Raw genomic sequence first — 57,671 nt, 5'->3', positions numbered from 1 at the left:
CCGTAACATGCGGTGCACGCGCGGCGGCGCCACAATCCGCCGCGCCACCGCCGCCCGTCCGCCGCTCAGGAGCTTGCCCGATGTCCGATGCCTTCAATCTGTCGATGCCGTGGTGGGAGTATCTGGCGCGCGCCTGCATCGTCTACTTCGTCCTGCTGCTGATGATCCGCGTCTCGGGCAAGCGCTCGATGGGGCAGTTCACCTCCTTCGACATGCTGCTGATCGTGCTGCTGGGCAACGCGGTGCAGAACGCCTTGCTCGGCACCGACAACTCGGTGACCGGCGGATTGATCCTGGCGGCGACGCTGATCGTCTTGAACTGGTCGGTCGGCTACCTGGCCGCGCGCAGCGCCCGCGCCGAGCGCGTGCTGGAAGGCGAGCCGGTGGTGCTGGCGCGCGACGGCCACGTGTTCCGCGACGTGCTGCGGCGCGAACTGGTGAGCCGCGCCGATTTCGAGAAGGCGATGCGCGAGAACGACTGCAGCGAGATCGACCACGTGGCCCTGGCGATGCTGGAGACCAACGGGCACATCACGATCGTGCACAAGGCGGATCAGGGCGGGTAGGGCCGCGCGGGGCTCGAACGAGAGCTTCAGCCCCGACAGCGAACTGCCGGCGACGACGCAACCACCCCGCGACTCAATCCTCGCCCAGCCAATCGCGCGGCCGCAGGTACTCGGCCAGCTTCGCCTCGTCGCTGCCGGCCTCCGGCGAGAACCCGTACTCCCAGCGCACCAGCGGCGGCAGGCTCATCAGGATCGACTCGGTGCGCCCGCCCGACTGCAGGCCGAACAAGGTGCCGCGGTCGAACACCAGATTGAACTCGACATAGCGCCCGCGCCGATACAACTGGAACTGACGCTCGCGCTCGCCGAACGGCATGTCGCGGCGGCGCTCGACCAGCGGCAGATACGCGTCGAGGAAACCGTCGCCGACCGCGCGCTGATAAGCGAAATCGCGTTCGAAATCGCCGTGCAGGTCGTCGAAGAACAGACCGCCGACGCCGCGGGTCTCGTTGCGGTGCTTGAGGAAGAAGTAGTCGTCGCACCAGCGCTTGTGCGCCTGATAGCGCTCCTCGCCGCCGAACGGCTCGCACAGCGCGCGCGCTGTGCCGTGCCAGTGGCGCACGTCCTCGATGAAGGGATAGAACGGCGTCAGGTCGAAGCCGCCGCCGAACCACCATGCGACCGTCTCGCCGTCGCGCATCGCGCGGAAATGGCGCACGTTGGCGTGAGTGGTCGGCAGGTAAGGGTTGTTGGGATGGAACACCAGCGACACCCCGACCGCGCGCCAAGACGCACCGGCCAGTTCCGGCCGCGCCGCGCTGGCCGAGGGCGGCAGCTGGCTGCCGGAGACATCGGAAAACCCGACGCCGGCCTGCTCGAACACCTTGCCGCCGCGCAGGATGCGGGTACGTCCGCCGCCGCCTTCCGGCCGTTGCCAGATGTCCTCGGCGAAGCGCGCCTGGCCGTCGGCCTGTTCGATGGCGGCGCACAGGCGGTCCTGTAGGCCGGAGAGATAGTCGCGTACGCGGTCGAAGTCGCTCATGCGGCCATTCTAACGATGCCGCGGGGCGGTGGCAGAAGCGGACGCGAGCAGCCAAGTCCGGCGAAGCCTTGGGAGTAAGTCCGCTGCGCGTTTCGGCGCCCTCCAGCGCGATGCGGCCGCGCGACGCGGCGCCGCAAACGACAACGCCCGCCTGCGGCCATCGGTCGCGGGCGGGCGTCGAAGTCGCGGCGCGAAACGCGCGGGTTTACTTCAACGTACGATTGAACAGTTCATAGATCCGCCGGTACTCGTCGTACCACGCGTCCGGATGGGTGAAGCCGTGCCGTTCAAGCGGATACGGCGCGATCTCCCACTTGTCCTTGCGCAGCTCGATCAGGCGCTGGGTCATCATCACCGAGTCCTTGAAGAACACGTTGTCGTCGATCATGCCGTGGGCGATCAGCAGGTGGTCCTTGAGGCCCGCGGCGTATTCGATCGGCGAAGACTTCTTGTACGCCTCCGGGTCCAGGTCCGGGGTGTTGAGGATGTTGGCGGTGTATTCGTGGTTGTACTGCGACCAGTCCGAGACCGGGCGCAGGGCGGCGCCGGCCTTGAACTTGCCCGGTTCGCGGAACAGCGCCATGAAGGTCATGAAGCCGCCGTAGGAGCCGCCGTAGATGCCGGCGCGGTCGCGATCGCCCTGCTTGTTGGCGACCAGCCAGTCCAGGCCGTCCAGGTAATCCTCAAGTTCCGGATGGCCCATCTGCCGGTAGATGGCGGTGCGCCAGTCGCGGCCGTAGCCCTCCGAGGCGCGGTAGTCCAGATCGAGCACCACATAGCCTTCCTGCACCAGCAGGTTGTGGAACATCTGCTCGCGGAAATAGTTGGAGTAGCGGTTGCTGACGTTCTGCAGATAGCCGGCGCCGTGCACGAACATCACGATCGGATACTTCTTGCCCGCCTCGTAGTTCTTCGGCCCGTAGAACTTGCCCCAGACCGTGCCGGCGCCGTGCTTGGACGGGACCTGCACGTACTCGGGCTGAATCCACTCGCGGCTCTTGAACGCGCTCTTGCGGGTGTCGGTGAGCTTGACGGTGTTCTCGCCGCTGCTGTCGACCACCGCCAACTGCGGCGGCAGATAGCTTTGCGAATAGCGCACCAGCAGCTTGCCGCCGTCGGGCGAGACCGAGAAGCTTTCCACGCCGTCGAGCGCGGTGACTTCGCGCACCGCGCCGCCGCCGCGATCGGCCGCGCAGACTTCGTAGTCGCCCGGCCACTTGCGGTTGCACAGGAAGAACAAGGTCTTGCCGTCGGCGCCGAGTTCGGGCGCGGAGACTTCCCACTTGCCCGAAGTGATCGCGCGCGGCGCGCCGCCGTTGTCGCTCACGTACAGGTGCGAGTAGCCGCTTTGTTCCGACAGCAGCCACAGGCCGCCGTCGCCGAACCAGCCGAAATCGTTGAAATCCCAACCGACCCAGGCCTTGTCGGTGAGGCGGTGGCGGGTTTCCAGCGTCGCCTTGGCCAGATCCACCGAGGTCAGCCAGCGGTCCTTGTTGTCGATCGCGCGCACCAGCACGCCGGCGTGGCGGCCGTCATCGCTCCAGTGGATGGCCACGCCGCTGCCGTCGCCGTCGGTGCCGATGCGCACCGGGCGGTCGCCCTTGAGCGCGTCGCGCTTGGCCGCCTTGCGCAGCGCGGCGAGCGGGTCGTCGGCGATGCCCGGCAACTTGTCGAACTTGAGTTCGCTGGCCTTGGCGTTGGCGACATCGACCAGCCACAGCTTCTGCGGCAGCGGCTCGTTGCGGCCGACCAGGGTGCGCGTTTCTTCGAATTCCTCGTAACCCGATTCGGTCACGTACTTGGGCATCTTGCCGACGGTGCCGGCGTCGCCCTTCTTGGCCTGGGTGACGACCAGCAGGTAACGCGCGTCGGGCGACAGCGCGCTGTCGATGATCTCCACGTCATCGCCCAGATACACCGGCTTGGGCGCGCGGCTGGCGTCGCTCTTGCGCCAGGCTTCGTCCTGCTCGCGCGCGGCTTCGCGCGCGGCGCGATCGTTGCGCAGGGTGGCGATGGTGGCGAGCTGGTAATCGCGCAGCACGTCGGCCTTCGGCGGCTTAGACGGATCGTTCTCGGCGCGCACTTGCGCGGCCTGGCTCACGCCCAGGCCGGCGCGCCACTGGTACCACTGGTTATCGACGCGGAACACCAGATTGCCGTCGCGGCCGAACTGCGGCCGCGCCTCGGTGTCGTTGCTGCGGGTGACCTGGGTCAGCGCGCCGCTGCGCAGATCGCGCACGAACACGTCGCCGTTGCGGATGAAGGCCATGCGCGTGCGCTGGGCGTCGTAGGCCGGGTTGATGGCGTCGATGTCGCCGCGCGCGGCGCCGTCCAGGCGCTGCGGCGTGCCGCCGCCGACGCCGGCCTGCCAGGTGTCGCGGATGGTCGCGCCTTCGCGCTTGAGCTGGTACTGCACGCGCTGGCCGTCCCAGGCCCACCAGGCGCGTTCGACCGGCGGCCCGATCCAGTCCGGGTCGGCCATCGTGTCGGCCAAGGTCAGGGGCTGCGCGGCCTGGGCGAAGGCGGCGCTGGCGAGCAGCGCGAGGGGCAGGGCGGCGAGCGTGGCGTAGGAGAGGCGCATCGAACGGGCTCTAGGGACAAAAGTGGGCGCAGCGTAGCAGTCCGGAGCGGGGCGACGGGCCGGCCGTTGGTCATGGGATGAGGGCTAAATCGCTGGATTGGCGGGGTATTGGCTTGGGATTTGCCGGATCGGCGGTTTTGTCTTGAGCTGGGCGGCGAGCGTGTCTGCCTTCGCGGCCGCGGCCCTCATCCGCCCCCCGCCTTCGCGGGGGCAGGCTCTTCGGGCACCTTCTCCCGCGAGCGGGAGAAGGCAGCGGCATGAGGTACGTCGATATTGAACGAGCGCAAATATCCACTGGACAAAACGTCTCAGGTGAGCGGAAGTGAGCGACGAAAACCTTCGCCGCGAGGGAAAATTCGCGCGAATCGAATCGCCGCGTTTTGTCGCACATGCCGCCCGGCATCGAACCGCGAAACGCGACGCGGGCGGAAACATCGAATGTCGCCGACGGCGACGCAAGCGCTTGATCCGGCATGTTCGCAACGCGATAGTGCGCACACAACGCAAGCCGTTTCACCCCGCCACTACGCCACGCTCACCGCCTTTGCGGTTTATGTGATTCCACGCAACCGCCCGCATCGGTGCATGGTGCGGCGCAAAATGAACCCGCTGGCGCGTCGTGATGCGCCATGGAGGCAATGCACGTGGACGCCCTGCTGCTGTCGCGTATCCAGTTCGGTTTCGTGATCTCGTTTCATATCCTGTTTCCCGCCTTCACCATCGGCCTGGCCAGTTGGCTGGCCTTCGTCGAATGGCGCTGGCTGCGCACCCGCGACACTTTGTGGCGCGATCTGTTCTTCTTCTGGACCAAGGTCTTCGCCGTGTCCTTCGGCATGGGCGTGGTGTCGGGCATCGTCATGAGTTTCCAGTTCGGCACCAACTGGGCGGTGCTGAGCGAACAGGCCGGCAACATCCTCGGGCCGCTGCTGTCCTACGAGGTGCTGACCGCGTTCTTCCTGGAAGCGACCTTCCTCGGGGTGATGCTGTTCGGCTGGAACCGGGTCGATGAGCGCATGCATTTCCTGGCGACCTGCATGGTTGCGCTGGGAACGTTGATCTCCACGTTCTGGATCATCTCGGCCAACAGTTGGATGCAGACGCCGGCCGGCTACAAGATCGTCAACGGCGTGTTCGAGCCCGACAGTTGGTGGGCCATCGTCTTCAATCCCTCGTTCCCGTACCGCCTCGCGCACATGGTGCTGGCGGCGTTCATCACCACCTGCTTCGTGATCGGCGGCGTCGGCGCGTCCTACCTGCTGCGCGGCCTGCATGTGGAAGCGGGCAAGCGCATGCTCAAGGCGGCGGTGATCTTCGCCGCGATCACCGTGCCCACGCAGGTGTTCGTCGGCGATCTGCACGGCTTGAACGTGCGCGAGCATCAGCCGATCAAGGTCGCGGCGATGGAAGCGCATTGGCAATCCAATCCGCCCGGCGAAGGCGTGCCGCTGATCCTGTTCGCGGTGCCGAACGAAAAAACCGAAAGCAACGATCTGGAAATCGCCGTGCCCAAGCTCGGCAGCCTGATCCTCACGCATACCCTCGACGGCGACATCCAGCCGCTCAAGTCGGTCCCCGCCAGCGAGCGGCCGCCGGTGAAGCCGGTGTTCTACGCTTTCCGGGTGATGGTCGGCTTAGGGCTGGCGATGTTGGCCGTGGTGGTGTTTTCGCTGTGGCAGCTGTGGCGGGGGCGCCTGTACCAGTCGCGCGCGGCGCTGTGGGGCTGGCGGGTGCTGACCATGAGCGGTTTCGTCGCGATCCTGGCCGGTTGGTACGTGGTCGAGATCGGTCGCCAGCCGTATGTGATCTACGGCTTGCTGCGCACCGCCGACGCGGTCAGCCCGATCGAGGCGGCCAGCGTGATGACGTCGCTGATCGTGTTCGCGGTGGTGTATCTGACCGTGTTCGGCGCGGGCTTCCGCTATCTGGTCAAGCTGATCCGCAAGGGCCCGCATCCGCACGAACCGCCGCCGCGCAGCGGCGCGCGCGACAAGACCCCGGCGCGACCGTTGTCGGTGCCGGACGAATCCAGCGAAGCCGGCGCCTGAGCGCTTCGAATCGAAACGGAGTAGGACGATGGAATACTGGCTGCCCGTGATCTGGTTCGGCGTGATCGGCTTCGGCGTGCTGATGTACGTGCTGCTCGACGGCTTCGTGCTCGGCCTGGGAATCCTGGCGCCGTTCGCCGAGGACGAAGACCAGCTCGATCACATGATGAATACCGCCGCGCCCATCTGGGACGGCAACGAAACCTGGCTGGTGCTCGGCGGCGCGGGCCTGCTCGCGGCGTTTCCGAAGGCCTATGCGCTGGTGCTGTCGGCGCTGTATCTGCCGGTGCTGCTGATGCTGATCGCGCTGGTGTTCCGCGGCGTGGCGTTCGAGTTCCGCTTCAAGGCGCGACGGGCGAAGAAAGCCTGGGGCGCGGCGTTCGCGCTGGGTTCGCTGTTGTGCGCGTTCGCGCAGGGCGTGATCCTGGGCGCGATCATGGAAGGCATGCCGATGCAGGAAGGCAAATACGTCGGCGGCATCTTCGACTGGTTCAGTCCGTTCTCGATGTTGACCGGCGCGGCGGTGGTGTTCGGCTATGCGCTGCTGGGTTCGACCTGGCTGATCCTGAAGACCGACGGGCGCATGCAACTGGTCGCGCGCACCTTGGCGCGGCCGCTGGTGTTGGTGGTGGCGGTGTTCATCGGGCTGGTCAGCGCGTGGCTGCCGTTTCTGGATTCGCGGATCATGGCGCGCTGGTTCGAGGACGGGAATTTCTACTGGCTGTTCCCGGTGCCGCTGTTGGTGCTCGCCAACGCCTGGGCGCTGTGGCGCTCGGTCATGCGCGAGCGCCGCGACGGGCATCCGTTCGTGTACGCGCTGGGGTTCTTCGTGCTCGGCTTCATCGGACTGGTGGCGGGGATCTGGCCGAACATCGTGCCGGGGCTGACGATCTGGGACGCGGCCTCGCCGCCGTCGTCGCAGGGTTTCGTGCTGGTCGGGCTGGTGGTGCTGCTGCCGGCGATCCTGGGCTACACGTATTGGTCGTATCGGGTGTTCAGCGGCAAGATCGCGGCCGATGCCGGCTATCACTGAGGCGTCGCGACGCGTCGCTTTCCGGTGAAACTTATTTTGTTCGCATCGCCGCCCGCTCGTGCGGCGCGCATTGCGTTCGCGCGATGACCGCGCCGTACGCCAGCGACTGTTCGCGATGTTTTCGTTTCCTTCGATAGAACGATTCCGCGAACTGTGATTCGCGTCATCCGCATTGCGGCCAGTGTGGATTCGTTCCGCCTTGTTCGTCTTTCGACAGCGCCGCTACGTTGGCTGCGCCCCGCGGCAACGCGTCGCCGCGGCTACCGTCGCCGGCCATACAGGCCGAATCCATATTCGAAGAAGGAACCGAGAAATGGCTATCACGCATTCGCGTCATCCGCTCGCCGCCGCGCTCGTCGCGGCGATCTCCCTTGGCCTGTCCGGCCTGGCCGCCGCCGCGCAACAGGTCGAACCCTCTTTCCCGAGTGAGCCGCAAAGCGAGAGCAATCGCGTCTGGATCCGCTACGCGTCCGGCCAGAAGACCGGCATCAAATCGCTGATCCAGCAGAAAGTCGATGCCCTGCGCTCGGCCGTCGCCGCCAACAAGAGCGCGCGCTCGGCGCGCCTGATCGGCGCCAAGACCCATTACGAGTTCGACAACCTCAACGCGGTGGTCATGACCTTGCCGGCCGAGGTCGTGGCCGGCCTGCGCGGCAACAAGAACCTGATCGTCGAAGAGGACCCGCTTCGCTATCCGATGGGCGAGTTCGTGCCCTACGGCGTGCCGGCGGTGCAAGCGCCCGACGTGGTCGCCGCCGGCGTCGACGGCACCGGCGTGAAGGTATGCGTGATCGATTCCGGCCTGCGCGCCAGCCACGAGGACTTCGCCGGTTTGACCCTGAGCGGCTACGCGCCCACCGGCAAGACCTGGAACAGCGACACCTGCGGACACGGCACCCACGTCGCCGGCACCATCGCCGCGGTCGGCAACAACGGCAAGGGCGTGATCGGGGTGAGCCCGGGCAAGGTTTCGCTGCACATCGTCAAATATTTCGACGGCCCCACCTGCGGCCACGCGTCGTTCGCCTCGAGCCTGGTCGATGCGGCCAATCGCTGCGCCCAGGCCGGCGCCAAGGTCATCAACATGAGCCTCGGCGGTCCGCTGTCGAGTTCGCTTGAAAGCAACGCGTTCGCCAAGTTGTTGAGCCAGGGCGTGCTGTCGGTGGCCGCGGCGGGCAATTCCGGCAACAGCAGCAAGTCTTATCCCGCGTCCTACGCGAGCGTGCTGTCGGTGGCGGCGATCGACGCCAACCAGGCCAAGGCGTCGTTCTCGCAATTCAACGACGCGGTCGATATCGCCGCGCCGGGCGTGGATATCTCCAGCACCTATCCGGTTCGCGGCACGCCCCTGACGGTCGGCGCCGACAGCTTCCCGACGTTGCCGCTGGGCGGCTCGGCTTCCAGCACGGTCAGCGGCGCGCTGGTCGACGGCGGCCTTTGCACCGCGGCCGGCAGCTGGAGCGGCAAGATCGTGCTGTGCGCGCGCGGCCAGAACACGGTGACCGAGAAGGTCGGGTTGGTGAAGAGCGGCGGAGCCGTCGGGATGGTGCTGGCCAACAACGTGAACGATCCGTTCCCGATCTCCGGGCGCTTGGCGAGTTCGGTCACGATCAGTCTGGCCAGCGTCAGCAAGGAGACCGGACAGCAGTTGCTTACCCGCGTCGGACAGGCCGCCACGCTCAACCCGACCCCGGTCTACGACGTCGACAGCTACGCGGTGATGAGCGGCACCTCGATGGCCTCGCCGCATGTGGCCGGCGTGGCCGCGCTGCTGTTCGCGGCCAAGCCGTCGGCGACGCCGACTCAGGTACGCGAGGCGATCACCTCCTCGGCGCTGGATCTCGGCGCGCCCGGCCGCGACAACGAGTACGGCGCCGGCATGGTCCGCGCGTTCGAAGCCCTGGACCGGCTGACCTCCACCAGCGCGTCCGCGCCGAACTGACCCGGCCCACGCCGGGCCGCCGCCGTCCTCCGGCTTCGGCCGGAGGGCGGCGCTTGTCACCGGGCGGCGCGCCGCATCGGGCCCGTCGTTCCGGCGATCGTGGACTCGCCGTGCCGCCTCGCCTTGAACACGGCAGTACGCGCGGCCTGGATGCCGCGGAGATTCGCGAAGGCTGTATCGCCGACCCGATGCATGTCAGGCGGCAAGATCGGAGCCGATGCGCGGCATCACCGAGCCGGCGCGGTCACTTGCCGGTGTAGGCGTGCTCGACCACCAGGCGAGTGCGGTAATCGTAAGAGCGGAACTTGCGGCCCGACAGGGTGGCGCGGACTTCGTAATCGCCCTCGGGCAATCTCGATCGGGCGAGTTCCATCGTCATGGCGTCGCTGTTCCAGGCGCTGAAATCGGGGGCGCTGATGGATTTTTCGACGATCACCGCGGGCGCCTTGCCTGGGGATTTGCGGCTGAGCACCACATGCGCGACCAGCGGTCGCTCGAAGCTCACCTCGAAGTAGCTGCGCACCCGGCCGCGCAATTCCGCCGAGTCGCCGGTCGGCCGGACTTCCAGGGCGACTTCGTAGACGTCGTCCTCGTTGATGCTGAAGGCGCCGGCCGCCGAGGCCGGATCGCCCAATTCCAGGCTCAGCGGCTGGTGGATATAGCCCGGGCCGCAGCCGCCGAGCACGACGGCGCAGGTCAGCGCGGCGGTTATCGCGGTCCAGCGAGGGGGCACAGGTAGCCGGCAGATGTCGCCGTCCTTGCGCGGCCGGCCTGATGTACCACTTTGGTCCGGGCCCGGGGCTGAACACGAAAGTTCGCGCAGACCGGACGGGCAGGTATGCTGTGCATCACATCTGCGATGCAGAAAAACAGTCTCCCCCGGCTGTACCGCCCGCCCCATGCAAGCCTACGTTTACAAAAGCCTCCGCAAGGCAGACACCTACGTGTACCTGAGCGCGCGCGACGATTTCGAGCGCCTGCCCGCGCCGATGCGCGAGCAGTTGGGCGCGCTGCGGTTCGTGCTCGAGGTCGAGCTGACCCCGCAGCGCAAGCTGGCCCGCGCCGACGCCGCGCAGGTGCGCGAGAATCTGCGCTTGCACGGTTTTCACCTGCAATTCCCGCCCGCCGTATTCCCGCCGTTCTTCGCCGAGGCGCCGACGCCCGATGCCTGACGCTCAGATTCCGCGTGCCGGTTCCCGCGATTTCGGCCTGGCCCTCGTCGCCGGTGCGGTGCTGGCGCTGGCGACCGGTTTCGGCGGCAGTCCAGTCGGCGCGGCGATCGCGCTGATCGGCGGCGCCTTGTCGCAGCCGGCGTTCGCGCTGGCGGCGCGGTTGTGGAAACGGCGCGACGCCAAGCCGATGTGGGCCTCCGAACTGCCGGCCCTGTCGGCGTTGTGGGGCGGCGCCACCGCGGCCACCGCGGCGCTGGTCGCCTGGCCGCTGAGCGCATTGATGCAGAGCGGATCGCTGCTGGCGGCGCTCGGCCTGAGCGTGGTCGCCGGACTGATTCTGCTGGGCCTGTGGCGGCTGTGGCCGCTGTGGCAGGGCGCCGAACGCGACGGCGCACCGCTGCCGCCGCAATGGGCGCGGCTGGCGGATCTGGATCTGGGCGCATGGCGCGGCCTGGGCGTGGCGGCGATCGTCGCCGGCCTGGCCGGCGCGGTGGTGGTGCTGGCCTGGCCCGGGCTGTTGCTCGACGGCGCGCGCTGGGGCCTGGCGGTGGTTTTCGCCGTGGTCTCGCCGGCGCTGCACGTATTGCTGCAATCGATCGCCCCGGCGCAGGCGCTGCCGGGCGTGGAATTCGATCCCGAACTCGACACCGTGCACGGCGCCGAGGACCTGCTCGACGACGGCGAGCCGCTGGCCGACGCGCAGCTGACCCCAGCCCTGTACGCCGCCGCCCGCGCCGGCAAGGTCGAGCGCGCGCTGGAGCTGATCGAGCTGGGCGCCGACGTCAACGCCGAGCCGACCTTTGATGAACGCGACCGCCGCAGCCTGCCGGTGCTGGCTGCGGTGCTGCCCGACCTGCGCCTGCTGCGCGCGCTGATCGCCAGCGGCGTGGACCTCAACGCCAGCCACGCCGGCATGACCCCGCTGCTGGCCGCCACCCGCGACAGCTGGCATGGCCGCCCCGACGCGGTGATGACCCTGCTCGCCAACGGCGCCGACCCGCGCCTGGCCGATTTCGAAGGCAACACGCCGCTGCACCATGCTGCGCGCAGTTCCGATCCGGGCGTGGCCGCGCTGCTGCGCGACGCCCAGGCCGAGCTGGAACCGCTCAACCAGGACGGCCTGTCGCCGCTGGGCGTGGCCTGCGCCAGCGGCAACTGGCGGCTGGCCAAGTTCCTGCTCGAACGCGGCGCCAAGACCGAACACCCCGGCGGCGCGCCCGCGCTGCTGGCCGCGGCCGGCGGCGACGAGGACGATCCGGCCGGCGTGCAGCTGCTGCTCAAGCACAAGGCCCGCATCGACGCCCGCGACGGTCAGCGCCGCAGCGCGCTGCACACCGCGTCCTTCGCCGGCCATCTGGACATCGTCACCACCCTGCTGGCCGCCGGCGCCGACGCCAACGCGATCGACAGCCTGCAGCGCACGCCGCTGCTGGAAGCCGCGCGCGGCGGCCGCGCCGCGGTGCTGGAGCGCTTGCTGGAACACCTGCCGCAGGGCGGCGTGGCCGAGGCTCAGGCGGTCGACGCCGACGGCGCCAGCGCGCTGATCCTGGCCTGCCAGGCCGAAACCGCGTCGCCGCCTTTGGTGGTGCGCCTGCTCGATCTGGGCATCGACCCGGAACTGCGCGACCGCCAGGGCAAGCGCGCGGTCGATCGCGCCGCCGAGGCCGGACGCTGGTCGCTGGTGGCCGCGCTCGATCGCGCCTATCCGCTGCCGACCGCGGTCAGCGGCGAAGGCGACAGCGATGTGCCCGAAGGCGAGCGCGTCATCGTCGATCGCATGCCGGCCGCGCTGCTGCGTGACGGTCTGCGCGACGGCCGCGCCTCGGAACTCACCGGCCTGGCCAAGCTGCTCAGCCCGGCCGAACTGGGCGCGCAACTGCACGAAGAAGACGGCCAGGTGCCGACCGCCGAACGCATCGAATGGCTGCTCGGCCAGGGCGCCGACGTCAACGTGCGCAATGCCGAAGGCGACACGGTGCTGTTCGCCCTGCTCGACCGCGCGCCGGCCTCGCTGCCGGCCTTGCAGATGCTGCTGCGCCACGGCGTCTCGCCGGCCGGACGCGGCGGCCTGGGGCGGTTTCTGGCCACTTGCTCGGCCGGCGATCAGGCCGCGCGCGGGCTGGAGCAATTCGCGCTCGACCTGCTCGAACGCGGCGCCGATCCGTTCGCGTGCACGGCCAACGGCGACCCGGCGCTGGCGATCGCGGTGCGGCTGGGCTGGTCGCGCCTGCTCGAGCGTCTGCTCACCGCCGGCGTCGATCTGAACACCCGCGACAGCCACGGCATGAGCGCGCTGCATCTGGCCGCCGCGCTCGGCCGCGAAGCCATGCTCAAGCGCCTGGTCGCGAACGGCGCCGCGCCCGACCTGCTGGCCGCCGACGGCCAGACCCCGCTCGGCGTCGCCCTGGCCTCGGGCCGGCGCGACCTCGCCGATTGGCTGGACTGGCGCGGCTGGCCGTTGCCGCGCCGCCCGCTGCAACCGGCCGACGTGCCGGCCGCGGCGATCGTCGGCGACGCCGACGCGGTGCGCCGCCTGCTCGACCTGGGCCTGTCGGTGGATTCGGCTGACAGCCAGGGCTGCACTTCGCTGCTGCGCGCCGCCGGCGGCGGTCATCGCGCGGTGGTCGATCTGCTGCTCGCGCGCGGCGCCGATCCGCAGCGCGCGGCCAATTCCGGGGCGACGCCGCTGTCGGCCGCGGTGAGCATGCGCCACGGCGAAATCGTCGATCGCCTGGTCGCCGCCGGCGCTTCGCTGGAACAACGCCTGCCGGGCGATCTGACCGTGCTGATGGTCGCCTGCGCGCTCGGCCTGACCGATCTGGCCGCGCGCCTGCTCACCGCCGGCGCCGACGTCCAGGCGCGCGACGCACAGGGCCGCATGGCCCTGCATTGCGCGGCCATGTTCGGCTTCACCGCGCGCGAGCGCAGCCGCCTGGTCGCCTTGTTCGACACCTTGCTGCTGGCCGGCGTCGATGCCGACCAGTCCGCCGCCGGCGCCACGCCGCTGTTGCTGCTGCTGGGCGCGCGCGCCGAGCCGGGCACCGCCGCGGATGAGGACGTGCTGATCGCCGGCCTGGAGTTGCTGCTCGATCACGAGGCCTCGCTGAACGTGCAGGACCCGCGCGGCTTCGGCCCGCTGCATCTGGCCGCGCTGCACGGCCTGTTGCGCGTGGTGCAGCGCCTGCTGCGCCACGGCGCCAACCCGGACGTGCGCGATGCGCTCAACCGCACGCCGCGCGAGATCGCGGTGATGCGCGGCTTCGTCGATATCGCCGCCGAGTTCGCTCCGGCGGCGCCGAGCAACGGCAGCAACGGCGGCGTGTCGATGGCGCGGTTTCTGCGCGGGCCGGGCGGCGGCTGACGGCTGAGGCGCGGATCGCGCCTTCGCTGCGCCTGTCGATCGCGTATTCCGGGCTTCGGCCCGGTCGCCTTGTCTGAGCGGTCGGCCGCTGCGGGTGTCGGGCCTGAAGGGTCCTCTCACAAAGGTGCTTGGCGTTACGCGAGGCTTGAAAGAGTCTCAGCAGCCGAAGCCCGCCCAGCACAGACTGCTAAGTCCGAGGTCTGTTGTGGGAGGGGCTTTCAGCCCCGACACGAGGTCAGGTGAAATCCCAAGGGCCGGCCGACGCTCAATGCCGGGTAACGCTGTCCCCAGGCAGCGTCGTGCTCTGCTGATCCACCATCCCCGCCAGGATGCCTTCGCCGCGATCGGCGTTGAACAATTCCTCCAGCTCCTTGCGCCCGTCGCGCGCGCTCTGGATCAGCGCGTCCTCGTCGTCGTGCACCAGGTACTGCGCATTGAGCATGCGTTCGTCGAGCTCGCGGAAACGCTCGACGTGATCGCGCGCGGTCTCGGCCTCCACGCCCAGTTCCACCAACACCTCTTCGCCCAGTTTCAGGCTGGAATGGAAGGTCTCGCGCATCGGCTCGGCGCCCAGGTCCATCAGGTCCCAGGCGTGGCGGCGGTCGCGCGCGCGGGCGAACACCTTGGCCTTGGGATACAGGCGCCGGATCGTGCGCACGGTGCGGATGCCGCTGTCGCGATCGTCGATGGCGACCACGAAAATCTTCACGTTGGCCGCGCCGGCCGAACGCAGCAGCTCCGGCCTTGCCGGATCGCCGTAATAGATCATGTTGCCGAAGCGGCGCATGAAATCGACCTGCTCGGCGCTGTTCTCGATGCCGATGAAGGGCGTGCGGTGAGCGACCAGCAGGCGCGCGATGATCTGCCCGAAGCGGCCCATGCCGGCGATCAGCACCTGCGGGTGATGATCGGGAATTTCGTCGTACGGCCGCTTGTCCTTCGGCGCCGGCGTCGCGTCGAGCATGCGCTGCGCGGCGATCATCAGCAGCGGGGTGAGCGCCATCGATACGCCGACCGCGGCGATCAGGCGATCGCGGGTGGGATCGTCGAGCAGGTTGGCCTTGACCGCTTCGTTGAACACGATGAAGGCGAACTCGCCGCCCAGCGACATCACCGTCGCCAGCTGGAACGCGCCGCGCTTGTCCAGGCCGCCGGCGCTGATGCCCACGCCGAACAGCAGCACGAACTTCACCGCCAGCAGCGCGGCGACGATCGCGCCGATCAGCAGCGGTTCGGCGAGCACGCGCTGCAGATCGATGCTCATGCCCACGGCCATGAAGAACAGGCCCAGCAGCAGGCCCTTGAACGGCTCGATCTGCGATTCCAGCTCGTGGCGGAATTCCGAATCGGCCAACAGCACGCCGGCCAGGAACGCGCCCAGGCCGGCCGACAGCCCGGCGGTCTGCAGCACCCAGGCCGAACCGAGCACGGTCAGCAGCGCTGCGCCGGTGAACACCTCCGGCATCTGGGTGCGGGCGACGATGCGGAACACCTGCCGCAGCAGCACCCGGCCGCCGAACACCACCGCCGCGATTGCGCCGACCGCCTTGGCCACCGCCATCCAGTTCAGGCCTTCCACCGCTGCGGCCTTGCCCAGCAGCGGGATCGCGGCCAGCAGCGGAATCGCCGCCAAGTCCTGGAACAGAAGGATGGCGAAGGCGAGCCGTCCGTAATCGGCCGACAGGCCTTTGCGCTCGGACAGCAACTGCAGGCACACCGCGGTCGAAGACAGGGCCAGACCCAGGCCGACCACGGTCGCCGCCTTCCAGCCCAGCTGGCCGCCGAACATCGCCAGAGCGCCCAGGGCCAGGCCGCTGAGCAGCACCTGCAATCCGCCGGCGCCGAACACCGGCTTGCGCATCACCCGCAGCCGCGCCGGCGACAGTTCCAGGCCGATCACGAACAGCATCATGACCACGCCGATTTCCGACGCCGCCAGGACCGGCTCGGCATCGCTGATCACCTTGATCCCGTACGGCCCCAGCACCACGCCCGCGGCCAGATAACCCAGCACCGCGCCCAGCCCGAACTTGCGGAACACCGGCACCGCGATGACCGCGGCGAGCAGAAACAACAACGCAAGTTCTAGACCGCCACCGTGCATGGGCACCTCCGATCGGGATTATGGCGCGCGACGGCACCGGTTGGGGGGAGGGTAGCGAGGCGAAGTTGCGTTATGGATAGCAACGGCCCGACCGCGGCGAAGGATGACGCCGATGCTTTGCTATGGTTGCCCGGTCGCCGGATTTCAATCGCTCGCGCGGCGGCGGGAGCGAATCTCGATTCAAGGAGTTTACGGATGAACCTGATGAAACGAGCCGCATGCGCGGCGCTGTTGTTGGCCTTCGCGATCCCGGCGCTGGCCGCGGGCAAGGGCCCGGGCGCGGTGCGCAAGCAGATCGAAATGAGCATGGTGCTGACCGGCAAGGTCCGCATCGCCGCCGATGGCCACGTGCAGGGCCTGCAGATCGACCGCGAAAGCGAAGTGCCCGCGTCGGTCAGCCAACTGATCCGCGGCGCGGTGCCGCAATGGAAATTCGATCCCGCCCATCCGGGCGATGCCGCCGATGCCGACGGCACGCCGATGAGCGTGCGCGTGGTCCTGCGTCAGGCGCCGGAGCAGGGCGCGGAAAACTACACCCTGCGCATCGTCAGCGCCCACTTCGGTCAGACCAAGCCGGCCGACATGCCGGCCTCGGTGTCGCTGCCGCCGCCGTCCTTCCCGCGCGCCGCGCTGGCCGCGCGCTTGCCGGCCACGGTCTATCTGGTCGCGCGCATCGGTCGCGACGGCAAGGTCAGCGATGCGTTCGCCGAGCAGGTCAATCTGCGCGCGATCGGCAGCGAGCGGCAGATGGACGAGTTCCGTAAGAAATTCGCCGACGCCAGCCTCAGCGCGGTCAAGCGCTGGCGCTTCACGCCGCCGCGCGAAGGCGCGGACATCGGCGCCGATCATTGGCAGGTGCGCGTGCCGGTGGACTTCCTGTTCGAGCTCAAACGCCCGGCCTACGGCCAGTGGGAGGCCTACGTGCCCGGCCCGCGCGCACGCGCGCCGTGGCTGCAGACCGATCAGGACGCGACCGCCGGCGTGGACGCGTTTTCCGGCACCGGCTTGCGCATGCTCGGTCGCGGGCCGCGCCTGCTGACGCCTTTGTCGCAGGGATAAATCACACGGTCAGGCACAGTTTTCACCGATGCCTGGCGACTTAAAGACACCGATCCCATCACGACAACGCACATGCGTTGTGCGTGGTCGCGCCCTGTGCGATAGCGCTCCAGGACAATAACGGACGACCCGGCCGCAACGCGTCCGGCGTCGCGCAGGAGCGCATCCGTTGTCCCACAGGGAGGTGGTCATGAAAATCGTCGCGGCGATGCTGCTGGCGCTGATGTTGAGCGCGTGCGATCCGGGCTTGATAGACGATCCGACCGGGCATTGGGGATTGATCGCCGGCGATCAGCCCGGCGACGGCCTGGCTTACCCCGATCCTCGGCTCGAGGCAGGTGAGTCGTTCGTGTGCCTGCGCAATCAGGCAGGGCCGGCGGACCACCGGTAACGGTCTGGGAGCGATCGACCGCCACATCGAGCGCGGGCCGGGCTGCGTATTCCGGGCGCTCGCCCCGTATCCGCACGGACGCGGCTGGCAGCCGCCCATCCGCCCCCGAATTGTCCTGGACATCAGACCGGGGCATCATGCCGGTTCGCCCGCCACCCGTAGCACCCGCACTCCCTAGTCGGGCTCGGCGACTCGTGAAGCAGTAGCACCGACATGGAGCCAGTGTCTATGAATGTCGCAGTCGATTCGATTTCACCTCCCGGCCGCAGTCCGGCCGAGGATCCCGCCGCCCACCGCTGGTACGCCGGCCAGGGCGATTCGCAAACCCCCGCCGGCGCCTACACCGCGTTGTTGCCCGCCGACGATGAGTGGTCGCGCGATACCGTGCTGCGCGCGGTCGTCGCCGATGCGCTGCAACGCAACGGGCTGGTGGTGGACGAGGACACCCTCGAAGCCACCGTCAATTCGGTCGCCGCGCCCGGCGGCGCGCTGGCCGAAACCGCGCTGAACTGGAAACTGCATCCGGGCGAGACCCGCACCGATGCGCGCATGTCGCCACCGTTCCACGGCTACGCCGTGGCGATGCCGGAAACCCTGCAGGCTTCGCTGGTCGGCTACGCCAAGACCTGGTCGGCGCATCGCGACACCCTGCCGCCGGCGTCGGTGGACCGGCCGTTGAACGAGCTCAAGCAACTGGCGGTCAGCGGCGGTCACGGCGACGTGGCCGAAACCCTGGACGCCTTGCAGGCCGCCATCGAGGCCGGCAGCGCCGCGCAGCGCAACGGCCAGCCCCTGGACGCGGTGGCGCTCAACGCCGTGCTCGAATTCGCCACCCGTACCGGGCGCGAACGCGACGCGGCGAAGATTCTCGAACGCTACAGCGCGATCAAGACCGTGGTCGGCGGCGCGGAAGAGATCGGCCATAACGCCGGCCGCGTCTTCAACGGCCGCGATCCGGTCACCGGCAAGGCGCTGGACACCGACCAGCGCGTGGATGCCGCGTTCGACCTGCTCAGCGGCGGCTTCAAGACCGCCGGCAGCATCGGCAATGTCGCCTTGCTGATGGGCGCGCGCAACGCCGGTCTGGTCGGTAGCCTGATCGGCATCGCGCCGGTCGGCGTCGCCGTGGTGGCCTTCGCCGCCGGCGCCTTTGAGCTGATCAAGCGCGCGCGCGAAGCGATCCTGGCGCCGCAGTGGGACGAGTTCCGCGAGCGTTTCCCGTTCGCCGAAGGCATGGAGCCCAAGCGCGCCATCAGCGGCGTGATGCGCCAGATCGCGGGCATGCCCACCGACGGCCCCAACGCGCTGTCCACCGCCACGCGCATCCTCGACGGGATCGGCGAAAACCCGGAAACGCGCGAGCGCTTCCTGGCCTTCCTCAAGCAAAAAGTGCAGCCCGCCTCGCTGGTCGATACGCTGGCTTCCGGCCAGAACCTGGACAAGTTGAACCAGGAACAGCAGATGCTGTTGGCGCAGGCGGCCAAGAACGCGTCGAAGGAATTCCTCGACCTGGAGCTCAAGGACGTCAAGCGCTACGTACGCGATCGCGACGGCGAGCGCGAGCGCGGCACCTACCTGTTGCCGGCGGCGGCGCAGGAAGCGGCCAATCGCAACACGAACAAGCTCGGCGGCACGATCGAGGACGGGCTGCGCGTGGCCGGTATCTTGACCAGCAGCGCGAATGCATTGAACGGCCAGTTCCGCGACCTGCTCGACAAGGTCAAGGGCACCGAGATGCCCAAGCTCAACGATCAGCAGCAGAAGAACCTGGCCGCGGCGTTGGTGCCGGCCAGCCGCGCTGGAGGGTTGACCCAGGTGGATCATCTGGTCGCGAGCAAAGACGGCAGCCGCGTGTTCGCGGTGCAGGGCGACCTGGATTCGCCGACACGGCGCATGGTCGCGGTGGATGTCGCCACCGGCTCGCACCAGAGCGTGGAAACCAGCAGCAAGCTCGCGGCGCAGCACACGGCCCATGAGCAATCGCAGGCGCAAACGCAGCTGTCGCAAAACGGCGGCCGCGGTTTCTAAGCGGCGGCCCGATGCACCCGCGGCGTCATCGCCGCGGGTGTGCACGGAAACGAAAAAGCCCCGCGATCGCGGGGCTTTTTCTTGTTCGAGCGCGGAAGCTTAGCGCTTCATCGAGCTGAAGAACTCGTCGTTCGACTTGGTGGTCTTCATCTTGTCGAGCAGGAATTCCATCGCGCCGATTTCGTCCATGCCGTGCAGCAGCTTGCGCAGGATCCAGATCTTCTGCAGCAGCTCCGGCTCGATCAGCAGGTCTTCGCGACGCGTGCCCGAGCGGTTGATGTCGATGGCCGGGTACACGCGCTTTTCGGCGATACGGCGGTTCAAGTGGACTTCCGAGTTGCCGGTGCCCTTGAACTCTTCGTAGATCACCTCGTCCATCTTGCTGCCGGTGTCGATCAGGGCGGTGGCGATGATCGTCAGCGAGCCGCCTTCTTCGACGTTACGCGCGGCGCCGAAGAAGCGCTTCGGGCGGTGGAGTGCGTTGGCGTCCACGCCGCCGGACAGCACCTTGCCCGAAGAGGGCACGACGTTGTTGTAGGCGCGGGCCAGGCGGGTGATCGAGTCGAGCAGGATCACCACGTCCTTCTTGTGCTCGACCAGGCGCTTGGCGCGCTCGATCACCATCTCGGCGACCTGCACGTGGCGCGCGGCCGGTTCGTCGAAGGTCGAGGAGACCACTTCGCCGCGCACGGTGCGCTGCATTTCGGTCACTTCTTCCGGACGCTCGTCCACCAGCAACACGATCAGGTGCACGTCGGGATGGTTGTGCGTGATCGCGGTGGCGACCTGCTGCATCATCATCGTCTTGCCGGCCTTGGGCGGCGAGACGATCAGCGCGCGCTGGCCTTTGCCCTGCGGCGCCATCAGGTCGAGGATGCGGCCGGTGATGTCTTCGGTGGAACCGTCGGCGCGCTCGAGCTTGAACTTGCGGCGCGGGAACAGCGGCGTCAGGTTCTCGAACAGGACCTTGTTCTTCGACGCTTCCAGCGGTTCGCCGTTGATGCTGTCCACGACCGACAGGGCGAAGTAGCGCTCGCCGTCCTTCGGGAAGCGGATGCGGCCGGACAGGTGGTCGCCGGTGCGCAGGTTGAAGCGGCGGATCTGGCTGGGCGAGATGTAGGTGTCGTCCGGGCCGGCCAGGTAGCTGGCCTCGGCCGCGCGCAGGAAGCCGAAGCCGTCCGGCAGGATTTCCAGCACGCCGTCGGCGGCGACGCCTTCGCCGTGGCGGGTCAGCACCTTCAGCAGGGCGAAGATGACGTCCTGCTTGCGCGCGCGGGCGACGCCTTCCTGGATGCTGAGCTGATCGGCCAGATCCAGCAGCTTCGGCGCCGGCATGCGCTTGAGGTCGCCCAGCGAGTACTGCGGGAAGCCCTCGGGCACCTGCGGGTGCGGGCGCGGGACGAAGTTCTCGCCGTTGCCGTTGCCGTCGTTGAAACCGTCGTCGCCGCCGCGCTGCTGCTGCGGACGGCCGTTGCGATCGCGGTCGCGGCGGTTGCGGAAGCGGTCGCGGCGATTGCCGCCGCGGTCGTTGAAGCCGCCGTCGCGCTGCTGGCCCTGGTTCTGGCCTTGCTGCTGCGATTGCGGGTTGTTGCCTTCACCGTGTTGGTTCTGCGGCGCGGCGGTCTCGGCGGCGCCGGAGGCGGCCGGAGCGGACTCGCCGGCGCTGGCGGCCGGAGCAGGCGAAATCTTGGGAGGACGGGGCGCGGCCGGCTCGGCGGCCGCGATGGCGGCGGGCGCGGGCGGCGCGACGGGGGCTGGGATCAGCGGGCTGGCATCGCTGACGACCGCGGGTGCGGCGTCGGCGGCTTTGCTGGCACGCGGTTTGCGCACGCGCTTTTCGGCGGTATCGCCAGCGTCGGGGGTCTTATCGGACAAGCGGAGGTTCCTCGCTAAGCGGCGAGCGCTCGCATCGGGCGAGCGGGACGTCAGGGACGTGGGTTGATGATGAGTAGCTAGACGGGGTGCGGCGCAGGGACGCGAAGTCCGACGCCGGGTGTTGCGAAACTAGCACTGCTGCTGCGTGGCGGCAAGCTTCCCGGGCTATACCGTTCACGTTGCCGGGCAAGGCCCGGAGCGCTTGCGCCCGCTGCGGGCGCAAGCGTCATGCATATCCAGTGACAGGCCTCAGATGGCCTTGTCGATCATCTGGGTCAGCAGCGACTTGATGTTCGGCGGCGCGCCCAGCTGGCTGGAATGGACCTGGCCGTCCTTGAACATCAACAACATGGGGATGCTGCGCACGTTGTAGCGAACGCCCAGCGACGGGAATTCCTGCACATCGACCTTGACCACCTTGGCCTTGCCGTCGTACTGCTCGGCGAGCTGCTCCACGATCGGGCCGATCGCCTTGCAGGGACCGCACCACGGGGCCCAGAAATCGACCAGGACCGGTTCGGACGACTGCAGCACGGTGGCGTCGAAGTTGGAATCGCCAGCATGCAGAACTTTTTCGCTCACGGGGGTCTCCTGCGGGAGCCCGGTCCATACGGATCGGGCGAATCTTGAACGGAACGACCCGGCAGGCCATGCCGGGCGGGGCTTACGCTAAACTGGGGCGTTTCGCGGCTCCTTCAAGGCCCCTGGCCTCAAAGAATGTGTCGCGCCACGGCCTCATCGAGCCAGCCTTCCCAATGCAAAACGGGTGTCGGCTCGGCCCCGGCAGTCTGCTTCGCCGACGCCACCCACGCAAGCGACACTCTACGACGCCGAACCGGCGCGGATCTCCGAAACGCATGAGCGACAAGCCTTTAACCGACATTACGTTTTCCTCCTTCGACCTGCACCCGAGCCTGTTGGCTGGCCTTGAGGCCGCCGGGTTTTCGCGCTGCACGCCGATCCAGGCGCTGACTTTGCCGATCGCGCTGACTGGCCGCGATGTGGCCGGCCAGGCCCAGACGGGCACCGGCAAGACGCTGGCCTTTCTGGTCACGGTGGTGAATCGCCTGCTGACCCGCCCGGCCCTGGCCGAGCGCAAGCCCGAAGACCCGCGCGCGCTGATCCTGGCGCCGACGCGCGAGTTGGCCATCCAGATCCATAAGGACGCGGTCAAGTTCGGTTCCGACCTGGGCCTGAAGTTCGCCCTGGTCTACGGCGGCGTGGATTACGACAAGCAGCGCGAGCTGCTGCAGAAGGGCGCCGACGTCATCATCGCCACGCCCGGCCGCCTGATCGACTACGTCAAGCAGCACAAGGTCGTATCGCTGCACGCCTGCGAGATGTGCGTGCTCGACGAAGCCGACCGCATGTTCGACCTGGGCTTCATCAAGGACATCCGCTTCCTGCTGCGGCGCATGCCGATCCGCACCGAGCGGCAGACCCTGCTGTTCTCGGCGACGCTGAGCCATCGCGTGCTCGAGCTCGCCTACGAGCACATGAACGAGCCGGAAAAGATCGTCGTCGAGACCGAGTTCATCACCGCCGCCAAGGTGCGCCAGAAGGTGTACTTCCCGGCCGACGAAGAAAAGATCCCGCTGCTGCTGGGCCTGCTGTCGCGCAGCGAAGGTGCGCGCACGATGGTGTTCGTCAACACCAAGGCCTGGGTCGAGCGGGTGGCGCGCGCGCTGGAGCGCGGCGGTTACCGCGTCGGCGTGTTGTCCGGCGACGTGCCGCAGAAGAAGCGCGAGTCGCTGCTCAACAAGTTCCAGAAGGGCCAGCTCGAAATCCTGGTCGCCACCGACGTGGCCGCGCGCGGCCTGCACATCGACGGCGTCAGCCACGTCTACAACTACGATCTGCCGTTCGACGCGGAAGACTACGTGCACCGCATCGGCCGCACCGCGCGCCTGGGCGCCGAGGGCGACGCGATCAGCTTCGCCTGCGAGCGCTATGCGATGAGCCTGCCGGACATCGAGGCCTACATCGAGCAGAAGCTGCCGACGCTGCCGGTCGATGCCGAGCTGCTGGTCGCGCTGCCGCGCACGCCGCGCGAAATTCCGCCGGGCGAGGAAGGCGACGACGACAACGAGAGCATCGGTTCGATCTTCAAGGAAGCGCGCGAGCAGCGCGCCGCCGACGATGCGCGCCGCGGCGTGACCAGCCGCGGCAGTCGTTCCGGCGGCCCGGGCGCGGGCCGCAGCGGCGGTCGCAGCGAAGGCCGCCGCGATGGCGCGCCGCCGCGTCGCGAACGTCCTCGCAGCGAAGAAGGCGCAGCCAAGCCGGCCGACGTGGCCGGCGCCGAAGCCGCCGCGCCGCGTCCGCCGCGCAAGCCGCGGGTCGAAGGCGCGGTGACCGATGCCGCTCATCCGGGCGCGAATCCTGCAGCCGAAGGCGAGCGCGCACCGCGCAAGCGTCGCCGCCGTCGCGGTGGCCGTCGCATCGAAGGTGCCGAGGGTGCGAATCCGGCCCAGGACGCTACAACGTCCGCCGCCGTCGCCAAGCCGTCGTCCGCTGGCGCGCCGAGGCCGCAGTCGGCCAAGCCGGCGGCGAGCAAGCCGGCCGCACCGGCCTCGGCACCGGCCGCCGGCGAAGCCAAGCCGTCGCTGCTGGGCCGTATCGGCCGCAAGCTCAAGTCGCTGGTGGCGCGTCCGCCGCGCACTCAGCACTGACCCGGCGCCGAGTCCAGGCGAAGCGGTGATGCCGCTTCGCCTGGAGGTTTCATCCACAAGGCCTGGCCGCTTGCGGCCGGGCCTTTGTGTATCCGCGCCGGCTGATGCCTGGCGATACGTCGCTGGATCCCCGCGTTCGCGGGGATGACGAGCTATAAAGCACAGCGACGTTCCTATCTGCCTTCGGTCCCGCGAACGCGGGCTCTGCTCTACTTCGGCGGAGCCGAACATCCAGTGACTTCAGCGCCATCCGGCCATCAGCCCCTGGACTCCCACGTCGCAGCATCCGCGGATCGGATCAGACGAATCCGTTCATCCGCGCATCGCCCTTACTGCTGCCGGCTGAGAAACACCGACCAAGTATTGGCCGAGGTCTCCACCAACTGGAACACGTCCAGATCGCCGTCGATGTCGATATCCAGCGACTGATACTGATTGCCGTACGCCGGCGACGCCGGCCAGCCGACGCCGAATGCGCCGCCGGCATACGGCCAGGTCGTGAACACGCCGCTCGTTCCCGGCTCGAAATGGCCGCGACGGCCGCTGCCGGCGGCGCTGCACCAGATGGTCAGGCGCCAGTTCGGCGGCGCGCTGCCGAACGAGGGAAACACGATGAAACGGGCGTTGCCGTAACCGGTCGATCCGGCCGGGCAGGCCAGGGTGGCGACGTTGATCGGCGGGTCGTACTGATCGGCCTGGGCGGCTTGCGCGTACAGGCCGGCGGCCAGCAGGCCGCTGAGAACCAGCGAGGTCTTGATCGTGTGCATGAGTCCGGCTCCATAGAAGACAGTCGATCCCCGCGGCCCGGATGGGCGCGGGGCATTCACTTCCGATGTCGGACTTGAAGCGAAATAAAGCGCCGCGCGATCGCGCGCGGGCAGGCTGCGGCCGTGCTGCGGTGCCGGCCTGGGAACGCCCGGATCATGGTCTGTCCGAGGGCGGGCCGATCGTTGTCGTCGAAGCGCGTCCGCGTGGGCGCGACGACCGCAGCGCGAACATAGGCCAAACCCGCGTGCCGAAACGTGATGATTTCCGGTGATTCGCTCTGCGATACTTCCTCCATGACCGTATTGCGCTTCGACAACGTCAGCAAACGCTACAGCAGCGGCCACGAGGCCCTGAGCGAAGTCAGCTTCGAAGTGGCGCCGGGCGAGATGTTGTTCGTCACCGGCCACTCCGGCGCCGGCAAGAGCACGCTGCTCAAACTCATTCATCTCAGCGAGCGGCCCAGCCGCGGCGCGGTGCTGTTCGGCGAACGCAACCTGCTCAAGGTGGGCGGGCGGCGGGTGGCGCTGCATCGGCGCGAGGTCGGCGTGGTGTTCCAGGATCACCGTCTGCTGGCCGATCGCAGCGTCGCCGACAACGTGGCCCTGCCGCTGTTGCTGCGCGGCCTGCGCCGCAACGACATCGGCCGGCGCGTGCGCACCACCCTGGACAAGGTCGGCCTGGGAGCGCGCGCTTCGGCGCTGCCGGGCGAGTTGTCGGCGGGCGAGCAGCAACGCGTCGGCATCGCCCGGGCGATCATCGGCGAGCCGCGTCTGCTGGTCGCCGACGAACCCACCGGCAACCTCGACCCGACCCTGTCGGCCGAGATCATGGCCCTGTTCCAGTCGCTGCCCGAGCGCGGCACCAGCGTGCTGGTCGCCAGCCACGATCTGGCCCTGGTCAAACGCATGAAGAAACGGGTGCTGGTGTTGAATCAGGGCCGCCTGGTGGACGACATCGCTCCGGAGGATCTGGCCGAATGAGCAGCAACGCAGGGATCGGCCCGTCCGAACGCGAGCCCGAGGCCGCCGTCGAATCGGCATCGCAATCGCGCCTGGGCGCCTGGCTGGACCATCATCTTTACAGTCTGGTCGCCAGCCTCGGCCGCTTGCTGCGCAAGCCGTGGGCGACCTTGCTGACCATCGGCGTGATGGCGGTGGCGCTGGCGCTGCCGCTGGGGCTGTGGGCGAGTTTGAACAACGTCGAGCGTTTCGCCGGCGATGTGCAGCGTTCGCGGCAGATCAGCGTGTTCCTCAAGCCCGAAGTCAAACTCGATCGCGCCCGCGCGCTGGCCGACGAGCTGCGCGCGCGGCCGGAAGTGGGCGGGGTCGAACTGCGCACGCCCGAACAGGGCCTGGCCGATCTGCGCGAAAAGAGCGGCCTGGGCGAGAGCTTGTCGGCGATCGAAGGCAATCCGCTGCCGAGCCTGCTGGTGGTGACGCCCAAGGGCGACGAACTGATCTTGGCGCAATCGCTGGGCGAACTGGCCGAGGCCGACGTGGTCCAGCACGACGCCGGCTGGCGCCAACGCCTGGACGGCTGGCTGCGCTTCGGCTCGCGCCTGGCCTGGGTGCTGGCGGTGATGCTGGGCCTGGGCGCGCTGCTGGTGGTCGGCAACACCGTGCGCCTGGACATTCAGTCCAGGCGCGAGGAAATCGGCGTGTTGCAACTGCTCGGCGCCACCGATGGTTTCATCCGCCGGCCGTTCCTGTACCTGGGCGCCTGCTACGGCCTGGCCGCCGGCACCGTCGCGCTGGCCCTGCTGACCGCGGCCGACCACACCCTGCGCGAACCGCTGACCGCGCTGGCGGCCAGTTACGGCAGCCATTTCGAATTGCAGGGCTTCGATCTGCTGCAGGCCGCGCAGATCCTGGCCGGCTCGGCGGCGTTGGGCTGGCTCGGCGCCGGGCTGGTGACCGGGCATTACCTGCGCCAGAGCCGGGCCGGGCAGGGCTGATCGCGGCTTTGGTGGGGTGAAGGCTTTTATGGGAGGGACTTCAGCCCCGATGCTTTTCGATCCGATCGCGACAGACTGCCAAGCGACCTGAGCGAAAAGCATCGGGGCTCAAGCCCCTCCCACAACAGCAACCCCACTAAAGGCCGTCTTCACAAAGCCCGCCCTGCGACGCCCGCCCGCGTGCCGCAACTCGACACAAGGGCGCTCCGGCCGACACACGGTTGCCATGATGCTGCGCAAGGCTCGGAATCCGACCCCGCTTGCGCCTAGAATCTGAATCCCCCGCATGACCCGCACTCCGTTCCGCGCCGGCGCGTAGCGCCGCCGGTTACGCGTCGCCGAGACGGTACTGTCCCCGTATGCAAAGCCAGAATCTGCGACATTTCGACAACACCGCGCCGCGGGTGATGGTGGTCGACGGCTCCCGGATGGTGCGCAAGCTCATCGCCGACGTGCTGCTGCGCGAGTTGCCCAACGTGCGCATCGTCCAGTGCGGCAGCATCGTCGAGGCCAAGGTCGCGCTCGATCACGGCGAAGTGGATCTGGTCACCACCGCCCTGGTGTTGCCCGACGGCGACGGCATCGCCCTGGCGCGCGCGGTGCGCGAAGCGGCGAGCCAGGCCTACGTGCCGGTGATCGTGGTATCCGGCGACGCCCAGGCGCATCTGGAAGCGCGCCGCTTCACCGAAGACGTCACCGACTACTTCGACAAATCCCTGGGCACCGCCGCCCTGGCCGAATTCATTCGCGGCTACGTCCAGCCGCAATCGATCCCGGGCGCGCGCGTGCTCTACGTCGAGGACAGCCGCGTGGTCGCGGTCGCGACCAAGCGCATGCTCGAACGCCACTCGCTGCAGGTACTGCACTTCATCGGCGTGGAAGAAGCGCTGGAGCATCTGGAGGCGCATCGCGCCGGCGGACGCGACGGCGGCGACGCGGGCGCGGATCTGGTGCTGACCGACGTTTATTTGAAGGGCGAGTTGGGCGGCAAGGATCTGCTCGCTCGACTGCGTAACGACTTCGCTTACGGCAAGCGCCGTCTGCCGGTGTTGGTGATGACCGGCGACGCCAATCGCGACAACCAGAGCGAATTGCTGCGCGCCGGCGCCAACGATCTGGTGCTCAAGCCGATCGAAGAGCGCCTGCTGGTGACCAAGACCTTGTTCCAACTGCGCCTGTCGCGGCTGGTCGAACCCGCCGGCGCGGCGGTGCCGGCATGAGCGACGGCGACCGCGACATCAAGCTGGAGCCGTCGTGGAAGCAGCACGTCGGCGACTGGTTCGGGCGCGAGGACATGCTTGCGCTGTCGCGCTTCCTGCGCGAGCGCAAAGCCGCCGGGGCGCGGATTTTCCCGCCGGGGCCGCAGATCTTTTCCGCTTTCGACGCCACGCCGTTCGATCAGGTGAAGGTCGTGATCCTGGGTCAGGACCCGTACCACGGCGCCGGCCAGGCCCACGGTCTGTGCTTTTCGGTGCAACCCGGCGTGCCGGTGCCGCCGTCGCTGGACAATATCTTCAAGGAGATCCATCGCGATCTCGGCATCGCCCGGCCCGATCACGGTTATCTGATGCCGTGGGCGCATCGCGGCGTGCTGCTGCTCAACGCCGTGCTCACCGTCGAGGAAGGCCGCGCCGGCGCGCATCAGGGCAAGGGCTGGGAAGGGTTCACCGACCACGTCGTGGACGTGCTCAACCGCGAGCGCGAAGGCCTGGTGTTCCTGCTGTGGGGCAGCTACGCCCAGGCCAAGGGCAAGGTCATCGACGCCGGCCGTCATCGCGTGCTCAAGGCTCCGCACCCCTCGCCGCTGTCGGCGCATCGCGGCTTTATCGGCTGCGGGCATTTCTCCGCCGCGAACGACTACCTCTCGCGCCGCGGCGAGGCGCCGATCGACTGGACCTTGCCGCCGCGCAGCGAACTGTAAAAAAACGGCCCCGGTGCGAGCCGGGACCGCTAACTACAGGCACTCCAGCATGAATCCCGAGCCTGTCCGGATCGGGGCAGGCCTTTGTGTGCGGCGCGGAACGCTCGATTGCGCGTGTCGTGCGCCATCGACTGCCTCGACGGAGAGAGAGGCAGGGCTACGCGAGCCCGGAAACCGAAGCGGCGTCCTGGCTGGAGTGTATTCTCTAATTGGAAAATTTCAACAGAGTGCGCGCGCTTCAATAACGCCATGGCGGACGTCGGCCGATCGACGGCAGTGCAGCCAAGGCGATGCGGGGGCGCTCAGCCTTCGTCCTGGTGGGCCAGCAGCGTCGCCAACAGATCTTCGTCGTCGCCCGCGGCGCATACCGCCAACACGCTCGCCGCCGTGCAGCCGTCGCCGAGCACATAGGCATGGCCCATGTTGGCGTCGATGTAGCTGCCTTCGCCGGCCTGCAGCACGGCGACATCGTAGAACTCGGTATGCAGCTCGACCGTGCCTTCGAGCACGTAGACGAACTCCTCGCCCTGATTGCGCACCAGTGGGCCGAACGCCTTGAGGCTGTTCGCGCGGATGTGCGTGACCGACGGAATCATGCGTTTACGCCGTAATTCCGTGCATAAGTAGTACGCATCGTAGTTCTTGCTGGTGACCCGCGTGGCATCGCGCATCCGCCCCAGACTGCGTCGCGCGGTGACCGCGCGAGTCGCCGGCACCGCGGTTTCGGCGAACAGCTCGGACATGCTCAGGCCCAGTCGCTGACTGAGCTGGAACAGCTTGTCGTAGGTCAGCGACAAGCGATCGTGTTCGATCTTGGACAAGGTCGATAGCGGAATGCCGGAATGCTCGCTCATCTGCTTGAGCGTCCATTGATTGCGTGCTCGCAAGGAGCGCAGCAGGCCGCCGATCGTCGGTTGTTGCGACTTCATCCCATGTCTCCGGGGCTGGGACGGGTCCGGGCCGGCCGGGTCAGGACCGGAACAGCCGGGCTCGCCGAAAACTTCTGATTCGAAACTTACCGCCTCTGGACCTCATTTTGGCATGTCCAGGACGCGCCCAGAGTGCGGCGGCGGCTCAAATAAGAGAAATTTTCCTGGTCCGGTCGGCCCGCCGGAGCCGAAACCGACAGGGTCCGGCCCCCGGACAGGCGTGGTGGGCGCGCAGATCGCGAATTCGGGGCGCGGCAACCCGGTCTTTAAGGCGAGGGCGGCTTAGGACTCGTCTGAAATTCCCGATCGCACCAGCAGGCGGCATTTTCGCCGGATTGCGCGCCTTGCGATCGTTTTCCCCGCCAGTTTCGGCCTTTTGCCTCTGCAGACCCCGATCGCCACGCCCGGGATTGCCCCCGGGGCACACCTATAGCCGTCGGCACAGCATTTACGCGAGTGTCCTGTTCTGGATACTTTCTCCGATCAGGATTGCAAGCGCTGCGGAGACGAACGTCCCTGTGGCCAACCGGTATTCGATTTTTTTGGTGTTAGGGGGCGTTGTGACCGATTCCGACCAAGCCATGTGGGCGCAGCTGCGTCGTGTTCGTCAATGTGTCGTGTTGGCGTTCGCGATGCTCGTGGCCCTGCCGGCTTTCTCTCAGAACGCGGTCAACCGCGGCTCGGTCTCTCCTCCGAACGGCGTGACCAATCCCGGCACCAACTGCAACCAAGCCGGCCAGACCTTCGTCGGCGGGGTGTGCACTTCCCAGGACAGCGATCCGATCCGGCCCAGGCTGACCTTGGTCAAGACAGTGACCAACGATAACGGTGGCACCGCGGTGGCGACGGCGTGGACGCTCACCGCGACCGCCGGGACCACCACCATCACCGGCGCCACCGGCACCGCGAACGTCACCAACGCGTCCGTTCCCGCGGGCACCTACACCCTGTCCGAGTCGGGCGGCCCGACGGGCTACACCGCCGGCACATACAGCTGCGTCATCAACAGCGGCGCGGCGATCGTTTCCAACACGGTCACACTGGCGGCGGGCGATAACGCGACCTGCACCATCAACAACAACGATCAGGCAGCCAGCCTGACGCTGGTCAAGAACATCACCAACGACAACGGCGGCACGGCGACGGTCACCGACTTCAGCCTGACGACCAATGCCGGCACGCTGACCTTCGGCGCCAACAGCGGCACGGCGCAGGCAGCGGTGTACACCTCCAACACGTTGAGCGTGTCGGCCGGTACCTACACCCTGACCGAAGCCGATCGCGCGGGTTACACCGAAGGCGACTGGAGCTGCACGGGTGCGGCCGGCACGGTGACCCCGGCGTTCAACGCCGGCTCGGTGGTGATCGCTGGCGGCGAGACGGTGACCTGTTCGATCACCAATAACGATCAGGCGGCGAGCCTGACGTTGGTGAAGAACATCACCAACGACAACGGCGGCACGGCGACGGTCGCCGACTTCAGCCTGACGACCAATGCCGGCACGCTGACCTTCGGCGCCAACAGCGGCACGGCGCAGGCAGCGGTGTACACCTCCAACACGTTGAGCGTGTCGGCCGGTACCTACACCCTGACCGAAGCCGATCGCGCGGGTTACACCGAAGGCGACTGGAGCTGCACGGGTGCGGCCGGCACGGTGACCCCGGCGTTCAACGCCGGCTCGGTGGTGATCGCTGGCGGCGAGACGGTGACCTGTTCGATCACCAATAACGATCAGGCGGCGAGCCTGACGTTGGTGAAGAACATCACCAACGACAACGGCGGCACGGCGACGGTCGCCGACTTCAGCCTGACGACCAATGCCGGCACGCTGACCTTCGGCGCCAACAGCGGCACGGCGCAGGCAGCGGTGTACACCTCCAACACGTTGAGCGTGTCGGCCGGTACCTACACCCTGACCGAAGCCGATCGCGCGGGTTACACCGAAGGCGACTGGAGCTGCACGGGTGCGGCCGGCACGGTGACCCCGGCGTTCAACGCCGGCTCGGTGGTGATCGCTGGCGGCGAGACGGTGACCTGTTCGATCACCAATAACGATCAGGCGGCGAGCCTGACGTTGGTGAAGAACATCACCAACGACAACGGCGGCACGGCGACGGTCGCCGACTTCAGCCTGACGACCAATGCCGGCACGCTGACCTTCGGCGCCAACAGCGGCACGGCGCAGGCAGCGGTGTACACCTCCAACACGTTGAGCGTGTCGGCCGGTACCTACACCCTGACCGAAGCCGATCGCGCGGGTTACACCGAAGGCGACTGGAGCTGCACGGGTGCGGCCGGCACGGTGACCCCGGCGTTCAACGCCGGCTCGGTAGTGATCGCCGGCGGCGAGACGGTGACCTGCTCGATCACCAATAACGACCAGGCGGCGACGCTGACCCTGGTCAAGACGGTGACCAACGACAACGGCGGCACGGCGGTGGCGACAGCGTGGACGCTGGGAGCCGACGGCCCGACCGACATCAGCGGCGCGAGCGGTGCGCCGGCGGTGACGGACGCGGCGGTGAATGCCGGCACCTACACCTTGTCCGAGACCGGCGGTCCGGCGGGCTACACGGCCGGGGCATGGGCGTGCACCGGCGGCGGCACGCTGACCGGCGACAGCCTGGTGCTGGCCGGCGGCGAAGACGTGACCTGCACCATCAACAACGACGACCGGGCCGCGACGCTGACCCTGGTCAAGACGGTGACCAACGACAACGGCGGCACGGCGGTGGCGACAGCGTGGACGCTGGGAGCCGACGGCCCGACCGACATCAGCGGCGCGAGCGGTGCGCCGGCGGTGACCGACGCGGCGGTGAATGCAGGCACCTACACCTTGTCCGAGACCGGCGGTCCGGCGGGCTACACGGCGGGGGCGTGGGCGTGCACCGGCGGCGGCACGCTGACCGGCGAGAGCCTGGTGCTGGCCGGCGGCGAAGACGTGACCTGCACCATCAACAACGACGACCGGGCCGCGACGCTGACCCTGGTCAAGACGGTGACCAACGACAACGGCGGCACGGCGGTGGCGACAGCGTGGACGCTGGGAGCCGACGGCCCGACCGACATCAGCGGCGCGAGCGGTGCGCCGGCGGTGACCGACGCGGCGGTGAATGCCGGCACCTACACCTTGTCCGAGACCGGCGGTCCGGCGGGCTACACGGCGGGGGCGTGGGCGTGCACCGGCGGCGGCACGCTGACCGGCGACAGCCTGGTGCTGGCCGGCGGCGAAGACGTGACCTGCACCATCAATAACAACGATCAGGCGGCGACGCTGACGTTGGAAAAGACGGTGACCAACGACAACGGCGGCACCGCGACGGTGACCAACTTCCCGTTGACGGCGACCGGCCCGACCACGATCACCGGTACGAGCGGCGCGACGGCGGTGACCGATGCGGCGGTCAGCGCGGGCACCTACATCCTGAGCGAAACCAACGTGGCCGGTTACACGGCCGGCGCGTGGGCGTGCACCGGCGGCGGCACGCTGACCGGCGACAGCCTGGTGCTGGCCGGCGGCGAAGACGTGACCTGCACCATCAATAACAACGATCAGGCGGCGACGCTGACGTTGGAAAAGACGGTGACCAACGACAACGGCGGCACCGCGACGGTGACCAACTTCCCGTTGACGGCGACCGGCCCGACCACGATCACCGGTACGAGCGGCGCGACGGCGGTGACCGATGCGGCGGTCTCGGCGGGCACCTACATCCTGAGCGAAACCAACGTGGCCGGTTACACGGCCGGCGCGTGGGCGTGCACCGGCGGCGGCACGCTGACCGGCGACAGCCTGGTGCTGGCCGGCGGCGAAGACGTGACCTGCACCATCAATAACAACGATCAGGCGGCGACGCTGACGTTGGAAAAGACGGTGACCAACGACAACGGCGGCACCGCGACGGTGACCAACTTCCCGTTGACGGCGACCGGCCCGACCACGATCACCGGTACGAGCGGCGCGACGGCGGTGACCGATGCGGCGGTCTCGGCGGGCACCTACATCCTGAGCGAAACCAACGTGGCCGGTTACACGGCCGGCGCGTGGGCGTGCACCGGCGGCGGCACGCTGACCGGCGACAGCCTGGTGCTGGCCGGCGGCGAAGACGTGACCTGCACCATCAATAACAACGATCAGGCGGCGACGCTGACGTTGGAAAAGACGGTGACCAACGACAACGGCGGCACCGCGACGGTGACCAACTTCCCGTTGACGGCGACCGGCCCGACCACGATCACCGGTACGAGCGGCGCGACGGCGGTGACCGATGCGGCGGTCTCGGCGGGCACCTACACCCTGAGCGAAACCAATGTAGCCGGTTACACGGCCGGCGCGTGGGCCTGCACCGGCGGCGGCACGCTGACCGGCGACAGCCTGGTGCTGGCCGGCGGCGAAGACGTGACCTGCACCATCACCAACAACGATCAGGCGGCGACGCTGACGTTGGAAAAGACGGTGGTTAACGACAACGGCGGCACCGCGACGGTGGCCAACTTCCCGTTGACGGCGACCGGTCCGACCACGATCACCGGCACGAGTGGCGCGACGGCGGTGACCGATGCCGCGGTCAGTGCGGGCACCTACACCCTGAGCGAAACCAACGTGGCCGGTTACACGGCCGGCGCGTGGGCCTGCACCGGCGGCGGCACCCTGACTGGCGACAGCCTGGTGCTGGCCGGCGGCGAGGATGTGACCTGCTCGATCACCAACAACGACCGGGCGGCGACGCTGACGTTGGAAAAGACGGTGGTCAACGACAACGGCGGCACCGCGACGGTGACCAACTTCCCGTTGACGGCAACCGGCCCGACCACGATCACCGGCACGAGTGGCGCGACGGCGGTGACCGATGCGGCGGTCTCAGCGGGTACCTACACCCTGAGCGAAACCAATGTGGCCGGTTACACGGCCGGTAACTGGGCGTGCACCGGTGGCGGCACGCTGACCGGGGACAGCCTGGTGCTGGCCGGCGGCGAGGATGTGACCTGCTCGATCACCAACAACGATCAGGCGGCCAGCCTGACGCTGGTCAAGAACGTCACCAACGACAACGGCGGCACCGCCACGGTCACCGCGTTCGGCCTGACCACCGATGCCGGCACGCTGACCTTCGGCGCTAACAGCGGCACGCCGCAGAACGCGGTGTACACCTCCAACACGCTGAGCGTGTCGGCCGGCACCTACACCTTGTCCGAGTCCGACGTGGCCGGCTACACCGAAGGCAATTGGAGCTGCACCGGCGCGGCCGGTGCGGTGACCCCGACGTTCAATGCCGGCTCGGTCGTGATCGCGGGCGGCGAGACGGTGACCTGCTCGATCACCAACAACGATCAGGCGGCCAGCCTGACGCTGGTCAAGAACATCACCAACGACAACGGCGGCACCGCCACGGTCACTGCCTTCGGCCTGACCACCGATGCCGGCACGCTGACCTTCGGCGCTAACAGCGGCACGCCGCAGAACGCGGTGTACACCTCCAACACGCTGAGCGTGTCGGCCGGCACCTACACCTTGTCCGAGTCCGACGTGGCCGGCTACACCGAAGGCAACTGGAGCTGCACCGGCGTGGCCGGCGCGGTGACCCCGACGTTCAATGCCGGCTCGGTCGTGATCGCCGGTGGCGAGACGGTGACCTGCTCGATCACCAACAACGATCAGGCGGCCAGCCTGACGCTGGTCAAGAACATCACCAACGACAACGGCGGCACCGCCACGGTCACTGCCTTCGGCCTGACCACCGATGCCGGCACGCTGACCTTCGGCGCTAACAGCGGCACGCCGCAGAACGCGGTGTACACCTCCAACACGCTGAGCGTGTCGGCCGGCACCTACACCTTGTCCGAGTCCGATGTGGCCGGCTACACCGAAGGCAACTGGAGCTGCACCGGCGCGGCCGGCGCGGTGACCCCGACGTTCAATGCCGGCTCGGTCGTGATCGCCGGTGGCGAGACGGTGACCTGCTCGATCACCAACAACGATCAGGCGGCGACGCTGACGTTGGAAAAGACGGTGGTCAACGACAACGGCGGCACCGCGACGGTGACCAACTTCCCGTTGACGGCGACCGGTCCGACCACGATCACCGGCACGAGCGGTGCGACGGCGGTGACCGATGCGGCGGTCAGTGCGGGCACCTACATCCTGAGCGAAACCAACGTGGCCGGTTACTCGGCCGGTAACTGGGCGTGCACCGGTGGCGGCACCCTGACTGGCGACAGCCTGGTGCTGGCCGGCGGCGACGACGCGACCTGCTCGATCACCAACGACGACCAGGCGGTCGATCTGACGTCCGTGAAGACGCAGACCACCAACGACGACGAGGACGGCAGCGGTTCGATCACCGTGAACGACACGCTGCACTACACGATCCGTGTGACCAATACCGGTTCGGCGACGCTGAGCAACGTGGTTGTGCGCGACGACAAGATCACGCCGAATTCCGTCACCTGCGCGACGCTGGCGCCTAACGCGTTCTGCGATCTGGCCGGTAGCTACAAGGTCCAGCAGAGCGACGCGAACGCCGGATCGATCGTCAACCGGGCGACAGTGACGGCCGAGTCGCCGCCGGGTCTGCCGCCGCCGTGCCCGCCGGGCTCGACGGAGGCCAAGTGCAATCCGACTGTCACCGTTCCGGTGCCGCAAGCACCTGCCCTGACCTCGACCAAGGCGGTGACCGGCAACGCCGACGAAGACGGCAACGGCACGGTGAGCGTGGGCGACACGCTGACCTACGCAGTGACGGTGACCAACACCGGCAATGTGGATCTGGTCAACGTGGTGGTGAGCGACGTCAAGCTGACGCCGAACACGATCACCTGCGCGACGCTGGCGCCGAAGGCGACCTGCGTGCTGACCGGCACCTACAAGGTCCAGCAGGCCGACGGCAACGCCGGCAAGGTGGTGAACACGGCCACGGTGAAGACCGACACGCCGAACACGTGTCCGCTGGGCTCGCCCGATCCGCAGTGCAACCCGAAGCATGAAGAGCCGGTGCCGCAGGCGCCTGCCCTGACTTCGACCAAGGCGGTGACCGGCAACGCCGACGAAGACGGCAACGGCGCGGTGAGCGTCGGCGACACGCTGACCTACGCGGTGACGGTGACCAACACCGGCAACGTCGATCTGGTCAACGTGGTGGTGAGCGACGTCAAGCTGACGCCGAACACGATCACCTGCGCAACGCTGGTGCCGAAGGCGACCTGCGTGCTGACCGGCACCTACAAGGTCCAGCAGGCCGACGGCAACGCCGGCAAGATCGTGAACACGGCCACGGTGAAGACCGACACGCCGAACGTCTGCCCGCTGGGCTCGCCCGATCCGCAGTGCAACCCGAAGCATGAAGAGCCGGTGCCGCAGGCGCCTGCCCTGACCTCGACCAAGGCGGTGACCGGCAATGCCGACGAAGACGGCAACGGCACGGTGAGCGTCGGCGACACGCTGACCTATGCGGTGACGGTGACCAACACCGGCAATGTGGATCTGGTCAACGTGGTGGTGAGCGACGTCAAGCTGACGCCGAACACGATCACCTGCGCGACGCTGGCGCCGAAGGCGACCTGCGTGCTGACCGGCACCTACAAGGTCCAGCAAGCCGACGGCAACGCCGGCAAGGTGGTGAACACGGCCACGGTGAAGACCGACACGCCGAACGTCTGCCCGCTGGGCTCGCCCGATCCGCAGTGCAACCCGAAGCATGAAGAGCCGGTGCCGCAGGCCCCGGCCCTGACCTCGACCAAGGCGGTGACCGGCAACGCCGACGAAGACGGCAACGGCACGGTGAGCGTCGGCGACACGCTGACCTATGCGGTGACGGTGACCAACACCGGCAATGTGGATCTGGTCAACGTGGTGGTGAGCGACGTCAAGCTGACGCCGAACACGATCACCTGCGCGACGCTGGCGCCGAAGGCGACCTGCGTGCTGACCGGCACCTACAAGGTCCAGCAGGCCGACGGCAACGCCGGCAAGGTGGTGAACACGGCCACGGTGAAGACCGACACGCCGAACACGTGTCCGCTGGGCTCGCCCGATCCGCAGTGCAATCCGAAGCATGAAGAGCCGGTGCCGCAGGCGCCTGCCCTGACCTCGACCAAGGCGGTGACCGGCAACGCCGACGAAGACGGCAACGGCACGGTGAGCGTCGGCGACACGCTGACCTACGCGGTGACGGTGACCAACACCGGCAACGTCGATCTGGTCAACGTGGTGGTGAGCGACGTCAAGCTGACGCCGAACACGATTACCTGCGCAACGCTGGCGCCGAAGGCGACCTGCGTGCTGACCGGCACCTACAAGGTCCAGCAGGCCGACGGCAACGCCGGCAAGGTGGTGAACACGGCCACGGTGAAGACCGACACGCCGAACACGTGTCCGCTGGGCTCGCCCGATCCGCAGTGCAACCCGAAGCATGAAGAGCCGGTGCCGCAGGCGCCTGCCCTGACCTCGACCAAGGCGGTGACCGGCAACGCCGACGAAGACGGCAACGGCACGGTGAGCGTGGGCGACACGCTGACCTACGCAGTGACGGTGACCAACACCGGCAATGTGGATCTGGTCAACGTGGTGGTGAGCGACGTCAAGCTGACGCCGAACACGATCACCTGCGCGACGCTGGCGCCGAAGGCGACCTGCGTGCTGACCGGCACCTACAAGGTCCAGCAGGCCGACGGCAACGCCGGCAAGGTGGTGAACACGGCCACGGTGAAGACCGACACGCCGAATACGTGTCCGCCGGGTTCGCCCGATCCGAACTGCAACCCGACCGTCACTACGCCGATCGAAGCACGTCCCGCCGTGGCCATCGTCAAGGTCGCGACGCTGACTGTGGACCAGGGCACCCAGGGCGTGGGCAACGTCGGCGACGTGATCACCTACACGGTGCGCATCACCAATACCGGCAACATCACCTTGAACGACATGGGCACCAGCGATGTGCTGGAAACCTATCCGGCGACCTCGCTGAACTGCGGCGCGACCACGCTGGCTCCGGGTGCGAGCACGGACTGCAATCCGTACACGCACACCATCACCCGCGATGAAGCCAATGCCGGCGGCACGTTGGACAACGTCGTCACGGTCACCGCGCGCTATGGCGGTGGTGGCAGCGGTGGCGGCGGCTCGACCAGCGGCACCGCGACGGCCCAGGGCCTGGCGTTGATGCCGGTCGAGTCGGAGGAAACCGCCGACTTGTTCGTGAGCAAGCAGGTCAATCCGCGCGACGTGAAGATCGGCGACCTGGTCCGCTACACGGTCACGATCAAGAACATCGGAATCACCGATGCCATCGACGCGACCCTGACCGATACGCCGCCGGCCGGTTTCACCCTGGTCGAAGGCAGCCTGCAGGTCGCCGATCGCGACGGTGCCGGCCGCCAGGTGGGCAGCTATCCGATCAAGGTCGATCAGATCGACATCAAGGCCGGCGACAGCGCGACCGTGGTCTATCTGCTGCGCGTCGGCGCCGGCGTGCGTCCGGGTACCCACATCAATCACGCCTACGCCGAGGACGGCGGCAAGCGTTCCAACGAGGCCACGGCCGAAGTGCGGCTGGTCGCCGATCCGCTGCTCGACGAGTCGCTGTTGGTCGGCACCGTGTTCGACGACCGCGATGAGGACGGCTGGCAGGATCCGGCCGACCTGACCCAGGTCCGCGTGCAGGGCGGTTTCGCGGCCGACGCGTATGTCGCCAACTCGACCACGGTCGATCGCGGCGACGGCGCCAAGCCCGAGCCCGATGCCAGCTCGCCGATGCTGCACGGCATCGCGCTGGGCAAGATCGCCGGCCGTCAGTCCGAGGCCGACCCGGTCGCCAAGCACCAAGTGGTGATCAGCCAGTTGCTGCGCGAGGCCAAGTTCAGCGACGACTTCGTGCTGACCACGGCCCAGGGCGTCACGCTGCGCATGGATGCCGTCGGCAACACCCGCGTCGAACGCGACGGCGATGCCGCCAAGGGGCTGACCGGCGCCGATCCGAAGGTCGAGCGTCGCATCGCTCAGACCCAGGGCGGCTACCGCGTGGACTATGTCGTGAGCAATCACGGTATCGACGAACACGGCATCCCCGGCGTGCGTGTGGCTTCGGTCGAGGGGCTGTTGATCGAGACCGACCAGTTCGGCCGCTATCACCTGGAAGGCGTGTCGGGCGGTGCGTGGGAACGCGGCCGCAACTTCATCCTCAAGGTCGATCCGGCCACGCTGCCGCCGGGCGCCAAGCTCACCACCGACAACCCGTTGGTGCGCCGCTTGACCCCGGGTGTCCCGGTGCGCTTCGACTTCGGCGTCAAGATGCCGCCGGGCCAGACCACCCAGACCGAACAGGTCGAGATGCGCATCGGCGAAGTGCTGTTCACTCCGAACAGCGCCGAAGTCACCCCGGCCTACCTGCCCGCGGTCGAGAACATGGCGGCCAAGGTGAAGGAGTACGGCGGCGGCGAGATCGTCATCACCGCCAACGGCGAAAGCGAAGCGCTGGCGATGGATCGCGCGCTCGCGGTGCGCAAGTCGCTGGAAGGCATGATCGATCCGCAACTGCTCAAGAGCGTGCAGGTCAGCGTGCGCACCGACGTCACCGATCCCACTTCGATGGTGGTCGGCTTCGCCGAGTGGCCGTTGCTGGGCACGGTGTTGTTCGACACCGACAAGGCGACGATCAAGCCGAAGTTCGAACCGGTGATCGCGAAGATCGCCGCGGCGATGGAGCAGCTGCGCGGTACCCGCGTGATCATCACCGGCCACACCGATCTGCGTGCGTCCGATGCCTACAACGTAGACCTCGGCCTGCGTCGTGCGAAGGCCGTGTTCGACGCGATCGTCGCCCACGCCAGTCCGGACCTGCGCCAGCACTTGCGCGTGGACATCAGCAACGACCCGGCAGCCCCTGCCGATAAGCCGGGCAAGTGAGGGGGCCTGCCATGAAAATGAAACTTCTCGATTACACCTTGATCTGCATCCTGACCGGCGTCGTTCGCGTCGCCGGCGCGCAGACTCCGCCGCCGACGGAACCGACCTGCCCCCCGTCGAAAGCGGTGGAGTCCGCGCCCGGCGATGGCGGCAATACGGTGAACTGCAACGACGGTGGTTGCGACAGCGACCAGGGCGTGTTGTTCGAACTGCGCACGCGCGGCGAGCGCAAGCCGATCACCCACGGCACCAGCGAGAAATCGTCCTCCGAGGTGTTGCAGCCCGACCGTCGCGTGACGGTCGAGGCTGAAGACGTCAACTCGGCGTGGCAGAACAAGCCGCTGCCGGGCAAGGCGGTGGTGGTCGGCAAGTGGTCGCTGCAACTGCCCGGCGGCGGCGCGATCTGGGCGACCGAGGACCCGAACCTCGGCCGTCCGGAGATGACCGTCTCGGCGCCGACGCTGGTCGCCTTCGACGGCACCAAGATCAGCAAGCCGGTGCGCTTCTATGCGTACAACAACTACGCGGCGTTCATCAAACGCGCCGAAGTGCTGATCTATCGCGCCACCGACGCCGATCTGGTCGAGCCGGTCGCCAGGCTCGACCTGCCGTTGGCCGGCGTCAGCGACGTGCAATGGGACGGCACGATGTCGGGCGACCGCAACCTGCGCGCCGGCGATGAGCTGATCTACATCGTCCGCGCCTACGGCGAAGGCGACAGCTTCGACGAAACCTTCCCGAGCCGGCTGCAACTGGTGCGTCCGGAGGAAGCCGAACGCGGCGCACAGGTGCTGCGCGATGCCACTCAGAAGCAGCTGGGCGCTTCGCTGAGCGTGGAGGAGGCCGAGCAGAACAACCAGATCGACAGCATCTTCGGCCGCGACAACCTGCGGCAGCAGAACATCCCGATCTACGGCTCGCGCATCCGCATCCAGGGACGCAACATCCCCGATCGCGCATCGATCAAGATCAATGGCCGTTCGCACCCGGTCGACATCGAACGCAAGTTGGTCGCCGAGTACCTGGTGCCGGTCGGCCAGCATCGCTTCGATATCGAAATCGGCGGCGCCCAGGGCAGCCCGCCGTTGCATCGCTCGCTCGATGTCGATGTCACCGGTCGCTACATGTTCGCGGTGGCGCTGGCCGATGTCACCGCGTCCAAGACCCATGCCACAGGCTCCATCGAGCCGGTGAGCGACAACGACCGCTTCGACGACGGCTTCCTGATCGACGGCCGCCTGGCCTTCTATCTGAAGGGGAAAGTGCGGGGCAAGTACCTGATCACCGCCCAGGCCGACACCCAGGAACGCGAAGTCGGGCAACTGTTCAACGGCTTCTGGAAAGCAGATCCGCAAGACGTGTTCCGCCGCCTGGACCCGGATCTGTACTACCCGGTCTACGGCGACGACTCGACGATCTACCGCGACGTCGACACCATGGGCCGGCTGTACCTGCGCATGGACTGGGACAAGAACCAGGCGCTGTGGGGCAACTTCAATACCGGCTTCACCGGCACCGAGTACGCGCAGTACAACCGCTCGCTGTACGGCGGCGCGCTCGACTGGCGCAGCCGGCGCACCACCGCGCTCGGCGACGCCGGCACGCAGTTGCGCCTGTTCGGTTCGCAGGCGCAGACCGCGCCGGGCCATACCGAGCTGATCGGCACCGGCGGACGCCTGTACTACCTCAAGCACGGCGACATCCTGCCGGGCTCGGAGAAGCTCACCGTCGAAGTCCGCGACACGACCACCGGCCGGGTCCAGAACCGCGTCGACCTGATGCGCGGCGCCGATTACGAAATCGACGAACTGCAGGGACGCATCCTGCTCGACAAGCCCCTGTCGCAGGTCTCGCGCGACGGCCTGCGCACCTTGACCCACGACACGCCGCTGGACGGCTATCTGCAGGTCCTGCTGGTCGATTACGAATACGTGCCCGACGGCCTGGACGTGGACAACGTCTCGGCCGGTTTTCGCGGCAAGCACTGGTTCGGCGATCACCTCGCGGTCGGCGGCACCTATGTCGATGAAAACCGCGAAGGCGAGGACTACACGCTCAAAGGCGCCGACCTCACCCTGCAGGCCGGGCGAGGCACCTACCTCAAGCTCGAAGGCAGTCGCAGCCAGGCCACCAGCGCGCCGATCTTCTTCTCCGACAACGGCGGCCTGAGCTTCCGCGAACTCAACTCCGGCCTGCTGGCGCGCGAAGGCGAAGCGCGTTCGGCCGAAGCGCGGGCCAACTTCAAGGAGCTGGGCTGGACCGAAAACGAGTGGACCGTCGCCGCGTGGCGCCGGCACGTGAGCGCGGGCTATTCGATCTCGCGCTACGACACCGATCAGGCCGTCGAGGAACGCGGCTTCGAGTTCTTCGGCGAACTCACCCCGGCCGTGCGCCTGTTCGGCCGTCACAGCGTCGCCGAGCGCGGCAAGGAGTCCTTCACCCAGTCGCAGCTGACCGGCGAATGGCGCTTGAACGACGACATCACGCTCAGCGGCGAAGTGCGCACGGTGCAGGAAGACCGCCTGAGCGGCGATGCCACCGGCACCCTGGCGGCGCTGGAATATCGCCAGCGCATCGGCAGCCAGCTGGAACTGTTCGGCACCGCCCAGGTCACCGTCGATGACGATCACGGCAAGTACGCCGACAACGACGCCTTCAGCCTCGGCGCCAAGTACCTGTTCGGCGATCGCTCCAGTGTCGGCGCCGAAGTCACCAGCGGCGACCGCGGCGACGCGGCCAAGGTCGATGCGGAGTACCGCCTCGCGCCCGATCACACGCTGTACGGCAGCTACACCTATTCGACGAATACTCGCGAGCAGGACCCGCTGTTCAACGATCGCCTGAATTCCGGCTGGACCCTGGGCCAGCGCTGGCGCCTGTCGAATCAGGTCAGCCTGTTCAACGAAAGCCAGTTCCTCAAGGCGCCGAACGAATCCGGCCTGGCTCACACCTACGGCATGGATTTCTATCCGAGCGAAGGCTGGAACCTGGGCTTCACCTTGCAGGAGGCGACGCTGGACCGCGCCGCCGAGCTCGGACAGGTCAACCGCCGCGCGGTCAGCGTCAGCGGCGGCCGCAACTCGGTCGATACGCAGTGGTCGAGCAAGCTGGAGTGGCGGCGCGACAGCGGCGCGGAGCGGCGCGAGCAGTGGACCAGCTCCAACCGCTTCCTGCATAAGCTCAACGACAGTTTCCGCATCGCCGGCCGCCTGAACTATTCGCAGACCCGCGACCGCATCGACGCCCAGGCCGGGGCCAAGTTCGTCGAAGGCAACCTCGGCTTCTCCTGGCGTCCGTACAACGACACGCGCTGGGCGCTGCTGGGCAAGTACACCTTCCTGTACGACTTGTCGGCGTTGGAGCAGGTCGGCCCGAACATCGCCAGTTACGACCAGCGCACCCAGGTGCTGTCGTTCGAGGGCATCTACCACCCTAACCATCATTGGGAGTTCGCGGGCAAGCTGGCGCGGCGCGAGGGCGAAGTGCGTTACGGCCGGTTGCAGGGGCAGTGGGCCGATTCGGCGACCACCTTCGCCGCCGCGCAGGCGCGTTACGAGTTCGCCCAGGTCTGGCACGGCCTGGCCGAGTACCGCTGGCTGGGCGTGAAGAAGGGCGGCGACAAGCAGGGTCTGCTGCTGGGCATCGATCGCGACATCGGGAAGAACTTCCGCGTCGGCGTCGGCTACAACTTCACCGAATTCAGCGACGACCTCACCGATTTCGATTACGACCATCGCGGCTGGTTCCTGAACATGGTCGGGAGTTACTGATGAATGCGGCCGCGTCCGAATCGCCGTTTCGCGTCGCCATCGTGGGTGGCGCGGATGCGGCTGGCGCGTTCATAAGTGGCGGTTGCGTCGCAGCCGTGGACAAGACGGGACGAAAGTCCCGATCTGCGCGTTGCGCTGTCCGCCTTCCCGGGCGTACAGCGATTTAGTAGATGCGAAGTGCGAAATCTTCGCCATGGAAGGAAGACAAAAGCGCACAAACCATGTTTCAGCCTTTGGCCGGATGGAAACAGCAACAAGGCCTTTTGATCAATTAAGTCAACACACGAGGTGTAAAATGAAAGAGACCCGGCGCCGAATGACCCTTAACCTGGCCGGTAGTGAAATGCAGTTCCTCGAAGAGCTGTGCGTGCGAAAAGGTGTCAGCAAGACCGCGGCGATCCGTCAGGCGCTGCGTCTGTATCAAGTGGTGGAAGACCGGGCCGACAAGGGCAAGAAAATGTTCTTCGTCGATAACAGCACCAAGGAACGCTCGGAACTGATGCTGCTCTGACCAAACACTCCGGTCCGTCGCATTCCGGAAGATGCGATGGGGTGGTAGCGATGTCGCCGCGGCCTGCTTGCAGCGGCCCGGCCGATTGAGTGAGGTATGTGTCGAACGCCGTTGCCATGCGCGGCGTGTGCAATGAATTTATCGGCGATCGCCGTGTTGAGGCGTTCGCCTTCGCGGGTGCCGGTGGGTATGCGCCAGGAGACCGATGTGTCCGCGATGCGGACCGGGTCGCTTAGAGTCTCTTCAAAGTCCCTGCTTCGGTTGCGGGGGATCTGCGCTTTGCTCGGCATTCCCGCGGAGGCGGGCTCCGCTCTATTTCGGCGAAGCCGAACATCCAGTGCCTTTTGTGCGAGAACGTTTGAAGTCGCTGGATTCCCGCGTTCGCGGGAATGACGGCCTGGAGAGATGACGCTGAAGTCTCTGGATGTTCGGCTTCGCCGAAATAGAGCGGAGCCCGCCTCCGCGGGAATGACGAGCAAAAAACGGAGCAACGCTCGCGTCGATCAACACGCGGCGTGATCGCGATCGTCTGCATCAAATCCGCGTGTCAACGCAATGACCCAGGTCAGCGAAAGAACGCCTGCAAAGCCGCTCCCGCTTCGTGCAAACCAGGCGGCGCATCGCCGGGCGGCAGCAACAGCCCGAAGCTGCAGCCAGGCAGTTTCGGCAGCCGGTTCGAACGTGCGATCGCCAGCCCCGGCCCGATCGCCGAAGCGTTGAGGCAGCCCAGGCCTAGCCCCGCGCGCAGGGCCGCCTGCACGCCGGCGACGCCGCTGCCGCTGTGGGCGATGCGATAACTCACGCGCTGATGCTGCAGTCGCCGCACCGCGGTCTGATGCAGGCTGCAGGTGGGCGGCAGCAGCACCAGCGGCAAGTCGGGCTCGCCGCGCAGATCCAGCCCCGGCGCGGCGACCCAGGACAAGGGCTCCTTGCGCAACACCGTCACGCGCGTCGGCGCGCGGCCGCGCTGGGCGCTGTCGACTTCCATCGTCAGTGCCAGGTCGTACAAACCGTCGGCGTGGCCGTGCGCCAGCACCGCGCTCTGGCCCATGCTGACCTGCAACCGCAGTTGCGGGCAGTGCCGGGCCAGATGCGCGAGCAGGCCGGCGATTTCGTCCGGACGGAAGTAGTCGCTGATCGCCAGGCGCACGTCGGTGCGCCGCAGCTCGTTGCGCACGTCGTGCAGGGCCAGTTCGCCCAGCGCGAGCATCTGCCGCGCATGACCGATCAGGCGTTCGCCGGCCGGCGTCAGTGCGACGCCGTTGCGCGAGCGCAGCAGCAACGGCGCCCCGGCCGACGCCTCCAGCTTCTGGATCTGTTCGCTGACCGCCGACTGCGAGCGGAACACGCGCCCGGCGCCGCCGGAGATGCTGCCGGCCTCGGCGACGGCGACGAAGGCCTTGAGTTGTTCGAGATCCAGGCTGCGCATGCGGGCTCCAGCTATCGGTTCGGCCGATGGATAGGTTCTGATCTTCCCGCTATTCCGATAGCCAGGGCAAGTCTAATCTGAGCCTGCATCCCGGGGCCGAGTCATGCCGGCCCGCCCAGAGTCCGCCGACATGCCGCATCTGAACCTGCAACTTTCCGGAACTCCCGACGCCGACCTCAGCCGCCGCGCCGCCGCCCTGATCGCCGATATCACCGTCGATGTGCTGGGCAAGCCGCGCGAGCTGATCGCGACCGCCGTGCACTACGTGGATCGCGCCCACTGGTTCATCGACGGGCGCTCGCTGGAGGATTGGGGCCGCAACGCCTTCCACCTCGATATCAGCATCACCGACGAGACCAATACCAAGGGCGAGAAGGCGCGCTACCTCGAACAAGTCCACGCCCAGCTGTCGGCCCTGATCGGCAACGTGCACGAAACCTCGTACATCTACGTCATCGACGCGCGAGCGGCCGCGTATGGCTACGGCGGACTGACCCAGGAGCGTCGTTATCAGCTGGCGCAGAACGCCAAAACGTAAGTCTGCCGGTATCGCGTCCAGATCGTTGCGCTCGCGAATGGCGGGCGCGACGGATGCCATAGGCGCTGCGCGCTGGCTTCGGCCGCGCATGGATCGATCGGCGATGGCGCCAGAATCACAGCGAGTGCGTACGCGCAGCGGGGACTGGAATCGCTGGCCATACGCGATCGCCGATCACACAGCCGCGATCGTCGCTCCAACCTTATGATCCGCTTCGCCGGTCGCTCATCCCGCGCCGGTAAACTCCGCCTGCATCCGCAACCAATCGCGCAACGCCGCCACCTCATCGCTCAACTCGCCTTCGCGATACACGAACCAGTGCGGATACCCCTCCAGCACCGGCCCGAACGGTTGCACCAGGGTGCCGGCGGCGAGGTCGTCGGCGACCAGGGCCAGGCTCAACAACGCCACGCCGTGGCCGGCGATCGCCGACTGGATCGCGTGGCTTTCGTCGGTGAAGCGCAGGCCGGCCTCGACATCGATGCCGTCCAGGCCTGCGCGCTCGCACCAGGCGCGCCAGCTCGGTGTGTCCAGGGTCGGATGGCGCCATTCCGAGTGCAGCAGCGCCTGCCCGCGCAAATCGCCCGGCTGCGTCAGCGCCAAACGCGGGCTGCACACCGGCGCGAAACGGTTTTCGATCAGGCGCTCGGCGATCAGGCCCGGATACGGCCCGCGTCCGTAGCGGATCGCCGCGTCGGCGACGCCGGCATGCAGATCGACCGGATCGTCGGAGGCGTGCAGGCGCAGGTCCAGGTCGGGGCAGGCCTGACGGAACGAGGCCACCCGCGGTACCAGCCACTTGGCCGTGAACGACAAGGTCGCCGACAGCGTGAGCGCGCGGCGCTGCGAACGCACCGCCAGCTCGGCGATCGCCTCCGCGAAGGCATCGAAACCCTTGCGCAACACCGGGTAGAGCCGCTCGGCCGCGGCGGTCAGCGCCACCCGCCGGGTCTGGCGCTCGAACAGGCGCACACCGATCTGTTCTTCCAGGGCGCGGATCTGATGGCTGATCGCGGTCGGCGTCACCGACAGCTCTTCGGCGGCGCGCTTGAAGCTTTGCAGGCGCGCGGCCGCCTCGAATGCGCGCAGGGCGCCCAGCGGGGGCAGTCGGCGTCCGGGCATGGATGAGTCATACTCACTTATCGGCTGAGGAATCAGAGTTTGTGCCCTGATTGACGGGGTTTCAACATGGCGAGCATGCCCCGGCACCCACTTCAGCCGATCAGGGCTCATCCATAACCTGCCGAGACCCGTCATGACCCGCCTGCTCCATATCGATTCCAGCGCCCGCTCCGGCGGCTCCGACCGCCAGCCCCACGGTTCCCACAGCCGCCGCCTCAGCGCCCGCTTCGTGCAGCGCTGGCGCGAACTCGACCCCGGCGCCGAGGTCGTCGTGCGCGATGTCGGCCTGCATCCGCCGACGCCGGTCACCGGCGGCTGGATCCATGCCGCCTTCACCCCCGAGGCCAAGCGCGAGGCCTGGATGCGCGACACGCTGGCCGAAAGCGACCGCCTGATCGACGAATTGCTCGCCGCGGACGTAATCGTCGCCGGCGTGCCGATGTACAACTTCGGCATGCCGGCGCAATTCAAGGCCTGGATCGACAACGTCGTGCGGGTCGGACGCACCTTCGGTTTCGATCGCTCGCGCGAGGGCGAACCGTACTGGCCGCTGCTCGCCGATGCCGGCAAGCGCCTGGTGCTGCTCAGCTCGCGCGGCGATTACGGCTACGGCGCGGGCGAGCGGCTGGAAGCGATGAATCACGTCGAGCCGGGAGTGCTGACGCCGATGCGTTACCTCGGCATCACCCAGTCGCATTCGGTCGCGATCGAGTACGACGAATTCGGCGGCGAGCGCCTGCAAGCCTCGATCGAGCGTGCCGAAGGCGAGGTCGATGCGCTGGTCGGGCGGCTGGTGGGTGAGGGCGAGGTGCGCGCGGCGGCCTGAGCATTCGCGCCGGCGGCAAGGTTGGACGTCGAACGCCGGCGATCCAGGCCGATGGCCGTTATCGCTGCGACGCTGCGCACGTCGCATCGTTTCGTGCCGGCCGCATGCGCCCGCTCCTGCGCCGGCCCCTTCCGCTTTGCCCGCCCGCGACCTAATGTGTGCGGCCTGAGCGCAGGTTTTTCGCCGCGCTTCCCGCTTCGTCGCAGGCCCGGATCGTGTTGAGGACCGTCACCGCCACCCGCTATGTCACGCCGCTGCGCGAAGGCGGATCGTTGCCGGCCGTGGTCGAGGCCGACGACGAAGGCCTGTACGTGATGAAGTTCCGCGGCGCCGGCCAGGGCCGCAAGGCGTTGATCGCGGAGATCGTCGCCGGCGAACTGGCGCGGCATCTGCAACTGCCGGTACCGGAGATCGTGCTGATCGAACTCGACGCCGATATGGCGCGGACCGAGCCCGATCCGGAAATCCAGCACCTGATCCGCGCCAGCGCCGGGCTCAATCTCGCGCTCGACTATCTGCCCGGCTCGGTCAATTACGATCCGCTGGTGGACCGGCCCGATGCGCAGCTGGCTTCGCGCATCGTCTGGTTCGATGCGCTGGTGACCAATGTCGATCGCACCGCGCGCAACACCAACATGTTGCTGTGGCATCGGCGGCTGACCCTGATCGATCACGGCGCGGCCCTGTATTTCCATCACGACTGGGCCAACGCCGCGCATGCCGCCGCGAGCCGCTTCGTGCCGGTCAAAGACCACGTGCTGTTGCCGCTGGCCAGCGAGATCGCGCAGGTCGATGCGCAGATGGCCGAACTTGTCACGCCGGAACTGGTGGCGTCGATCGTCGGCTTGGTGCCCGATTCGTGGTTGACCGACGAGCCCGGTTTCAGCGACGCCGGCGAACATCGCCGCGCCTATGCCGACTATCTCAATCGCCGCGTCGCCTCGCCGCGCGCCTTCCTCGAGGAGGCGATCCATGCCCGCTCGCTCCAGCTATGACTATGCGGTGATCCGCGTGGTGCCGCGGGTCGAACGCGAAGAGTTCGTCAACGTCGGCGTGCTGGTGTCGTGCCCGCAGGCCAAGCTGCTGGTCGCCGGCATCGAGCTCGATCCCGATCGCTTGCACGCGCTCGATCCCAGCACCGACATCGAAGCGGTGCGCCTGCACCTGCAGGCGATCGAACGCATCTGCCAGGGCGGTCGCGACTCCGGTCCGATCGGGCAATTGCCGGAGCGCGCGCGTTTCCACTGGCTCACCGCCAAGCGCAGCTCGATCATCCAGATGTCGCCGGTGCACACCGGCCGCTGCCTGCAGCCCGAGGGCATCGTCGAGCATCTGCTGGAGCGGATGGTGCGGGTGGCCAAGCCGCGCAGCTAGCCGCTTGCGGCCAGGCTGGCTTCGGCCTATTCGCCTGCGCCGCCGCCCTTAACGAAACGGCGGCGATCGCGCCGCGGCAACTTGTCGCCGCCCCGGCCCGCCCCTATGTTGCACACAGTCGCGGCGCGGGCCGTCGAGAGCGAGGCGAACCTGATGCGGCAAGAACCATCGAACGAGCAGGCGGACGCGCAGCGCATCTTGAACGACGCCCAGGACCGCGCCGACCTCAAGCGCGCGGTGGCGTTGCTGGAAACGCCGTCGATCACCGCGCGCATGGCGGCGCTGGCCGGCGCGCCGATCGAGTTCGGTATGTCCAAACTGCCGAACTTCGCCCACAGCCGCATCCAGAAGACCGTGCACTCGGCCCTGCACAAAGCCGCCTCGGCGGCGCTGTGGACGGTGAAGGACGTGCCCAGCAAGGGCTCTTCGACCAAGACGCACAAACTGGCCGCGGCGGTGTCCGGCGCGGCCGGCGGACTGTTCGGCATCGCCGGATTGGCGGTCGAACTGCCGGTGACCACGGTGATCATGATGCGCTCGGTCGCCGACATCGCCCGCAGCGAAGGCTTTTCGGTCTCCGACCCGTGGGTGCAGGCCGCGTGCGTGGAAGTGTTCGCCTTCGGCGGCAACAGCAAGGACGACGACGCCTCCGAGTCGGGCTACTACGCATCGCGCGGCGTGTTGTCGGAGCTGACCAAGAACGCGACGAAAGAACTGGTGCATATCGTCGGCCACCGCGGCGCCGAACAGGTCACCCATGCCTACGCCAAGAAACAGGCGGCGTCGTGGCTGGCCAAGCTGATCGACGCGGTGGCCACGCGTTTCGGCGTGATCATCACCGAGAAGACCGCCGCGCAGATCGTGCCGGTGCTGGGCGCGGCGACCGCGGCGACGATGAATGTGCTGTTCACCAATCACTACCAGGACATGGCGCGCGGCCATTTCATCGTCAAGCGGCTGGAGCAAAAATACGGCGCCGAACCGGTCGAGCGCGCGTACCGCGAGCTCAAGAGCGGCGTGCCGGCGTTGGTGCCCGGCAAGGTGGATGGCACGGCCTAGGTAGCGCAGCGCGGGCCGTGCGTGTGTATGGCTCGATCCGGGCGCGCCCGCAGTATGCAATCCGCCGCCGCTCAGCCCATCCGGCGCGCGGCGTGGCGTCAGCGGCCGCTCAACAACTCCACCGTGATCGCACACGGCCGTTTCGGACTCGGGTCGTAGCCGATCGTCATTGCGTTCTCATCGGTACGCGCCTCATGAACTTCGCCCGTGCACAGCCTGATCCGGTACGGGGTTCCGGTAGCGCGGCGATGGCCGCTGCTCCAGATAATCAACCCGTCCTTGAGCGAGTCCAGGCGCTTGGAATCGGTCACCTCGCGCCCGGAAAATTCTTCGAGAGGGCCGCTTAATTCGGCCGGCGTCCGATAGCGCCGGACCAGGCCGATCAGATCGGTTTCGATCGGCAGGTCGGTTCGCACGAACGCCGTGCGTCCGTGCCGGTCGGTCACGCCGGCCAGGGTGGCGATGCGTTTGCCCGCATCGACGCCATCGCTTTTCACGTTGATTCCCAGCGAATACGCCGTCATCGGCATCGCCGCGCGAGTGACCGGGTCCTTGAGCACGAAACCGCAACCCTGGGCGCCGTGGCCGACGATCGACTGGCCTTCGCCGGGCGAGGCCGAACAAAAATAGTTCGAGGTTCTGCGGGCGAACGCTGGATCGTCGCTGCTGTACTCGGCGACCGGTGGTGCCGGCACGGGATCGAGCTTCAGCGGCACCGCATCGGCCAGCACCTTGCAGCCGATGAGTCGGGGCGTGCTCTTGTGGGTCTTCTCCGAGGTCAGCATCACGACCATCGATGCGGTGTAGGAGCTCCACTCGCACGAGACGCTCGGCGAGGCGGCGGAGAACGTCGAGTATCCGATGCTCGCGCGGTCGAACACGAACTCGCCCTGCGGCTTGGGGATATCGCTGAGCACCCGCCACAGACCGGGGGCGCGCCCGGGCTGTCGTAACACTCGCTCGAATTTCTTCGTGCCCGGAGCACGGGCCGAAGGGTTGGCGTCGCTGGCGAAGTACAGCGAATACTTGTGCTGTTGCAGCGCTTGCGGGATGGCGCGGGCACCGCCAGCCAGCACTTCCGCCAGGGTGATGCACAAGCTGTCTTCGCAGTTGTCGTCGCGGCGGATGAACAACCAGAGTTTGTCCGCATCCTGCAGCAGCAGCGAGGCGTTGCCCATCAGGGCGGCTTGCGGAAACGATACTTTCGCCAGCAGCCGTTCGTGGACTGTGTCCGCAGGCGTGCCCTGATAGGCCAGTTGGCCTTCCGGCGGCAACCACACGAACCAGGCGTTGGAGTCGTCTGAGGTCGAAAACGACCCGATGAAACGATCCCGGGTATTGCGTTGCCCGATCAGGGGCTTGGCATAATTCGTCGCGCCCGATTGCAGGTTCGGCAGCGAGAAGGATGCTCCGCCTGCGGCGAGATTGGCGATGCTCAACGGCTGCTGGTTCGCGAGCTGGGTCATCGACCAGCCCGCGGGCCGAAGCAGCAGCGAGACCGACGACGATCGGCAACTTTCCACATCGGTCTTCGCCGAGCCGCCGCAATCCTTCACCGCATGCACTTCCGCATCGCTGCCCAGATCCAGCAGCTTCATCTGCGCCAGCTGCTGCGTGCGCGAGTCACGGGAAACGTTCGGAATCAGAACCGGCGGAACGCAGGCGGTCAGACATAACGAGACAGCCAGCGCGGCGAGCCGGAAGCACGCGATGCGGGCGTGGCGTGCGGCAGCGCCGGGAAGGGATGTGTGCGTCGGGTCGGCGACGACGCGTTCCGGATCGGGCCGCGTCATGCCGTGGGAATGCTGGGCCATGACGTCCTCTCCTTGACGTGCTGTCTCGCGGTCGAGACCCGGTGGCGTGCATAACTAACATGAATCGACGGGCGTATCCACGCAGCGGATTCCCGGCGTTCGCCGCCGCCGTGGCCCGATCGATCAAACGATCGCTATCGCCGCGTTTTCACCCGGCAGTGAGCGCGATCGGCTCGGCGCGGTGCCGCGCGCGATGCCGTCGTTCGAAAGCGATCGGCGATCTAGACCGAACTGCGCAGCACCAGGGTCGTGCGCGTGCCGCGCTCGGTCGCATCGAAGCGCAGGCTCCAGCCCAGGTGCTCGCACAGGCGCGAGATCAGGTCCAGGCCGATGCCGCCGCCGCCGCGTCCGCCGCGGGCGACGCGGGTGTAGAGCGCGCTGATCTCTTCCGGGGTCATGCCGTGGCCGGGGTCTTCGATCACCAAGGTCGCATCGGCTTCGAGGCGGATCGCGATTTCGCCGCGGTCGCTGTTCTCGATGGCGTTGCGCAGCAGGTTGCCGATCGCCGCCTGCACGATCTGCAGCGGCGCGACGATCTGGCAATGCGGCATCGGCGCCAGCGACAGGGCCAGGTCCTTGTCGCGGGTCAGATGGCGATGGTCTTCGACGATTTCCGGCAGCAGCTGATCCAGCGCGAAGCGGTCGCTGCTGCGGGTCAGGCGCTCGGGATCCTTCGCCAGCACCAGCAGCAGCGAGATCAATTGCTCGACATCGCGGGCGGTGCGGCGGATGCGGTCGAGCTGGTGGCGCGTGCCTTGTGGCAGGTCGTCCGCGTCCAGGGCGATTTCGGTGGCGCCGGCGATCACCGCGATCGGCGTGCGCAGTTCATGGCTGGCGCTGTCGATGAAGGCGCGCTCGCGCTCGACGAAACGGTCGTTGCGCTCGACGTAGTCGTTGACCGCGTCGGCGATCACCACCAGTTCCGAGCTGGCCGCTTCCGGCACTTCCACGCGCTGGCCGGCGCGGTTGGGCTGCAGGTTGCCGATGCGTTCGGCCATGTTGCTCAGCGGCCGCACCAGCCGGCGCACGCCCCAGCCGATCACCACGCACAGCAGCAACAAGGTGGTGATGGCCGAGCCGGCGATGGTCAGGGCCAGGTCGAACTCGCGATGCTCCATGTCGTCGATGTCCAGCGCCAGCGTGAGCCGGCGGCCGTCCACCTCGCGCACCAGCACCACGTGTTCCACGCCGTTGTAGCCGACTTCGTCGTGGATGCCCGGCGACAGGCCGCGCAATTCCGGCGGCGGCGGCCGGGTGGCGTCGTCGTACAGGCTCAGTGCTAGGGTGTCGGTCCAGCGGTAATCCGCGTCGATGCGGCTGCGCTCGACGAAGTGGTCGAGCTCGGTGTCCATCAAGGATGTCCACACCAGATGCTCGGCGTGCTCGTTGACGATGACGCCTTGCACCACCACCGCGATCGACAGCAGCGCGGTATAGCCGAACAAGCCCAGCAGGATGCGCTGGCGCAGGCTTGAGCGCGTCTTGCGCCCGGGCTTGGACTTGTCGGGCGGGGACTCAGCCGGCGTCGCCATCGTGTCCGCGTTCTGCTGCTTCGGCCGGCACGGCCAGACGGTATCCCACCCGCGGCAGCGTCTGGATCAGCTTGACCGGGTAGGGCCCGTCCACCGCGCGGCGCAGTTCGTAGATATGCGAGCGCAGCATGTCGCCGTCGGGCGGGCTGTCGCCCCACAGGGCATGCTCCAGGCGCTCGCGCGTGACCGCGCCGGGGCTGGATTGCAGCAGCACTTCCAGCAGTTTGCGGCAGGCCGGGTACAGGTGCAGGGCGCGGCCGCCGCGGCTGACTTCCAGCGTGGTCAGATCGAGCTTGAGATCGGCGACCTGCAACACCCGGCTGCGGCCGCGGCCGGCGGCGCGGGCGGCCAGCGCTTCCAGGCGCACTTCCAGTTCGGGCAGGGCGAAGGGCTTGGTCAGGTAGTCGTCGGCGCCGGCGCGGAAGCCGGCGATCTTGTCCGGCAGTTCGTCGCGGGCGGTCAGCATCAGCACCGGCACGTCCGAGCCGGCTTCTTCGCGCAGGCTGCGCAGCACTTCGCGGCCGTCCAGGCGCGGCAGCATCCAGTCCAGCACGATCGCGTCGTAGCGCTGGGTCACCGCCAGGTGCAGGCCGGTGGGACCGTCGGGCGCCGCGTCGAGGGTGTAGCCGCGCGCTTCGAAGTAATCGAAGAGATTGGCGACCAGATTGCGATTGTCTTCCACCACCAGCAGGCGCATGCGCCGGTTTCTCCCGCCGCTAGGCGCGGCATAGCGATATTGCCCCATTCGCGTGCCGCGCAGGGCGTCGGGTGGGCTGCCCCAGCCCAAACCGAGAGCCTGCCGGCCACGCCGTCGGAACCTTGTCGGAATCGGGCGGCGCTTGGGCCGCGCCGGGCCGGTTCCGTGCCGCCGGCTGAACGGCGCGAGCGATCCGGCTTCGCAAGCGGCTGCTTTAACGAAGCCCCAACTCGGCTCCGACCGCTCTCCGACAGTGGGGTTTCGATCATCGCCGCAGCCCGGTTTGGCGCTGCCTCAGGCATCGCGCGGGCCGTCCGCCGCCTTCCGAGCCGCTCTTGCGATGAATTTCCCTGCTTCCTGGCCCCGCCCGTCGGTGGCCGCGTCTTCCCACTTGCCCGGTTTCGCCCCGGGCATGACGGCGCGCCGTTTTCTGCTGGGCCATGCGCTGTGGCCGTTGGCGGCGCTGCTGGCGCTGTCGCTGCTGAGCATGGGCCTGGGCGGCGATTTCTGGCTCGCGGATCGTTTCTATGCCTGGGAAGGCGGACGCTGGGCCTTGCAGAACTCGTTCCTGACCGAACACCTGATCCATCGTTTCGGCCGCGACGCCAGCACCGCCGCATGGTTGGGCGTGTTCGCGTTCTGGCTGTTCGCGCGCATGCGCCCGGCGCTGAGCGAATGGCGCCGGCCGCTGGCGTTCCTGCTTATGTCCACGCTGCTGGCGGTGATGATGGCTTCGGGGCTGAAGTCGCTGACCAACATGGACTGCCCCTGGGACCTGAGCCGCTACGGCGGCGCCAACGCTTACTTCGGCCTGCTCGACGCGCGCCCGGCGGGACTGGTGCGCGGCATCTGCTTCCCGGCCGGTCACGCCAGCGCGGGTTACTCCTGGGTCGCGTTGTACTTCTTCTTTCTGTTCGTGCAGCCGCGGTTGCGCTGGGCCGGGCTAGCGATCGGCCTGGGCCTGGGGCTGCTGTTCGGTGTGTCGCAGCAATTGCGCGGCGCGCATTTTCTCTCGCACGACGTGTGGACGCTGGGAATCAGCTGGTTCGTCGCGCTCGCCCTGTATCTGACGATGGCGCGGCGCGAGGCGCCGGCGACGGCGCCGGCCGCGGTGCCGCTATTGCGGAGCGCCGGCCGATGAACGTCGCGACCCGCGTTCAACCGCGTTGGCCGGCCTGGTTCGCCTATCGACCGCAGGCGCGCGTGGAGACCATCATCGCGCTGGCCAGCCTGTTCTTCGCCACCTTCGCCAACAATGCGTTCTGGCGCGCGGCGTCGGCGGCGGGTGCGATGAGCACCGCGCACGGCGTCTGGGTAGCGGTGTGCATGTACGTGGCGATCGTGGCGATCACCATGCTGCTGCTCGGCCTGTTGCTCAATCGCTGGACGGTGAAGCCCCTGCTGACGGTGCTGCTGCTGGTGACCGCGGGCGCGGCCCACTTCATGAGCCAGTACGGCATCTACCTGGACACGGGCATGGTCCGCAACGTGCTCCAGTCCGACGGCAAGGAATCGCGCGAACTGGTCACCGCCGGGTTGATCCTGCCGATGCTGCTGTACGGCGTGCTGCCCGCGCTGCTGTTGTGGCGGGTGAGGCTGGTGGTGGCGCCGCTGGGCCGTTCGGTCCTGCTGCGTCTGGGGTTGCTGGCGGCGTCGCTCCTGGTCGCCGGCCTGGCCTTGATGGGCTCGTTCCAGGACATTTCCGCGTTGTTGCGCAATCACAAGGAAATCCGTCATCTGGTGACGCCGGCGAACTATCTGGTGTCGCTGACCCGTGTCGCGCTGGACGATTCGGCCTCGAAAGTGCGCGGACGCACGCCCATCGGCACCGACGCGCGCATGGCCGCGCGCCCGGCGGCGAGCAAGCCGCGCCTGCTGGTGATCGTGGTCGGCGAAACCGTGCGCGCGCAGAACTGGGGCTTGAACGGCTATGAGCGCCAGACCACGCCGGAGCTCGCGCGCATCGCGCCGGTGAACTTCCCCGACATGACCGCCTGCGGCAGCAGCACCGAAGTGTCGGTGCCGTGCATGTTCTCGCCCTATGGCCGCGAGAACTACGACAAGGACCGCATCCAGGGCTCGGAGTCGCTGCTCAACGTGCTGGAGTACGCCGGCATCCAGACCTTGTGGCGCGACAACCAGACCGGTTGCAAGAACGTGTGCAAGGGCCTGCCGTTCGAGTCGTTCGAACACGGCACCGATCCGAAGTTCTGCACCTCCGAGGGTTGCTTCGACGAAGTCATGCTGGGCGGCCTGCGCGAGAAGATCGACGCCAGGCCCGGCGATGCGGTAGTGGTGCTGCACCAGTTGGGCAACCATGGCCCGAGCTATTACCAGCGCTACCCGCAACGCCTGCGCCGCTACCGCCCGACCTGCGATACCAGCGAGCTGGGCCAGTGCAGCCGCGAGCAGATCGTCAACGCCTACGACAACGCGGTATTGGCCACGGACGATTTCCTGGCCCGCACCATCCGTTATCTGGCCCAGGACACTTCGCGCGATACGGCGATGATCTATCTGTCCGATCACGGCGAATCGCTGGGCGAGAACGGCCTGTACCTGCACGGCGTGCCGTATTCGATCGCGCCCAAGACCCAGACCCGGGTGCCGATGGTGATGTGGTTCTCGCCGGGCTTCAGCGCCTCGCGCGGGCTCGACGTGCAATGCCTGCGCAAGCAAGCCGCGCGCCCGGCCAGTCAGGACAACCTGTTCCACTCC

Annotated in this window: 37 protein-coding genes (1 of these 37 running past the window's edge); 24 read left to right on the top strand and 13 right to left on the bottom strand. The window is 67.7% G+C overall.

The window, feature by feature from the left end:
- The first annotated feature begins 80 nt into the window (after positions 1 to 80).
- Positions 81 to 566: a DUF421 domain-containing protein gene (locus LG3211_RS23000; RefSeq protein WP_057944882.1), complete on the top strand. Its 486-nt coding sequence runs from the start codon at positions 81 to 83 to the stop codon at positions 564 to 566.
- Positions 567 to 639: 73 nt separating this feature from the next.
- Here the strand turns inward: LG3211_RS23000 and hemF are convergent, their stop codons facing one another.
- Together hemF and LG3211_RS22990 are read right to left on the bottom strand one after the other, a co-directional pair.
- On the bottom strand, positions 640 to 1,548 hold the full coding sequence (gene hemF, locus LG3211_RS22995) for an oxygen-dependent coproporphyrinogen oxidase (protein ID WP_057944881.1): 909 nt from the start codon (positions 1,546 to 1,548) through the stop codon (positions 640 to 642).
- 205 nt (positions 1,549 to 1,753) lie between these two features.
- On the bottom strand, positions 1,754 to 4,129 hold the full coding sequence (locus LG3211_RS22990; protein WP_057944880.1) for a S9 family peptidase: 2,376 nt from the start codon (positions 4,127 to 4,129) through the stop codon (positions 1,754 to 1,756).
- 644 nt (positions 4,130 to 4,773) lie between these two features.
- On the opposite strand from LG3211_RS22990, the gene LG3211_RS22985 reads away from it, so the two are divergent.
- The 3 genes from LG3211_RS22985 (at position 4,774) to LG3211_RS22975 (ending at position 9,149) form a co-directional block, all read left to right on the top strand.
- The gene (locus tag LG3211_RS22985; protein ID WP_057945688.1) at positions 4,774 to 6,174 is read left to right on the top strand and encodes a cytochrome ubiquinol oxidase subunit I; all 1,401 of its coding nucleotides are present in this window, start codon (positions 4,774 to 4,776) and stop codon (positions 6,172 to 6,174) included.
- A 28-nt stretch (positions 6,175 to 6,202) separates the two neighbouring features.
- Entirely contained in the window at positions 6,203 to 7,207 is a 1,005-nt protein-coding gene (gene cydB / locus LG3211_RS22980; RefSeq protein WP_057944879.1) for a cytochrome d ubiquinol oxidase subunit II, read from the top strand.
- A gap of 313 nt (positions 7,208 to 7,520) precedes the next feature.
- Positions 7,521 to 9,149, top strand: a complete 1,629-nt coding sequence (locus LG3211_RS22975; protein WP_057944878.1) for a S8 family serine peptidase — start codon at positions 7,521 to 7,523, stop codon at positions 9,147 to 9,149.
- 244 nt (positions 9,150 to 9,393) lie between these two features.
- On the opposite strand, the gene LG3211_RS22970 is transcribed toward LG3211_RS22975, so the two are convergent.
- Positions 9,394 to 9,882 (bottom strand): hypothetical protein, encoded by a 489-nt coding sequence (locus tag LG3211_RS22970; protein WP_057944877.1) that lies wholly within the window; start codon positions 9,880 to 9,882, stop codon positions 9,394 to 9,396.
- 166 nt (positions 9,883 to 10,048) lie between these two features.
- Here LG3211_RS22970 and LG3211_RS22965 point away from each other — a divergent pair, with 166 nt between their 5' ends.
- A complete protein-coding gene (locus LG3211_RS22965) occupies positions 10,049 to 10,321 on the top strand; it encodes a YcgL domain-containing protein (RefSeq protein ID WP_057944876.1) in 273 nt (90 codons plus the stop codon).
- A complete protein-coding gene (locus tag LG3211_RS22960; protein WP_057944875.1) occupies positions 10,314 to 13,682 on the top strand; it encodes an ankyrin repeat domain-containing protein in 3,369 nt (1,122 codons plus the stop codon). Before LG3211_RS22965 ends, LG3211_RS22960 begins: the two co-directional genes overlap by 8 nt.
- A gap of 265 nt (positions 13,683 to 13,947) precedes the next feature.
- Here LG3211_RS22960 and LG3211_RS22955 read toward each other — a convergent pair whose 3' ends face one another.
- A complete protein-coding gene (locus LG3211_RS22955; RefSeq protein ID WP_057944874.1) occupies positions 13,948 to 15,786 on the bottom strand; it encodes a monovalent cation:proton antiporter-2 (CPA2) family protein in 1,839 nt (612 codons plus the stop codon).
- 204 nt (positions 15,787 to 15,990) lie between these two features.
- Between LG3211_RS22955 and LG3211_RS22950 the strand changes: the two genes are divergently transcribed.
- From LG3211_RS22950 to LG3211_RS22940, 3 genes are all read left to right on the top strand, one after another.
- Complete coding sequence (locus LG3211_RS22950; RefSeq protein WP_148649111.1) at positions 15,991 to 16,845, top strand: energy transducer TonB; 855 nt, start codon at positions 15,991 to 15,993, stop codon at positions 16,843 to 16,845.
- Between the two features lie 190 nt (positions 16,846 to 17,035).
- A complete protein-coding gene (locus LG3211_RS22945; RefSeq protein ID WP_057944872.1) occupies positions 17,036 to 17,236 on the top strand; it encodes a hypothetical protein in 201 nt (66 codons plus the stop codon).
- A 228-nt stretch (positions 17,237 to 17,464) separates the two neighbouring features.
- Positions 17,465 to 19,264: an XVIPCD domain-containing protein gene (locus LG3211_RS22940; RefSeq protein ID WP_057944871.1), complete on the top strand. Its 1,800-nt coding sequence runs from the start codon at positions 17,465 to 17,467 to the stop codon at positions 19,262 to 19,264.
- Between the two features lie 99 nt (positions 19,265 to 19,363).
- Here LG3211_RS22940 and rho read toward each other — a convergent pair whose 3' ends face one another.
- A complete protein-coding gene (rho, locus tag LG3211_RS22935; protein WP_386785351.1) occupies positions 19,364 to 21,094 on the bottom strand; it encodes a transcription termination factor Rho in 1,731 nt (576 codons plus the stop codon).
- 294 nt (positions 21,095 to 21,388) lie between these two features.
- Positions 21,389 to 21,721, bottom strand: coding sequence for a thioredoxin (gene trxA, locus LG3211_RS22930; RefSeq protein WP_057944869.1), 333 nt, complete (start codon positions 21,719 to 21,721; stop codon positions 21,389 to 21,391).
- 275 nt (positions 21,722 to 21,996) lie between these two features.
- On the opposite strand from trxA, the gene rhlB reads away from it, so the two are divergent.
- On the top strand, positions 21,997 to 23,808 hold the full coding sequence (rhlB, locus tag LG3211_RS22925) for an ATP-dependent RNA helicase RhlB (RefSeq protein WP_057944868.1): 1,812 nt from the start codon (positions 21,997 to 21,999) through the stop codon (positions 23,806 to 23,808).
- 329 nt (positions 23,809 to 24,137) lie between these two features.
- Here the strand turns inward: rhlB and LG3211_RS22920 are convergent, their stop codons facing one another.
- Positions 24,138 to 24,575, bottom strand: a complete 438-nt coding sequence (locus LG3211_RS22920; RefSeq protein ID WP_057944867.1) for a hypothetical protein — start codon at positions 24,573 to 24,575, stop codon at positions 24,138 to 24,140.
- A 294-nt stretch (positions 24,576 to 24,869) separates the two neighbouring features.
- Here LG3211_RS22920 and ftsE point away from each other — a divergent pair, with 294 nt between their 5' ends.
- The 4 genes from ftsE to ung all read left to right on the top strand — a co-directional run bounded on the left by ftsE (position 24,870) and on the right by ung (position 28,451).
- Positions 24,870 to 25,556, top strand: coding sequence for a cell division ATP-binding protein FtsE (ftsE, locus tag LG3211_RS22910; RefSeq protein ID WP_057944865.1), 687 nt, complete (start codon positions 24,870 to 24,872; stop codon positions 25,554 to 25,556).
- Positions 25,553 to 26,530, top strand: coding sequence for a permease-like cell division protein FtsX (gene ftsX / locus LG3211_RS22905; RefSeq protein ID WP_057944864.1), 978 nt, complete (start codon positions 25,553 to 25,555; stop codon positions 26,528 to 26,530). The genes ftsE and ftsX overlap by 4 nt, the downstream gene beginning before the upstream one ends.
- A gap of 359 nt (positions 26,531 to 26,889) precedes the next feature.
- Positions 26,890 to 27,750, top strand: a complete 861-nt coding sequence (locus LG3211_RS22900; protein WP_057944863.1) for a response regulator — start codon at positions 26,890 to 26,892, stop codon at positions 27,748 to 27,750.
- Positions 27,747 to 28,451, top strand: a complete 705-nt coding sequence (ung, locus tag LG3211_RS22895) for a uracil-DNA glycosylase (protein ID WP_057944862.1) — start codon at positions 27,747 to 27,749, stop codon at positions 28,449 to 28,451. Before LG3211_RS22900 ends, ung begins: the two co-directional genes overlap by 4 nt.
- A 302-nt stretch (positions 28,452 to 28,753) precedes the next feature.
- On the opposite strand, the gene LG3211_RS22890 is transcribed toward ung, so the two are convergent.
- Positions 28,754 to 29,380, bottom strand: coding sequence for a helix-turn-helix domain-containing protein (locus LG3211_RS22890; protein WP_057944861.1), 627 nt, complete (start codon positions 29,378 to 29,380; stop codon positions 28,754 to 28,756).
- 632 nt (positions 29,381 to 30,012) lie between these two features.
- Between LG3211_RS22890 and LG3211_RS22885 the strand changes: the two genes are divergently transcribed.
- The 3 genes from LG3211_RS22885 to LG3211_RS22875 all read left to right on the top strand — a co-directional run bounded on the left by LG3211_RS22885 (position 30,013) and on the right by LG3211_RS22875 (position 44,562).
- Positions 30,013 to 40,281, top strand: a complete 10,269-nt coding sequence (locus tag LG3211_RS22885) for a DUF7507 domain-containing protein (RefSeq protein WP_187313085.1) — start codon at positions 30,013 to 30,015, stop codon at positions 40,279 to 40,281.
- Positions 40,282 to 40,292: 11 nt separating this feature from the next.
- Positions 40,293 to 44,051 carry a hypothetical protein gene (locus LG3211_RS22880; RefSeq protein ID WP_222837549.1) on the top strand — a complete coding sequence of 1,253 codons (3,759 nt, stop codon included), beginning with the start codon at positions 40,293 to 40,295 and terminating at the stop codon, positions 44,049 to 44,051.
- Positions 44,052 to 44,346: 295 nt separating this feature from the next.
- Positions 44,347 to 44,562 (top strand): transcriptional regulator, encoded by a 216-nt coding sequence (locus LG3211_RS22875; RefSeq protein ID WP_036110112.1) that lies wholly within the window; start codon positions 44,347 to 44,349, stop codon positions 44,560 to 44,562.
- Between the two features lie 565 nt (positions 44,563 to 45,127).
- Here the strand turns inward: LG3211_RS22875 and LG3211_RS22870 are convergent.
- Complete coding sequence (locus tag LG3211_RS22870; protein WP_057944858.1) at positions 45,128 to 45,991, bottom strand: LysR family transcriptional regulator; 864 nt, start codon at positions 45,989 to 45,991, stop codon at positions 45,128 to 45,130.
- A 130-nt stretch (positions 45,992 to 46,121) separates the two neighbouring features.
- Here LG3211_RS22870 and LG3211_RS22865 point away from each other — a divergent pair, with 130 nt between their 5' ends.
- The gene (locus LG3211_RS22865; protein WP_057944857.1) at positions 46,122 to 46,529 is read left to right on the top strand and encodes a tautomerase family protein; all 408 of its coding nucleotides are present in this window, start codon (positions 46,122 to 46,124) and stop codon (positions 46,527 to 46,529) included.
- 225 nt (positions 46,530 to 46,754) lie between these two features.
- Here LG3211_RS22865 and gcvA read toward each other — a convergent pair whose 3' ends face one another.
- Complete coding sequence (gcvA, locus tag LG3211_RS22860; protein ID WP_057944856.1) at positions 46,755 to 47,651, bottom strand: transcriptional regulator GcvA; 897 nt, start codon at positions 47,649 to 47,651, stop codon at positions 46,755 to 46,757.
- 133 nt (positions 47,652 to 47,784) lie between these two features.
- Here gcvA and LG3211_RS22855 point away from each other — a divergent pair, with 133 nt between their 5' ends.
- The 4 genes from LG3211_RS22855 (at position 47,785) to LG3211_RS22840 (ending at position 50,910) form a co-directional block, all read left to right on the top strand.
- Positions 47,785 to 48,477, top strand: a complete 693-nt coding sequence (locus LG3211_RS22855; RefSeq protein ID WP_057944855.1) for an FMN-dependent NADH-azoreductase — start codon at positions 47,785 to 47,787, stop codon at positions 48,475 to 48,477.
- A 218-nt stretch (positions 48,478 to 48,695) separates the two neighbouring features.
- The gene (locus tag LG3211_RS22850) at positions 48,696 to 49,472 is read left to right on the top strand and encodes a HipA family kinase (RefSeq protein WP_057944854.1); all 777 of its coding nucleotides are present in this window, start codon (positions 48,696 to 48,698) and stop codon (positions 49,470 to 49,472) included.
- Positions 49,450 to 49,851: a DUF3037 domain-containing protein gene (locus tag LG3211_RS22845; RefSeq protein WP_057944853.1), complete on the top strand. Its 402-nt coding sequence runs from the start codon at positions 49,450 to 49,452 to the stop codon at positions 49,849 to 49,851. The genes LG3211_RS22850 and LG3211_RS22845 overlap by 23 nt, the downstream gene beginning before the upstream one ends.
- Before the next feature lie 153 nt (positions 49,852 to 50,004).
- On the top strand, positions 50,005 to 50,910 hold the full coding sequence (locus LG3211_RS22840; RefSeq protein WP_057945687.1) for an EcsC family protein: 906 nt from the start codon (positions 50,005 to 50,007) through the stop codon (positions 50,908 to 50,910).
- A gap of 98 nt (positions 50,911 to 51,008) precedes the next feature.
- Here the strand turns inward: LG3211_RS22840 and LG3211_RS22835 are convergent, their stop codons facing one another.
- From LG3211_RS22835 to LG3211_RS22825, 3 genes are all read right to left on the bottom strand, one after another.
- On the bottom strand, positions 51,009 to 52,724 hold the full coding sequence (locus LG3211_RS22835) for a hypothetical protein (RefSeq protein WP_148649110.1): 1,716 nt from the start codon (positions 52,722 to 52,724) through the stop codon (positions 51,009 to 51,011).
- 221 nt (positions 52,725 to 52,945) lie between these two features.
- On the bottom strand, positions 52,946 to 54,256 hold the full coding sequence (locus LG3211_RS22830; RefSeq protein ID WP_083512778.1) for a sensor histidine kinase: 1,311 nt from the start codon (positions 54,254 to 54,256) through the stop codon (positions 52,946 to 52,948).
- Positions 54,240 to 54,953 carry a response regulator transcription factor gene (locus tag LG3211_RS22825; protein ID WP_057944851.1) on the bottom strand — a complete coding sequence of 238 codons (714 nt, stop codon included), beginning with the start codon at positions 54,951 to 54,953 and terminating at the stop codon, positions 54,240 to 54,242. The genes LG3211_RS22830 and LG3211_RS22825 overlap by 17 nt, the downstream gene beginning before the upstream one ends.
- Before the next feature lie 412 nt (positions 54,954 to 55,365).
- Here LG3211_RS22825 and LG3211_RS22820 point away from each other — a divergent pair, with 412 nt between their 5' ends.
- Positions 55,366 to 56,094, top strand: coding sequence for a phosphatase PAP2 family protein (locus LG3211_RS22820; RefSeq protein WP_187313084.1), 729 nt, complete (start codon positions 55,366 to 55,368; stop codon positions 56,092 to 56,094).
- Positions 56,091 to 57,671, top strand: partial view of a phosphoethanolamine transferase gene (locus LG3211_RS22815; protein WP_057944849.1) — the 5' portion only. 93 nt of this gene lie beyond the right edge of the window; 1,581 of the gene's 1,674 nt are visible here — the first part of the coding sequence; the start codon lies at positions 56,091 to 56,093; its stop codon lies off the right edge, out of view. The genes LG3211_RS22820 and LG3211_RS22815 overlap by 4 nt, the downstream gene beginning before the upstream one ends.

The organism is Lysobacter gummosus (assembly GCF_001442805.1).
In the GTDB taxonomy this organism is placed as follows: domain Bacteria; phylum Pseudomonadota; class Gammaproteobacteria; order Xanthomonadales; family Xanthomonadaceae; genus Lysobacter; species Lysobacter gummosus.
This window is presented reverse-complemented; position numbering and strand designations above follow the sequence as displayed.

Excerpts from the sequence above, each read along its gene's own strand:
- LG3211_RS23000 (WP_057944882.1), top strand. The coding sequence starts at position 81 with ATGTCCGATGCCTTCAATCTGTCGATGCCGTGGTGGGAGTATCTGGCG.
- hemF (WP_057944881.1), bottom strand. The coding sequence starts at position 1,548 with ATGAGCGACTTCGACCGCGTACGCGACTATCTCTCCGGCCTACAGGAC.
- LG3211_RS22990 (WP_057944880.1), bottom strand. The coding sequence starts at position 4,129 with ATGCGCCTCTCCTACGCCACGCTCGCCGCCCTGCCCCTCGCGCTGCTC.
- cydB (WP_057944879.1), top strand. The coding sequence starts at position 6,203 with ATGGAATACTGGCTGCCCGTGATCTGGTTCGGCGTGATCGGCTTCGGC.
- LG3211_RS22975 (WP_057944878.1), top strand. The coding sequence starts at position 7,521 with ATGGCTATCACGCATTCGCGTCATCCGCTCGCCGCCGCGCTCGTCGCG.
- LG3211_RS22965 (WP_057944876.1), top strand. The coding sequence starts at position 10,049 with ATGCAAGCCTACGTTTACAAAAGCCTCCGCAAGGCAGACACCTACGTG.
- LG3211_RS22960 (WP_057944875.1), top strand. The coding sequence starts at position 10,314 with ATGCCTGACGCTCAGATTCCGCGTGCCGGTTCCCGCGATTTCGGCCTG.
- LG3211_RS22955 (WP_057944874.1), bottom strand. The coding sequence starts at position 15,786 with ATGCACGGTGGCGGTCTAGAACTTGCGTTGTTGTTTCTGCTCGCCGCG.
- LG3211_RS22950 (WP_148649111.1), top strand. The coding sequence starts at position 15,991 with ATGAAACGAGCCGCATGCGCGGCGCTGTTGTTGGCCTTCGCGATCCCG.
- LG3211_RS22945 (WP_057944872.1), top strand. The coding sequence starts at position 17,036 with ATGAAAATCGTCGCGGCGATGCTGCTGGCGCTGATGTTGAGCGCGTGC.
- LG3211_RS22940 (WP_057944871.1), top strand. The coding sequence starts at position 17,465 with ATGAATGTCGCAGTCGATTCGATTTCACCTCCCGGCCGCAGTCCGGCC.
- rhlB (WP_057944868.1), top strand. The coding sequence starts at position 21,997 with ATGAGCGACAAGCCTTTAACCGACATTACGTTTTCCTCCTTCGACCTG.
- LG3211_RS22920 (WP_057944867.1), bottom strand. The coding sequence starts at position 24,575 with ATGCACACGATCAAGACCTCGCTGGTTCTCAGCGGCCTGCTGGCCGCC.
- ftsE (WP_057944865.1), top strand. The coding sequence starts at position 24,870 with ATGACCGTATTGCGCTTCGACAACGTCAGCAAACGCTACAGCAGCGGC.
- ftsX (WP_057944864.1), top strand. The coding sequence starts at position 25,553 with ATGAGCAGCAACGCAGGGATCGGCCCGTCCGAACGCGAGCCCGAGGCC.
- LG3211_RS22900 (WP_057944863.1), top strand. The coding sequence starts at position 26,890 with ATGCAAAGCCAGAATCTGCGACATTTCGACAACACCGCGCCGCGGGTG.
- ung (WP_057944862.1), top strand. The coding sequence starts at position 27,747 with ATGAGCGACGGCGACCGCGACATCAAGCTGGAGCCGTCGTGGAAGCAG.
- LG3211_RS22890 (WP_057944861.1), bottom strand. The coding sequence starts at position 29,380 with ATGAAGTCGCAACAACCGACGATCGGCGGCCTGCTGCGCTCCTTGCGA.
- LG3211_RS22885 (WP_187313085.1), top strand. The coding sequence starts at position 30,013 with ATGCTCGTGGCCCTGCCGGCTTTCTCTCAGAACGCGGTCAACCGCGGC.
- LG3211_RS22880 (WP_222837549.1), top strand. The coding sequence starts at position 40,293 with ATGAAAATGAAACTTCTCGATTACACCTTGATCTGCATCCTGACCGGC.
- LG3211_RS22875 (WP_036110112.1), top strand. The coding sequence starts at position 44,347 with ATGAAAGAGACCCGGCGCCGAATGACCCTTAACCTGGCCGGTAGTGAA.
- LG3211_RS22870 (WP_057944858.1), bottom strand. The coding sequence starts at position 45,991 with ATGCGCAGCCTGGATCTCGAACAACTCAAGGCCTTCGTCGCCGTCGCC.
- LG3211_RS22865 (WP_057944857.1), top strand. The coding sequence starts at position 46,122 with ATGCCGCATCTGAACCTGCAACTTTCCGGAACTCCCGACGCCGACCTC.
- gcvA (WP_057944856.1), bottom strand. The coding sequence starts at position 47,651 with ATGCCCGGACGCCGACTGCCCCCGCTGGGCGCCCTGCGCGCATTCGAG.
- LG3211_RS22855 (WP_057944855.1), top strand. The coding sequence starts at position 47,785 with ATGACCCGCCTGCTCCATATCGATTCCAGCGCCCGCTCCGGCGGCTCC.
- LG3211_RS22845 (WP_057944853.1), top strand. The coding sequence starts at position 49,450 with ATGCCCGCTCGCTCCAGCTATGACTATGCGGTGATCCGCGTGGTGCCG.
- LG3211_RS22840 (WP_057945687.1), top strand. The coding sequence starts at position 50,005 with ATGCGGCAAGAACCATCGAACGAGCAGGCGGACGCGCAGCGCATCTTG.
- LG3211_RS22835 (WP_148649110.1), bottom strand. The coding sequence starts at position 52,724 with ATGGCCCAGCATTCCCACGGCATGACGCGGCCCGATCCGGAACGCGTC.
- LG3211_RS22830 (WP_083512778.1), bottom strand. The coding sequence starts at position 54,256 with ATGGCGACGCCGGCTGAGTCCCCGCCCGACAAGTCCAAGCCCGGGCGC.
- LG3211_RS22825 (WP_057944851.1), bottom strand. The coding sequence starts at position 54,953 with ATGCGCCTGCTGGTGGTGGAAGACAATCGCAATCTGGTCGCCAATCTC.
- LG3211_RS22820 (WP_187313084.1), top strand. The coding sequence starts at position 55,366 with ATGACGGCGCGCCGTTTTCTGCTGGGCCATGCGCTGTGGCCGTTGGCG.